Here is a 55801-nt window from a genome sequence, read left to right on the forward strand (position 1 = left end):
ACTCCCTGAAAGTGCAGGAGCGGTTCGAGGAAGACGTGCCGGGGCACATCGAGAACGCCACCTTGAACTGGGAAATCATCCGCGAGAAGAAGCCGGAAGAGCTGAAGGAACCGATCATCCGCGACTGACGGCGTTCGGTCTGAAAAGCTGACGGCCGCCGCGGTTTTCCCGCGGCGCCGCGTGATCGGCTCAGTGCCGCGCAGCACTGGGCCGGAGCCTGCTCCGGCTCCTGTCCCTTCCTCAGGCCGATTTCAGGCCATAGGTCGCGACTGCGCCCAGAACGCTTTCGATTTCGCTGTCCGAAAGGATGTGCGGGGTGCCGATGCTGCGGCTGAGGATATAGGCCCGGGCCAGGACCTCCAGTTCCTCAAGACGCCAGAGCCCCTTTTCAAGGGTCTCGCCACCAACCACGGCGCCGTGGTTGGCCATCAGGCAGCCATGCCGGTTGCGCATGGCAGTGACCACATTGTCCGCGAGCTCCTCACTGCCGAACAGGGCGTATCCGGCGAGCGGAACGGTGTTGCCGCCGAACAGGGCGATCATGTAGTGGCAGGCAGGAATTTCCTCGCGGTTGATGGAAAGCGCCGTGCAATGCACCGGATGGGCATGGACGATGGCGTTCATTTCCGGCTTGGCCCGCAGCAAGGCCAGGTGGAACTGCCATTCGGTGGAGGGCGGCAAGGGTCCCTCCGGCGCGCCCTGTCCGTCAAGCGGCATGGACACCAGCATGTCCGGAGTCATCCGGTCATAGGGGACGCCGGAAGGCGTAATGATCATCCGGTCGTCCGCACGGGCGGAGATGTTGCCGGAGGTGCCCTGGTTGATCCCCCGGCGGTTCATGTCCCGGCAGGCGTCGATGATGGCCTGCCGGAGGTCCGGTGTGTCCCGGTAGGGTGGTTTCAGCATGGTTTCACGCGAGCTCCAGCATCTGTGCGGCGGTTTCGGTACAGGTGGCGACATGGGTGGCGTAGCCGCCACGGATGGCGGCCAGCATGGGTGCCGCCCGCTCGGGTCCGGAGCCGACCAGCAGACCCATGTCCTTGTTTTTCATCTGATCGAGGGTGACGGCGATCATGCGGTTTTCGATCTCCCGCATGACGGCGTTGCCGTCGTGGTCGATCAGCCGGCCGCAGATGACACCAATGGCGCCTTTTTTCGCGCAGGCGTCCACCTCGGACCGGTCGAGCAGCCCGGCGTGGACGACGTGGCTGTCGGCGGTGCAGGTCCCGCAGGCGAAGATGGTCTTGTTGCAGTCGGCCACGGCGTCGAGCTGCTCCCGGATCACCGGTTCCTGCTTGAGACGATCGACGAGCTGCCTGTCGGACAGGAGCAGCGGCACATGCAGGTTGACGCAGTGGGCACCGTAGCGCCGTGCCAGGGTGGCCGAGCAGGTTTCCGCCGCAAAGCCGAGCGCGGCGGGCCGCGACCCGACGAGCTGCACGACGGTGAGCTCATCGATGGTGACACGCGGTGCGGCTTCCGCGACCCGGTAGACGGTTTCGCCCCAGGCCACCCCGAGGCGGTCCCCCGGTTCCAGCAGGCTGGGAAGCCAGTCGGAAACCACCCGGGTCACCCGGTCGAGGGACTGGTCCGCGCCGTCGGGCGAGGAGGGCACGACGATGGCATCGTGAAGGCCGAAACGCTCCATGAGTGCGCGGGCCAGTTGCTGGTCCCGGAAAATGTCGCTGTCGAGCGTGATCCGGACGTAGTCCCGCCGCCGCGCCTCTGACAGGTAGTTGACCACTGTGGCGCGCGAGATGCCGAGCCGCTCGGCAATCTCGTTCTGGTTCATGCCGTCCTGGTAGTAGCACCAGGTGACTTCGATGATCGCCTCGTCCTGGGAGCGGGCGCGGGGGACGGATTTCGCCTCCCCCGGCCTGGATTTGCCCGGACCCGGTGTCATGCGCTCTTTTCAAGATTGGCGAGATCCGGAAAGAGCTTCGCAAGTCCCTCGGCGCTTGCCTCGCAAACACCACGCTCGGTGATCAGGCCGGTGACGAGATGGTTGGGCGTCACATCGAAGGCAGGATTGCCGCCGGGGGTGCCGGGCGGTGTCACCTGAACCTGGCCGATGGTGCCCTCCGGTGTGAGACCCTGGATATGGGTGACTTCGCGTTCGTTGCGTTCCTCGATCGGAATTTCCACCACCCCGTTGTCCACGGTCCAGTCGATGGTCGGGGAGGGGAGAGCCACATAGAAGGGCACGTCGTTCGCGCTGGCCGCCAGCGCCTTCAGATAGGTGCCGATCTTGTTGCACACGTCGCCTCTGCGGGTGGTGCGGTCCGTGCCGACGATGACCATGTCGACAAGGCCGTGCTGCATCAGATGGCCGCCGGCGTTGTCGGTGATGTAGGTGTGCGGGATGCCGTGGCTGCCGAGCTCCCACGAGGTGAGCGCCCCCTGGTTGCGTGGGCGCGTTTCGTCGACCCAGACGTGGATCGGGATACCGGCGTCGTGGGCCTGGTACATCGGGCTCGTCGCCGTGCCCCAGTCGACGGTGGCGATCCAGCCGGCGTTGCAATGGGTGAGCAGCCGGACGGGCTCGCCGTCCTTCTTGCCGGCGGCGATCCTGCGGATGATCTCCAGACCGTTGAGGCCGATCCGGCGGTTGATCTCGACATCCTCGTCGGAAATCTCGTGCGCCAGCTTCAGGGCCGCTGCCTTGCGTTCGCTCTCGGGCAGGGTCTTCAGCATGGTGCGGCAGCGGTTGAGCGCCCAGCGCAGGTTGATTGCCGTCGGGCGGGTCTTGTCGAGAAATCCGAAAGCCTCGTCCAGATGGGCATCGGACGGGTCGATCCGGGCGGCCAGCGCCATGCCGTAGGCGGCGGTTGCTCCGATCAGCGGTGCGCCGCGGACCCGCATTTCCACGATCGCGTCGGCGAAATCCTGCAATGTGTCGACCTGCTGGATGCGGAAATCGTGCGGCAGCCAGCGCTGATCGATGATCTGCAGAGCGGATTGATCCTCATCCCACCAAAGCGAGCGGTAATGTTTGCCGTTGACCTTCATAGGATGTCCTTTGCATTGAATTGGCGGGCAAGATCGAGAAGCGAGGCGGTGGTATTGACCGCCTGGGTGCCCAGAATCAGCTCCGCGCCCATGGCCAGGTTGCGGGCCTCGAGACGGCACTTCAGGGCAATGTCCTCGATCTCCTCGAAATCGGCATTATGGGCGAGTGACAGGGTGCGCCGGTGCATCTCGATGCCGCAGAAGCCGAGCGCATCGCTGCGGATGTCCGCCAGAAGATCGTCGCAGCAGTCCCTGCTGGACTGGTTCTGGTCCTCGAACAACGCGGCGGGAAAGAGCATGCCGGTACGCTCGCTCTCCCAGAGGGTCCGGAACTCGGTCTCGAAGGAGGAAAACACCTCGTCGATGACCGAGAGAATCCAGTCCTGATACGGCGCCAGATCGTCCGTGTCGCGATGGGCCGGCTGGCTGAAATAGGCCATCAGGAAGTTGGCGACGAGCATGCCGATGTCGAAGCCCATCGGCCCGTACTGGACGAATTCCGGATCGATGACCTTGCTTTCGGTTTCCGTCGACATGATCGATCCGCTGTGCAGGTCGCCATGGAGCATCGTTTCCGTATTCGAGGCGAACTTCATCAGCATGCGCTGCACGCGCGCCTTCAGGGCCGGGTTGCCACGCAGCTCCGCCACCACCGGATCGAGGCCCGGCGTGTGGTGGTTCATCTTCGCGTCGTAGTAGGGATCGGTGAAGATCAGGGCCTCGGTGATGGCCGGGATCTCGACATTGCCGGCAAACAGGCCGACATCCTTCTTCTTGTCGGCGCTCTTCAGCGAGAGCTCCGAGCCGCGGAAGGCCGTGCGGGCGCAGAAACGCCCGAGGAATGCTCCCAGTCCGGCGACCTTCTCGCCGTCGATCAGCTTGCGGCGCAGGATCTTGTGGGGTGAAAGGAACTCCATCACGATCAGCGCCTGGGCTTCGTCGAAATGGTAGACCTCAGGGACAGAGCCAGGATCGCGCGCCGCCTGGCGGACCAGCGCATGATTTTCGTAGTAGGCGCGATAGAGCGGCAGCGGCCAGCTGTCGCCAACCAGGCGCACATAGGGCAGGGCCTGCTTGACGATCACCGTGCCTTGCGGCCCTTCGACGATGAAAACCAGGTTCAGGTTGCCGTCGCCGACCTCCTTCACCGTCCAGAGGGACGGATCGGCACCGACGCGCCCGGCAATCACGGGCACCGCGGAAAGGCGCGGTCCCAGCTCTTCAGGGGTTAGGGGGCGATAGAGATCCGGCGTGTTCATCTTGCTGCACTTTCCTCCCGATTTTTTCCGAATAAAAGTCAGAATTGTTCAAAAGTCAACTCAGTTGACAAATGGCTATTCCGCGTGCTGTAACGATTGCAGCGAGAGAGGAGCTCGTCAGAAATTGGGAGGAAAGGTGAAAGATATCACCTGCAAATTACACGCTCTGGAGAAATCCTTCGGTCGCAACCACGTGCTGCGCGGCATCGATCTGGAATTGCGCGCTGGCGAGGTCACGGCCCTGATGGGAGCGAATGGCGCTGGCAAGTCGACGCTGGTCAAGATCCTGTGCGGTTACCATTTCGCGGATTCGGGCCAAATGGAGCTGGGCGGGGCGTCCTATGCGCCGGCCGATGCGGCCGATGCCATTTCCAAGGGTGTCGTCACGGTGCATCAGTCCATCGACGACGGCGTCATTCCCGATCTCGACGTTGCCACCAACCTGACCCTGGACCGGCTGACGGAGCCGGGAGTCGGCCTGTTCGTCAACGACCGCAAGCTCCGCCGCCAGGCCCGCGCCGTGGCCGAAAGCATGGGGCTGACGATGGATGTGCGCACCCGCGTCGCCGATCTCGACGTCGCCGACCGGCAGATGATCGCGATTGCCCGGGCGATGGCGAGATCGCCGAAGCTCCTGATCCTCGACGAACCGACATCGTCCCTGTCCGCGTCCGAGGCGGACCGTCTGTTCAACCTGATCGACAGGCTCCGGGCCGACGGCGTCGCCATCCTGTATATTTCCCACCGCATGTCCGACATCCGCCGGGTGGCGGACCGGATCGTCTCCATGCGTGACGGCGCCATTTCGGGCGTCTTCGACACGGAGCCGCTTGACTATGTCGGCGCGGTCAATGCCATGCTCGGTCATCAGATGACCGAGGTTGACATCGATCCGGTGGCGGGGGGCGCAGCCGTTCTGGATGTGCGGGAGCTGCGGTTGTTCGAGGGCAATCCGCCCATCAATTTCACGGCCAGGGAAGGCGAGGTCATCGCGTTCACCGGCCTTCTGGGCAGCGGTACCACTGAGCTTGCCGAGGTTCTTTTCGGCCTTGCCGAACCGGCGGAGGGGACACTTCTTCTCGACGGCAAGGCCTATCACCCGTCAAATGCTTCGGAAGCGGTTGCCAGCGGCGTGTTCATGTCGCCCAAGGACCGCAGCGACAATGCGGTGATCGCCGATTTCGACATCGCCGACAACATGACCCTGCCGTTCCTGAAGGCCTTCAGCCGGTTCTCCTTCCTGAGCGAACGTGCTCAGCGCCGGGCCAGCGCCAGCATGATCGACAAGATCGGCGTCAAGTGCCAGAGCGAGCGGGACGGCATCGGCACACTCTCGGGCGGCAATCAGCAGAAGGTCATGATCGGCCGCTGGCTGCTCGAAGAATCCCGCGTGCTTCTGCTCGACGAACCCTTCCAGGGCGTGGACATCGGCGCCCGGCGGGACATCGGGCATTATATCCGCCAGACCGCAGCCGGCCGTGCGACGCTGGTTTTCGTCGCGGAAATCGACGAGGCCCTTGAAATCGCGGACCGCATCATCGTTCTCAATGAGGCGATGATCGCCGGTGAATACGTCAACAGGAACGTGGACCTGAACCATCTGGTCGCGGCCGTATCCGGCCCGGCCAGGCCGCAGGCTTCCGACCAACCGCTTCCCCCGTCCCCAAACCAGGCAATGGCATGACTTCAAACGACACATCCAGGACTGCACTCGAGCTCGCCATCCGCTACGGCTTCATCGTGCTGCTGTGCGGACTTGCTGTTTTCTTCAGCATCTACGCCAGCGGCTTTGCCAGCGCCCGGTCGGCGGTGTTCGTTTTCCAGTCGGTGGCCATCACCGGCATTCTGGCTCTTGGCGTGACCTGCACGCTGGTCGTCGGCGGCTTCGATCTGTCGATCGGCTCGGTGGCAACCTCCGCGCTCATGCTGTCCGCCTATACCATGGTGATCCTGGAACAATCGGCGTTCGTGGCCGTCGTCGTGTGCCTTGCCATGGGAGCCCTGGTGGGGCTGATCAACGGGCTGCTGATCGTCAAGATGCGCGTTCCCGACCTTCTGGCGACCCTGGGGATGATGTTCCTTCTGATCGGCCTGCAACGCATTCCGACCCAGGGCAATTCCATCGCCACCGGCATGAACCTGCCGGACGGCTCGGTGGCCGAAGGCACCTTTTCCGCTGCCTTCCTGTGGCTGGGACGGCATCGTTTCGATCTCTTTCTCGACCGGCTGCTGCCGGTTCCGGTGGTCGTCTTCCTGCTGATCGCGCTGATCATCTGGCTGTTTCTCGGCTACACCCGCCATGGTCGGCTGATGTATGCCATCGGGTCCAATGAGCGGGCCGCCGGCCTGGTCGGCACCAATGTGCACCGCTACAAGATCGTCGCCTACATGATTTCCGGCATGCTCGCCTCGGTCGGCGGCATCCTGCTTGCCGCACGGCTCGGCCGCGGCGACATCGCGTCGGGCAACAACCTTCTGCTCGACAGTGTGGCCGCCGCCCTGATCGGTTTCGCGGTTCTGGGCGCTGCCCGTCCGAACGCCTTCGGGACGGCGGCAGGGGCCCTTTTCGTCGGCATTCTTCTCCAGGGGCTCACCATGATGAATGCCCCTTATTACATGCAGGACTTCGTCAAGGGCGCCGTGCTTGTCGCCGCCCTTGTCTTTACGTTCTACCTGTCCTCGCGACGCGGCGGCAGGAGAACAGCGTGACGCCGGCAAGGCGCCCGTTCGAAAATGGGAGGATACACAATGTTGAGACGTGAATTCATGAAGCTCGCGGTTGCCGCCGGGCTGGGACTGTCCGGAATCGGCGGCGCATACGCCGCCGACATGCCGGCCCCGTTCGACAAGCCCGAGGATGTGAAGATCGCGCTGGTGCGCTACCTGTCCACCGGTGACTTCTTCCAGTCGTATCTTTCAGGCGTCGAAAAACAGGCCGAGGCGCTCGGCGTGGATCTGCGCGTGCTGGACAGCCGCCAGGATGCCGCCCTGCAGGCCGATATGGTCGATCAGGCGATTGCACTCGGCGTTGACGGTATCATCATCCAGCACGGGCTGACGGAATCCATGAAACCCGCCGCCCAGCGTGCGGTCGAGGCCGGTATCAAGGTGGTGGCCTTCGACGTCAACGTTGAAAACGATGCCATCCCCCAGGTCGAGCAGTCCGATTATCTTCTCGGCAAGCTGGCTCTGGAACAGGCCATCAAGGACAATGGCGACAGCTTCACCGCGGGCTATGTCTATGTGCCCGGCATTGCGCCGCTCGACCGGCGCGATGTTGCCTGGAAGGAGGTCAAGGCCGCCAATGTGGGCATCAAGGAAGCGGCCATGTTCGGCACGCTCGACAACCCGATCGCCAATTCGGTGGCCAACCAGGCGCGCTCCGTGCTTCAGGCCAATCCGACGATCTCCGTCATCTTTGCTCCGTATGACGAATTCGCCAAGGGCGTGAAGATCGCCGTCGACGAGGCCGGTCTCAACCAGGACATCAAGATCTACTCGGCCGATGTTTCGACCGCGGATATTTCCGCCATGCGTGAGCCCGACAGCGCCTGGGCCGCGACGGTCGCGACCAATCCTGCCGTTGTCGGCGAAGTGAGCGTGCGTACGCTTGCGCTGATGCTTGCCGGTGAAAACCCGGGCAAGCAGGTGATCGTCCCGCCGACCCTGATCACCCAGGACTTCCTGAACGAACAGGACGTGAAGAACATGGCGGATCTGGGGGCGAAGATGCCGCAGTTCCAGCATGCGGATGTCTCCACCGCCGAATGGATCCCGTTGCCCAAGCGGTAAGTCTCCGCCCGCAATGGCGGTGCCGGAAGAGATGCAAGCCTTCGAGAACCCGGCAGTCATGCCGGGTTTTTCGCTTCAAGGGGCATGAAAAGAAGAGAGGTGACGGACTGTCTTCAAATTCTCTGCGATGCGGGTCTTTAAATACGGCATTGCCGATGTTAAATCCTGATAAATACAGTCATCTTTAAGGGGTGCTTCATTGGCCAGCCGTCCGAAACGTCGTCCCCGGTTCCTCACGGTCCGGCGCGCAAGCTATCTCAGCCCGCACATGATCCGCGTCACTTTTGCCGGGCCTGAACTGGAAGGTTTTCCGGAAGGGCATGAAGGAGCGAACTGCAAGCTGGTGCTGCCGCGCGAGGGCGAAAGCCGCGAAGCGTTCGAGGCATGGTTTGCGCCGGACGGTCCCGAGGAAAGGGTTCATGCGGTGCGTACCTACACCATACGCGCCTTCCGGCCCGAGAGCCTGGAACTGGACATCGATTTTGTCGCCCATGGCGAGGAGGGGCCTGCCACGTGCTGGGCGCAGCGCGCTCAGGAAGGCTCGTTTCTCGGTCTGCTGGGGCCGGGCCCCGCGAAGATCACTGATTTCTATGCGGACTGGTATCTGGTGGCGGCCGATCTCTCGGCCCTGCCGATTGCCGAGGCGACGCTTGAGGCGATGCCCGCGGACGCGCATGGTGTTGCCGTCTTCGAGGTGCCTTCCACGGAAGATATCCGCAGCATAACCGCGCCAAAGGGCATCGAGGTCAACTGGCTGGTCCACGAGGATGTCCATACACCGTCGAGCGCCCAGGTGGAGCTGATCCGCGCGCTGGAGTGGCCGTCCGGGACCGTCCAGACCTGTATCGCCGGTGAAAGTTCGGTCATCCGCTCATTGCGCGACTACCTGCACAATGAGCGCAGCGTGCCGAAGAAGGACACCTATATTTCCGGCTACTGGAAGATCGGACTGGTCGAGGACCAGCACCAGCAGATGAAACGCGCGGAAGCGGCGGCGGTTCAGGCCTAGGTTGGGAGCCGGTCGCCCTTGCTGCTATTGCGGTCCCGGGCGCATGGCGGTCCGGAATGCCTCGAGCGCAGCAGTGATTGCCGATCTGTGGCCGGGGTGGGTGCAGATCGTCTCCATGTCCAGCGTGTTGGTGGTCAGCCCCAGATTGAACCCGGCTTCCGGAACGATCCGGGCAGCCATCGTCCCGAGAACCTCCTCAAGCTGCGCCGGTGCGAAAGCATGACGGGCGCTCACATGGGCCAGGGCAACGGGCTTGCCGGGAAAGCGCGGGCAGCCGACCATCCAGTCCAGGGCGTTTTTGAAGCTCCCCGGCAGGCTGTGCATGTATTCGGGAACCGCGAACACAAGACCGTCCGCCGCAGCAACCTGATCGCGCAGCTCCCGCGCCCTTGGCGGGAGCAGGGCGTCATGATCCAGATCCGGGGCGAAATGGGGAAGCGACGCGATGCCTTCATATGCGTGCACGGAGATACCTTCCGGTGCAAGCCGTTCGACGGCGCGCAGAAGTGCCCGGTTGGAGGAGGCGGCCCGCAGGCTGCCGCAAAATGTGAGAATCTGAAAAGTCATGGCACCGGTCATGCTCCTGAAACGAGGTAGCCTACCGGATTCGTCGTTGCCTGTGCGCCTTCAGATCCAGGGTCAGAGTTCGCCCATGGACTTGCGGAACCGGTTGACGCTTTCGGCGAAGCCGTGAATCAGTGCGTCGGCGGTGAAGCCGTGGCCGATGGACATTTCCCGGATGAACGGCGCGCGGGCGAGCAGGGCCGGGATGTTGTCCACCGTCAGGTCATGTCCGGCGTTGACGCCAAGGTCGCAGGCGCGGGCGGCTTCCGCCGTGGCGACAACCTTGTCGAGTTCCTTCGCCGCCCCGGCCGGATCGTCGTAACAGGCGCCATAGGGACCGGTGTAGATCTCGATCCGTTCCGCTCCCAGGCGGGCTGCGTGTTCGGCTGCATTCGGATCCGGGTCGCAGAACAGCGACACGGTGACAGCCCATTCCTTCGCCGCGGCCATGGCAGTCTCGAGCGCACCGGTGTCCCGGGCGAAATTCCAGCCGTGGTCGGATGTGGACTGCTCCGGATCGTCCGGCACGAACAGAACCTGCTCCGGCCGGGCTTCCTCCACGAGTTTGAGGAAATCCGGCGCCGGATAGCCCTCCAGGCACAATTCCTTGTGGGGAAAGCGGTCCTCGATCAGTTCCGCCAGATCGAAGACATCGGATCTGCGGATGTGCCGCTCGTCCGGGCGGGGATGCACGGTAATGCCTTTCGCGCCGGCTTCCATGGCGATCGCCGCAAGTCCGGTGACGCTGGGCCAGGGCAGGTCGCGGCGGTTGCGCAACATGGCGACGGCATTGACGTTGACGGAGAGGCGGGAAACGACAGACATTGTTAAAATTCCGGATGAAGCGTTTACCAGTCTGCTTTAGGCATCTGGACCATTCCCGCAAGAATATTTTCAAAGCCATTGATGTCAAACGGGGAATTGTCCCTAGGGACAATGTTTTCCGGCCGGTTCAATCCCCTGGCTGGTGCCGGCGGGAGGCGCGATGCGCAGGGTCATCCGATCCGCTGTCTGGCCAGCCATTGCGTCGGTGTCATGCCCAGTTCGCCGCGAAAGGCCTTGCGCAGCGAGGGGGCATCGGGAAAGCCGCTGCCGGCTGCGATGCGCTCAAGTCCCTTCTCGCCGCGCAGCAGCATGTCCTGCGCGCGGGCGATGCGGGCGCGGCGCAGCCAGTCGCCCAGACTGCCGCCTGTGCGTGCGCGGATATGCCTGCTCAGGCTGCGACGGCTGACCCCGACCCTGGCGGCTAGTTGGTCAAGAGTGGGGCTTTGAACCGGGTTCGCCCATAGGTCTTCGAGCATTTCGGCAACCCGGCGCTCCGCCGAAGAGGCGGGGGCGGGCCGCTCGATCAACTGCGGTTGCTCGCCGCCCCTTTGCGGTGCGACGACCAGATGGCGGGCAACGCGGTTGGCCTCTGCGAGGCCGGAGAGGCGGGCCAGCAGATGCAGGCAGCAATCCAGCCCGGCGGCGATTCCCGCCGAGGTGACCACCTGGCCGTCGTCGACATAGATCGCCTTCGCATCGATCCGGACGGCCGGATAGCGGGCGCCGAGCTCCGCGACCCGCGCCCAGTGGGTCGTTGCGCGCCGGCCGTCGAGAAGTCCGGCCTCCGCGAGACCGAAGGCGCCGAGGCACAGGCCCGCGACCAGGGCATCGCGCTCATGGGCGGCGCGCAGCTGGTGCACGATGGCGGGGGAAACCGGCTCGCTGGCATCCCGCCACCCGGGCAGTATGACAAGATCCGCGTGACCGGCCGCGTCGAGCAAATGGGTGGTCTCGATGACGAGGCCGCCCGAGGCCGAAATCCGGTTGCTCTCCCCGCACACCACCACATCGTGGCCGCTGGCGAGGAAGGGCTCGCCGAAAACCGCGAGCGGCGTCGAGAGCATGAAGGGGCTTATGCCCTGATAGGCGATGATCGCGATGCGCATTGGCCCGAATTACCCTGAACATGTCCTTCGGGCCACTGAAATATCCCGGATCGAGGCGATAGACGGAAGATACAGCAAAGGAGTAACCCGATGAGCCGTGCCCTTCTCGTGATCGACATCCAGAATGACTATTTTGCCGGTGGCGTCCTGCCGCTGCATCAGGCCGAGGACGTGGAGGCGCGCGTCGTCGCGGCCATCGGCGAAGCGCGGCAGGCCGGCGAGCGCGTCATTCTGGTGAGGCATGTCTCCACGGCGCCGGCGGGTCTGTTCGCCGCGGGCGGCAGCGGCAATGCCATTCGGCCCGCCGTCCTGGCCGCGGCCGGGGAGGTGCCCATTGTGGTCAAGCAGGTGGCCGATGCCTTTCAGGACACGGATCTTTCCGCCCATCTGGAAGGGGTAACGGAGTTGCTGGTCTGCGGAATGATGACCCAGAACTGCGTGGTGTTCACGGCCATGTCGCGGGCGGCGGACCCCTTCGATGTCACGGTCATCGGCGATCTGTGTGCCGCTCCCACGGAGATGGTGCACAAGATTGCCCTGAATGCGCTCGGCTCGAAATTGCGGATCGCCGATTCGGCCGATACCCGGGGCTGAAGCGTCCGGTTGCCATGAGGGCGGGCCGAACATGCGTGCCCGACAGGGAACGCTCGTGTCATGCCATCTGGTCGTGGGGCTCCTGCATGGCTTGGGCGGCGGTTCGGGCGTAATGGGCCGGAGGCTGGCCGACGCGGCGGGAGAAGGCGACGCTGAAGGCGCTTGTCGAACCGTAACCGACTTTCCCGGCAATCTCTGCGATGCTGTGCAGGCCTGTTCGGAGCATGTGTTTGGCAAGCGTGATCCGCCAGTTCTGCAAGTAGTCCATCGGCGGCATGCCCACGACCCGGTTGAACCTTGTGAAAAAGGCGGAGCGCGAAAGGCCTGCATCCCGCGCCAGGGCGGCCACACTCCACGCGTGCCCGGGCGCTGCATGCATGGCACGCAGCGTGCCGGAAAGCCTGTCGTCCGCCAGTGCGCGCAGGAGTCCGGGGGTGGCCTCGGTGTCGGTGCCCGTGCGTAGCGCCTCGATCATCAGAACCTGCAGCAGGTGTTCCAGAACCACATCGCGCGCGGGGCGATCCGCCCGGGCCTCGTCCCGGATCAGTCCCGCAAGGTCTCCGAGCCGTCTTTCGCCCCGCACGACTGTCATATCGGGCAGCAGCGAAACGAGAAGCCCGGCATCGGGCGACCCGAAGCTGCAATGACCTATGAGAAGCTGTTCACCGGCCGGTCCCTCGGGATGTCCCAGTCTTACACTGCCGTCGTTGCGCATTTGCCGCTGGCTTTCCAGTCCCGGCGGCGGAGCGGGATCAACGCTCGACATGGTGTAGGCCTGGGTAGCCGGGATGAGAACGAAATCCCCCTCCTTCAGATCGACTGGCGGCTTGCCGTCGACCTCGAGGCGCGCCCGGCCCGCAAGAAGCAGGCAGTAATAGACCAGTCCGACTTCAGTGCGCCGCGCCCGCCAGGGAGCTGCGGCATCGACCAGTTTGGAGAAGGGCGCCCGCGGTCGCAGCAGGGCGATGATTTCGGACAGAGGATCGGGCATTTCGGACTTTTGCTAAATCAATGCGGATCTTCGGTTATATAAAGTTCGGCTTCCGATGTCGATAGTGCGGTCTTCCACAAACAGGAGAACGCTTCATGAAAACCGTGATGATCACCGGATGTTCCTCGGGCTTCGGTCTTGAAACCGCGCGGCATTTTCTCGACAAGGGCTGGTCCGTCGTTGCCACGATGCGCAGCCCGCGCACGGATCTGCTCGATGCCTCGGATCGTCTGCGCGTGCTGCCGCTCGATGTGACGGACCCGGCCTCGGTCGCCCGCGCGGTCGAGTCGGCCGGACCTATAGATGCACTGGTCAACAATGCCGGGATCGGGTGGATGGGTCCGCTTGAAGGGACATCGGCGGAGGCGATTCGCAATATCTTCGAGACCAACACATTCGGGACAATGGAGATGATCCGAGCTGTCCTGCCGCAGTTCCGCGCGCGGGGCGCCGGGACGATTGTCAATGTGTCCTCCAGTACCACATTGAAACCGCTGCAACTGCTCTCGGTCTACACGGCGAGCAAGTCCGCCTTGAATGCCTTCAGCGAATGTCTGGCGCTGGAACTGGAGCCTTTCGGCATCCGTACGAGACTGGTTCTGCCCGGCCGGGCGCCCGGCACCAGTTTTTCGGCAAATGCCAGGGGGCTGATGGCCGAGGCGGGCGGCATTCCCGAAGCCTACCGCCCGCAGGCGGAGCAGGTCTTCGCCGCAGCTGCGGCGGCCGCGCATGCGGAGATCACCCATGCGCAGGACGTTGTTGCGGCGGTCTGGCGGGCGGTGGTCGACCCCGGCTGTCCGATGAGCCAGACCGCAGGCGCCGACGCGGACGCGCTGGTGGCCTGAGGGAAGAGTCCGGGCCGGCTCTAGTCGGGTCCCCCCGGTCGACAGCGGCAGATGGGTTCAACCCCGATTGTTCAGGTGACAAGGAAGGCTCGCGGCAGACATGCCGCGGGCCTTGCCGGCATTGAAGGGCAGGTGACGAGCGCTCCATGGCCGCGGATTCGGATGGCCGACCGGCTCTTCCGCGGAGTGCTGGCATGTCGTTCCTGCCATCTCGATTGCAAACGATCGGGATCTGACGAAACCCTCTATCGTCTGGCTCATAATTGGTTAGAATTGTTCGTCAAAGGAATCAGGACGTACTCTACGTGAGGACACCTGAAGTGGGGACGCCCTGCAGTCTTCTGAGACCAATTCTAGCCCCATCTTTCGTTGTTTAGAGACCATGAGCTGGTCCACTGACATAAGTTGACCTGCACATGGCAATTTTCAACGCGCTTCTTCTGCTGGCCCAGGCGGCGGTCTATTTCGCTGTCATGATGGCCCTGCTCAGGGCGCGCAGGGTGGTCGGCATCGGTGTCTTCATGTGCGCCCTTGGCGTCATGCACTTCCTGGAAACCTATCTCGCCAGCGTTTTCTACATAGAGCTGCCATTCGGCATCGTTTCGCCGGGGTCCACGGTGCTGTTCTCCGGAAAGCTGCTGATGTTCCTGCTGCTCTATATCCGGGAAGACGCGCTGGTGGCGCGCCAGCCGATCTACGGACTTCTGATCGGCAATTTCCTGATTGTCGCCCTGGTGATGATCCTGCGCAATCATGAGACAATCGTCGTCACAGGTGGCCGCAATCCCGACATCGCCTTTGTGGATGAAATGGGTCTCCTGATGGTGTGGGGGACCTTGCTGCTCTTCATCGATGCGATTGCCATCATCGTGCTGTACGAGCGGATCGGCAAATGGGTCGGAGGAAATCTGGCGCTGCGTTTCCTGATTTGCGGCGCGCTGGTGCTGACCTTCGATCAGGCTGGCTTCTTTCTGGCGCTTCATTACGTTTCCGGCGCGCCGTGGCATGTGTTTATCGGCGGCTGGGTTGCCAAGATGGTGGCAACGGTCGTCTATACCGGGTTGCTGGTGGCCTATCTGAAATATTTCGACAATGAGGACAGCTGGCTCACGAACCGTCCGTTCCGGGACGTCTTTCAGGAACTGACGTTTCGCGAACGCTATCAGAATCTCCTGGAAGCTTCCATCCGCGACCACCTGACCGGCATCCTGGATCGCAGCCAGTACGACGAAAAAGGCCCCGGGATTCTCGCAAGGAACCTCAAGGAAAACCTGCCGCTGTCGCTTCTGGTGATCGATATCGATCACTTCAAGCTCATCAACGACCGCTACGGCCATCAGGCCGGTGACGAGGTTCTGAAGCTGATCGCGCGGCTGCTGACGGAAAACCAGCGGGCTGGCGATCATCTCTACCGGGTCGGCGGTGAGGAATTCGTGCTTATGTGCGAGCGTCTGCCGGTGGAAGGGGCCATCTCCATGGCTGACCGGCTGCGCAAGATGGTCGAACGCTTCAGCAAGGTCTATCTGCCGGAGAAGGTCACCATCAGCATCGGCCTGTCCAGCGCGCCGGAGGACGGGCGAACGCTGGAGGCCCTCTTCAAACGGGCGGACCTCAGGCTTTACGAAGCCAAGAAAGGCGGCCGAAACCAGGTTTGCGGCCCGTCCCGGAGTGCCTGATGCGCCGGCTGATCAGACCCGGTTGAGCAGCCTTGCGCGGATCGTGTTGGGCAGCGCGCGGATCTCTTCCAGAATCTTCACCGGTTCTTCCACCGCGGTGTCGACATCCAGAACCACGTAGCCGATGTCCTGATGGGACTGCAGGTACTGGGCGCAGATGTTGAGATTGTGCCGGGTGAACAGGTCGTTCAGGGTGCGCATGGCGCCCGGAGCGTTGTGGTGTACCTGGATGAAGCGCGTTGCTTCCGTGCCCTTGGAGAGCTGCACCTGGGGGAAGGAGACCGCGCCGACGGTGGAGCCGACGTCGGAATATTCGACCAGCCGCTTGGACACTTCCTCGCCGATCCGGTCCTGAGCCTCTTCCGTCGAACCGCCGACATGGGGGGTCAGGATGACATTGTCGAGACCGCGCAGGGGCGAGACGAATTCGTCCTTGTTGGATTTCGGCTCGACCGGAAACACGTCGATCGCCGCGCCCGCCAGATGGCCGGATTTCAGCGCCCCGGCAAGAGCGTCGATGTCGATCACCTTGCCCCGGGCATTGTTGATCAGGAACGCGCCCTTCTTCATCTTGCCGATCTGTTCGGCGCCGAACATGTTGCGTGTCGCCGGCGTGTCCGGCACATGCAGGGAGACCACATCGGAGGCCTCAAGCAGGGCGTCCAGGCTCTCGGCCGGTGTCACATTGCCGTGCTGGAGCTTGTCGACCAGGTCGGAATAGATGACGCGCATGCCCATGGCTTCGGCCAGGTTCGACAATTGGGTGCCGATATTGCCGTAACCGATGATGCCGAGAGTCTTGCCGCGCACTTCGTGAGAGCCGGCGGCGCTTTTCAGCCAGCGGCCCTGGTGGGCGGCGGAAGATTTGGTGAAGATGCCGCGCATCAGCATGACGATTTCGGCGATCGTCAGTTCCGCCACGGAGCGGGTGTTGGAGAAGGGGGCATTGAAGACCGGAATGCCGCGAGTCAGCGCCCCTTTCAGGTCCACCTGATTGGTGCCGACCGAAAAGCAGCCCACCGCGACAAGGCTCTTGGCCGCTTCCAGGACCTCTTCCGTCAATTGTGTCCGGGAGCGGATCCCGAGGATCTGGACACCCTGGATCTTTTCGATCAGGGCGTCTTTTTCAAGTGCGCCGGGAAGGGTTTCCACATTGGTGTAACCGTTCTTTTCCAGGATCGCGTGCGCTGTCGGGGAAATGCCCTCCAGCAGCAGCCAGCGGATCTGGTTCTTCGGCCGGGACAGACCGTGATTCATGGGCTTGAAGCCTTTTCTTGAACTTGAACTCGTCAGAAAAAGTGCGCCGGCAGGGGCGCGAATTGCCGGTGTCGTATACGCGCTCATCCGTGTCGCGTCTAGGTCACGGAGGCGGTGCGGCGACGCGCCTCATGCGGAAAGGTGCTTTCAGCAAGCCGGCGGCTGGGGGGAAAACTTGTATTGATGCCGGCGGCTCTCCAAGTTAGGGCTTGCCAGCACTCCGCATCCCCCTTCCCGAGGCGTCAGCAATCCATGCTCAAATACCAAAATGCGCAATTCGACTATGAACCCTATCCGGTCTGCTACGTCGAAAACGTTCTTGACGCCGATGTCTACAAGGGGCTCGTCGCAAGCTATCCGCCCAAGGATCTCTTCGAATACAAGCCGAATCTCGGCCACAAGTACTCTCTTTCCGAACTGAACAACCCGGAAAATTACGACAGGTTCCTGTCGCAGACGCCGGTGTGGAAGTCCTTTTACGACCATGTGAAATCGCCGGAATTCGTCGAGAACGTTCTGGCGATGCTCGCCGACAACAATGTCGATCTCGGCCTGAGGCGGCTTCGCGTGCTGTCCGGACGGGCGTCCCACAGGGCCAGCCTGATGAGCCGCTTGCGGCGTCAGACGGAACTGCATGCGCGCTTCGAATTCTCGATGATGCCGGCAGACGGCGGGCAGATCGTGCCGCACACCGATGCGCCGAACAAGCTTATCACGCTGGTCCTGTCGATGATGGAACCCGACGCATGGAACGACGACTGGGGCGGGGGAACGTCCGTTTGCCTGCCGAAGGACCGGACGAAGATCTTCAACCATCTCAACAAGGCCATGCGCTTCGACGAGGTCGACACGCTGAAGACCTTTCCGTTCGAGGCGAACCAGTGCGTCCTGTTCGTGAAGACCTATAATTCCTGGCACCACGTTGCGCCGATCACCGGACCGGAAACGGGCCCGATGCGCAAGACGCTGACGATCAACATCATGAGCCGGGTCTGACGGGCCGGGGCAGGGTCTTCGGCCGTCCGTTGACGGCACATCCGGGTTGAAGGACAACGGCCCGCCGTTTCAGGCGGCGGGCCGGTAGTGTCAAGCTGCGGGGGGCTTAAAGCCCTTCCGGGCCGCGCTGGACGGCGGCGACGCCCGTGCGGGAGACTTCCACGAGGCCGAGCGGCTTCATGATGGCGATGAACTGCTCGATCTTCGAGGTCCGGCCGGTGATCTCGAAGACGAAGTGTTCCGTCGTCGCATCGATCACCGTGGCGCGGAAGGCGTCGCCGAGGCGCAGGGCTTCCAGGCGTTTCTCACCGGTTCCGGCCACCTTGACCAGGGCAAGCTCGCGCTCCAGCGGCTTGTCCTGATTGGCGCGCAGGGCGCGCACGGTCAGGTCGGTCACCCGGTGTACCGGCACCAGCCGGTCGAGCTGGTGGCGGATCTGCTGGATGATCATCGGCGTGCCCGTGGTCACGATGGTGATCCGCGAGAGATGCTTCTCGTGCTCGGTTTCCGAAACGGTGAGGCTGTCGATGTTGTAGCCGCGTCCGGAAAAGAGCCCGATCACGCGGGCCAGGACCCCCGGCTCGTTGTCGACGAGCAGCGAGAGGGTATGGGTTTCGACTTCATTGCTGACTTCAGCCAGGAAATAGGCGGAAGGCGCATCCACATTCTGAGCGTTCATTTTCGATACTATCCTTGTGCCTGGCCTTAAACGAGGGACTTGCCTTCGGCGCTGATCGCGTTGGCAACCGCCTCGTCGTTGGCTTCGTCCGGCAGCAGCATTTCATTGTGGGCCTTGCCCGACGGGATCATCGGGAAACAGTTGGTAAGATTGGCCACCCGGCAATCCATCAGCACAGGCTTGTCGACGGCGATCATCTCCTCGATCGCGCCGTCCAGGTCGCCCGGCTTCTCCACCCGGAAGCCGACACCGCCATAGGCTTCGGCCAGCTTGACGAAATCCGGCAGGCTGTCCGTATAGGAGTGGGAGAGGCGGTTGCCGTGCAGCAGCTGCTGCCACTGGCGCACCATGCCCATGTACTGGTTGTTCAGGATGAACACCTTCACCGGCAGGCCGAACTGGACCGCCGTGGACATCTCCTGGATGTTCATCAGGATGGAGGCATCGCCGGCGATGTCGACGCACAGCGCGTCGCGGTGGGCAACCTGCGCCCCGATGGCCGCCGGCAGGCCGTAGCCCATGGTGCCGAGTCCGCCGGAGGTCAGCCAGTGGTTGGGCTCCTCGAAACCGTAGAACTGGGCCGCCCACATCTGGTGCTGGCCGACTTCCGTGGAAATGAAGGTCTTGCGGTGCCGGGTCAGCTCATAGAGCCGCTGGATCGCATATTGCGGCATGATGACATCGCTGTTGGGCTTGTAGGCCAGCGAATTGCGGGCCCGCCAGCCGTCAATCTGCGTCCACCAGTCCTTCAGGGCCGTCTCGTCGCGCTTCACCGCGGAGGCGCGCCAGATGCGGACCATGTCTTCCAGCACATGCCCGACATCGCCGATGATCGGCAGGTCGACATTGACGGTCTTGTTGATCGACGACGGATCGATGTCGATATGGATCTTGCGGGAATTGGGCGAGAAGGCATCGGTGCGGCCGGTGATGCGGTCGTCGAAGCGGGCACCGATGCAGACCATGACGTCGCAGTCGTGCATGGTCATGTTGGCTTCATAGGTGCCGTGCATGCCCAGCATGCCGAGCCAGTTCTCGCCGGACGCCGGATAGGCACCCAGACCCATCAGGGTGGAGGTGATCGGGAAACCGGTGAGCGACACCAGCTCGCGCAGCAGCTGGCAGGCCTGCGGGCCGGAATTGACGACACCGCCACCGGTATACAGCACGGGCTTCCTGGCGGCGGCCATCAGCTCCACCGCGGCGCGGATGGAGACGGCGTCGCCCTTGACCTGCGGCCGGTAACTCTTGTGGACCGCGGCCGGGTTCGGCGTCGGCCCCTGATAGGTGCCGGTGGCGAACTGGACGTCCTTGGGAATATCGACAACCACGGGGCCGGGACGGCCGGAGGTGGCGACATAGAAGGCCTCGTGCAGGACGCGGGCCAGATCGTCCACATCGCGCACCAGCCAGTTGTGCTTGGTGCAGGGCCGGGTAATGCCGACCGTGTCGCATTCCTGGAAGGCGTCGTTGCCGATGAGATGGGTGGGCACCTGGCCGCTGATGCAGACCAGCGGAATGCTGTCGAGCATCGCGTCGGTCAACGCGGTCACCATGTTGGTGGCGCCCGGACCGGAGGTCACCAGGGCGACACCGGGTTTGCCGGTGGAACGGGCATAGCCTTCCGCGGCATGGCCTGCGCCCTGTTCGTGCCGCACCAGGATGTGCTCCAGACCTTCCTGCTGAATGATCTCGTCATAGATGGGAAGCACAGCACCGCCCGGGTAGCCGAAGATGGTATCAACTCCCTGGTCTTTCAGCGCCTGGATGACCATTTCGGCGCCGGTCATTTCCCGTGTCATTCGTTCCGTCCTTGCATTGACCGCCTGACTTTCCAGGCGTTGGCTCTCGATGTGTTTCTCTTTCGGCCACAGGCATGCGGCATCGAAGAACCGGGTGGGTCCGGGAAGCGATTTTCAGGAGGCGGGTACAAAAAAAGGCCCCTGAGGGAGCCTTGGTCGCGCGCCATCCTGTCCAAACGGGGTTATCCCGCTTCGGAGGCGCGCTTTCCTACCACTACTAGAATGAGTGACATCATCATGTCGTCCCGGTCCTTTGATGCTGCAGGCCCGATGGCCCTGCCGGATAGGAAGCGTGGCGGTTTCCACGCCGGTCGTCCGGCGGGATCACCCCTTCGGAAAGCCGGCACAAGCCGGTCATATCCGCCCGGACTTGATGCGCCGCACCCTAGAGAGGCGGATTTATACGGTCAAGCGCTAATTTCGAAAATTGCGCCAAAGCAGCGCGATGTTTCTGAAAATTTCCTTGCGCGCCGCGCGCACGGCCGCCGGATTGCCCCGGATCTGTTGCCCGGGCCGGTCCGCACTCCCGGTTTGCGGGCAATGATAAAAAAGTGTCGCAAACCCCATTGCGCCGGGAGGGGAGGCGCTATATACACCCCAAATCCGGCGCGCCGCACAATCGTTGCGGCCTTCGTCGATGGGTGTGTAGCTCAGTTGGTAGAGCAGCTGACTCTTAATCAGCGGGTCTGGGGTTCGAGCCCCCACTCACCCACCATTTTCCTTCTTATATGTCGCAATGTCCGACGGGTTGAGCATGGCGCGAAGCACTGCGGAAACTGCTTGCGGGACTGAAATTTCTCTCCCTGATTAAAAGGGCCATCCGGGTGAACGCCAGGTATTTTCCGCGTCCGTGAACCGGAGGTGTCCAGACCCGTACGCCCCCTTTTCCATTGAGAGCTGGAATCAGCTATCCGGACAAGGTGAAGCCTTGTTTGTCTGAGAAGTAACCTATATGTTACTAATTGGCCGTTGGAGCTAGTCGAGTATCTCACCAGTGACGGCAGAAGCCCCTTCGCGGAATGGTATGGCGACCTGAACCCTGCGGCGGCGGCGAAGGTGACAGTTGCTCTGGTGCGAATGGGGCAAGGCAATGTTTCCAATGCCAAGGGAGTGGGAAGCGGTGTTCATGAATTCCGCATCGACTTCGGGCCGGGCTATCGTGTGTATTTCGGCAAGGATGGCGACCGGCTTGTTATCCTGCTTGCCGGTGGCACGAAGAAACGTCAACAACGGGATATCGAGGCCGCCAAGGCCCGTTGGCAGGATTACAAAAGACGAAAGAAACAGGATCAGCTATGGCCGGACTGACACGTGAATTCAAGGAAACGGTGAAAGCGCGCGCCGAGCGCGACCCCGCGTTTCGCGCCGCGCTGCTTTCCGAAGCTGTCGATCTCCTGATTTCAGGTGACGTGGCAACCGGGAAGGCCGTTCTGCGAGACTATATCAAGGCCACCGTCGGCTTTGAAGAGCTCGCCCACGAAGTGGGGACGCCGTCCAAGAGCCTTATCCGGATGCTGGGTGAGAAGGGCAATCCCACTGCTTCGAAACTCTTCGCGGTCATCAGCCTGTTGCAGAAGGTGACCGGGGTGCATTTGACCGTGGGCACCGGCGGATAGCAGCCCTTCGAAATCGGGGACCTGGATATCGAGACGGTCGGCAGCCTCGGGAGGCTTAAATCCGGAGGACCTTTCGGCGATTGCGCCGTTGAGGTCAGAGAAACTGCGGACTTGGCACGCAAGGGGGCGAGGATGTATAGAGGGCGCCAGCAAATGCCCGGGGACGGATCGCGAAAGCATCCTGACCGGTCCGGCGCCCTTCAAGAAAAAGAACACGCCCGATGAACGACTTTCTCGTATCCGCCCTTTACATGTTCACGCCGCTCGAGAACTTCGAGGAGATGCGCGACCCGCTGAAGGCCTATTGCGAGGCGCGGGACGTGCGCGGCAGTCTTCTGCTGGCCCGTGAAGGCATCAACGGCACGATCTGCGGACCGGAGGCCGGGGTGCGCGACGTGCTGGCGCATCTGCGCGCCGATCCGCGCCTGAAGGATCTGTCCCACAAGGAGTCCTGGTGCGACCGGCATGTGTTCAAGCGCATGAAGGTGCGGCTGAAGCAGGAGATCGTGCGCCTTGCGGTCGATGGCATCGACCCGAACGAGATCGTTGGCGAATATGTGCCGCCGGAGGACTGGAACGCCCTGATTTCCGATCCGGACGTGATCGTGGTCGACACCCGCAATGACTATGAATACGCCTTCGGCACCTTCGAGGGCGCGCTTAACCCGCAGACCCAGTCCTTCCGCGAATTCCCCGAATGGGTGGAAGGGCAGGACGACCTCAAGAGGAAGCCGAAGGTCGCCATGTTCTGCACCGGGGGCATCCGCTGCGAAAAGGCCACCGCCTGGATGCTGAAGAACGGCTTCAGCGAGGTCTACCACCTTGAGGGCGGCATCCTGAACTATCTGGAGAAGGTTCCGGAAGAAAACAGCCTGTGGAAGGGCGAGTGTTTCGTCTTCGACGACCGGGTTTCCGTCGACCACAAGCTGCAGCCGCGCTGGGGCGAATGGGTGCCCGAGGCGGCCCGGCATGTCATCAACGAAGACACCGATTACGACAAGGGGCAGGGGTCCGGTAGTGGATCCTGATGGCGCACTGCGTGCGGCTTGTTAACGAAAGTTAACTTTTTCGCTTTTACCCCTTGCGGATCTTCCCTAAAGTCAGATGTGCAGAGCGGATGTCCGTGTCCTTGGTTTCTGCACCGGCCTTGGGGGAACAGTTCATGCGTCACAGGTTCTGGAGCGCGCTTGCCGCGCTGGCGATCAGCCCGTTTCTTGTCTCATCGGTCTCGGCCGGCGGCCGCACCCTGTCCTGCTATGAGCAGGCGACGGTTCCGCCCGTCTACCGGACGGTTCAGGAGCGGGTGCTGGTTCAGCCGGCGAGCAGCTATGTGGTGCAGCAGCCCGCCGTCTACAGCTATCAGACCCGGCGCGTGCAGGTGCAGCCCGAACGGGTCAGCTACCGCAGGTCTCCGGCGGTCTACCAGACCCGTTACCGCAAGGTTCAGGTGCAGCCGGCCAGCATCGGCTGGGAGTACCGGATGATCAAGGGCAGGAACATTCTGTGCAAGGTCCAGCATCCGGCGGTCTACAGGACCGTGGGACAGCAGGTTCTCGTTCAGCCGGCCTCCAGGGTCGCGGTCCGCCAGCCCGCCGTCTACAGTCATGTGAAGGAAAAGGTGCTTGTCCAGCCTGCCACGCGGCAGGTGGTAAAAAGGCCGGCTGTCTACCGGACGGTCAGCCGGAAGGTTCTGGTGCAGCCTGCGCGGACCGTCTGGCAGCCCGTGCGCGTTCGCGGCTGCCGGTACTGATCCACCGGGCCTGATCGATCGGGCCTGAAGCGCAAAGTGGGACTCCGACCATGATCTGTACCCTGATTGCCTCTTCCATCCTGCTGAGCGTCGGGGACGGGTCCATGGCGGTTCTCATTCCCGAGGACCAGTCCGTACGGATCTTCAACGAGACCGGCACCAACGGCGAAACCGCGGTCGTGCATCTCTATGGCGAGACCAAGATCCAGTTGCCGGGCGTGAGCGCGGAGCAGGTGATCGAGGCGCTGCGCAATTGCGCGGAGCGCGGCGAGAGCTCGCACTAACTACGCGTCGGCCTGACACATTGCTGATCCAGTTGTCCACCACTGTCCCGGAGAGGATCCGGGACCGGTCTCATGTTCCGGGCAAGGCGCCTGTTCAGACCTTGAAGCGGTAGGTCTTCAACCCCTTGCGTCCGTGACCTTCCACCAGGAACAGCCCGCCCGAGAGCGTGTCCGGTTCGATGGCGGTCGGGTCGGCGGGCTGCTTGATGCTGGTGACGATCAGCTGGTCCAGATCGGGGCCGCAGAAACAGGGCATTGTCGGCTTGTCGACCGGCATCCTGATAGCCTCGAGCAGATTGCCGTCCGGGGCAAAGCAGTTCAGCAGGCCGGCCGAAACACCGGCGCTCCAGTAATTGCCGTCGGTGTCCACCGTCGCTCCGTCGGGACGGCCGGTCTCGTTGGTCTGCTGGGCAAACAGCATCTTGGAGCCGAGCGTACCGCTCGCCGGATCGAAGCCGTAGTATTCGATCCAGCCCGGAGAGGTGTCCGAATGGTACATGTAGGTGCCGTCCGGCGTCCAGGCCAGGCCGTTGGAACACTGGAGTTCGTCTCGGATTTCGGCGACTTCGCCGTCGGCGGAAACGCGATAGAGACCGGCGATGGGCTCCCGCGGGGAGCTGGTGTCCATGGTGCCGACCCAGAACGCGCCGTCCGGGCCGACCTTGCCGTCGTTGAGGCGGGTGCGGGGCTCATCCGCCTGGACTTCGGCCAGAATTTCACTGGTACCGGTCTGCGGGTCGAACAGCAGAATCTTGTCCCAGACACAGACGATCAGACGATCATCCTCCGTCAGGCCGAAGGACCCGACCTCGTTGTCGAAACGCCAGGTGGTGATGTCCCGGCTGGCCCAGTCCATGGACTGGATGGAACGGCCCTGGATATCCACCCAGAGCAGGCGGTTGTTTCTGTCGTCCCAGGTCGGACATTCGGCAAGCTGATAGGTCGTATCGATAAAACGGGTAATCGTGTGGGACACCGGATCGGGTTCCTTGAAAGGCCAATCTTTTGAATGGATGCGGACTATAGCGGCCAGTGCATCCGGCGTCGAGGCTGCTGGTGCCCCGATGTCCTCAGTCTTCCCTGTCAAGCGGGATCGCCGTGCGGCGCACGACCGGCCGGATGGCAAAGGAGGATTTCATCCTCAGGACGCCGGGGAGCCGGGCCAGGTGATCGCGGTGGATGCGCTCGAAATCCACCGGGTCCTCGGCGGTCAGTCTCAGGACATAATCCGCGTCGCCGGCCATCAGGAAGCACTCCATGATCTCGCCGGAGCGGGCAACGGCGCGCTCGAAACTCTCCAGCGTCTCCCGCGACTGGCTGGTCAGAGAGATTTCGACGAAGACGTCCATGCGCCGTCCGAGCATGCGCTGGTCGAGAAGGGCCACGTATTTTTCGATGATGCCTGCCTCTTCCAGGGCCCGCATGCGGCGCAGGCAGGCGGAGGCGGACAGGCCGACCTGTTCGGCAAGATCCGCATTGGCAATGCGCCCGTCGCTTTGCAGGACATTCAGGATTTTCCGGTCGAGACGATCAAGGTTCATATACTGCACCGCACTTACTGCTGTCTTTCAAGTAGCATTAGGCAGGATATTCGTTCACTGGCGCAAGTTACGCAAGAAAATTGCGCAATATGGCATCCGGCCGCGGAATTACGCAAGAACATGCGGCGTCTGGAGGCGTACACTTTCCCGATAAAAACTCTTCCAGAGGAGACGGGAATATGCGCATCGGTGTGCCGAAGGAAATCAAGAATCATGAATACCGGGTCGGACTGACCCCGGACAGCGTTCACGAGATGGTCGCTCACGGGCATCAAGTGGTTGTGGAAACCAGTGCGGGGGCCGGCATCGGCGCCAGCGATGCCGATTACGAGGCCGCAGGCGCGAAAATCCTGCCCGGCGCCAGGGAGGTCTTCGACGCTGCCGAGATGATCGTGAAGGTGAAGGAGCCTCAGGCGGGCGAACGCGCCATGCTGCGTCCGGACCATATTCTTTTCACCTATCTGCATCTGGCTCCGGATGCGGAACAGACCGCCGATCTGGTGAACTCCGGCGCGACCTGCATTGCCTATGAGACGGTTGTGGACGCGAACGGCGGGCTGCCGCTGCTGGTGCCCATGTCTCAGGTCGCCGGCCGCCTGTCGGTGGTTGCGGGTGCGAAGGCCATGGAAAAGGCGCAGGGCGGATCGGGGACGCTGATCGGTGGTGTACCGGGCGTCGAACCGGCGAAGGTGCTGGTCATTGGCGGCGGGGTAGTCGGATCGCATGCGATCACCATGGCCATCGGCCTGGGCGCCGATGTTACCGTGCTGGACCGCAACACCGCCGTTCTCGGCCATCTGGCCCAGTCCTTCGGTCCGGCCCTGAAGACCGTCTATTCCACTCGCGCCGCGCTGGAAGCCAAGGTGCTTGAGGCCGACCTGGTGATCGGTGCCGTGCTTGTTGCCGGTGCTGCTGCCCCGAAACTGGTCTCGGCGGATCTGGTGCGGCGCATGAAGCCGGGCTCCGTGCTGGTGGATGTGGCCATCGACCAGGGCGGCTGTTTCGAAACCTCCAGGGCAACGACCCATTCCGACCCGACCTATATCGTCGACGAGGTCGTGCATTACTGCGTCGCCAACATGCCGGGCGCCGTGCCGAAGACGTCCACCCATGCGCTGAACAACGCCACGCTGCCGTTTGCTCTGGCCCTGGCAGATAAGGGTGCGAAAAAGGCTCTTCTTGACGATCCGCACTTCCTGCCGGGCCTCAACGTTTATCAGGGCCAGGTGACCTGTGAAGCCGTTGCTTCCGCGCTGGGCTACGACTATCTGGATCCGGCAACCGCGCTTGCCCGCGAAAAGTCCAGCCGGGCGGCGTGATCTCGTTCGGGATAAAAGAAGGCCGGTTCACTGAACCGGCCTGAGACTGCGGACAAGACTTATTTTGTCAGTCCGGAGAAGTGAGACACAAGTCGAACGCAGAAATCAATCAGGGGCAGCGCACCTTGTAGGGCGTGCCGTATTCGTCCTGTGCGATGCAGTTGCGCGGCGTCGTGACCACGCCGACAAGGCCGCCGCCGATGGCGCCCAGGGCGGCGCCCGCCAGTGTGGCGTTCACGGTCGAGCCGGCGACGGCACCGATGGTGGCCCCGGTCGCAGCGCCAAGCCCGGCGCCAATCAGCATCCGGTCCCGCTGGCTTTCGGTATTGGCGCAGCCGGTCAACAAGAGCAGAAGGGCCGTCACGGCAAGGATGGACTTCATCCGGAATCCTTTGGCGAAGATGGATATCCGCCAAAGGTGGGCATTTATGGTTAACAGATCCTTACCGGATCCCGGTTATCCAAGTTTACGGCCTGCCGGTCAGGGGCAGGCAACCCGGTAGGGATTGCCGTACTGGTCATAAGCGACACAGTTTTTCGGTGCCGTGGCACCGCCGACGATTGCGCCGCCTGCGCCGCCGATTGCGGCGCCCACCAGGGCAGGGCCCACGCCGCCGCCGGCTGCAGCGCCGATGATGGCGCCTGTCGCGGCACCCAGACCGCCGCCGACAAGCGCGCGGTCGGTCTGGCTCTGGGATTGGCAACCTGCCAGCAAGGCCGCCGCAGCGGCAATTACAAATATTTTCTTCATCACAAACTTCCTGCCGGTCAAGTCACCGAAATAAAACGAATGGATCGTGTTCAGCTAAAGGGTCTTACGGGCATGCGACCCGATAGGGATTGCCGTAGCGGTCATAAGCGACACAGTTCTTGGGTGTCGTGGCACCGCCGACGATTGCGCCACCGGCACCGCCGATCGCCGCACCGACAAGCGCGCCGCCAACATCGCCCGTGGCGGCTGCACCGATTGCTGCACCGGTGGCAGCGCCGAGGCCGCCGCCGACAAGGGCGCGGTCACGTTGGCTGTCGGACTGACATCCGGCAAGCGCAAGGCCGACGGCTGCGAGCAGAACAAGCTTCTTCATAGAATCATTCTCCCTTCCGGACCGCGTATCACGGTGCGTTCTTCCGAATTTGTCTCACCAAAGGTAAGCTGCTTTGCTTTTTGGGGCAACGGCTCATTGCCGCAACCGGCCAGCGGTGAAAAATTGTTCGATCAGAGTTCTTCAACGTTGTGAACCAGATAGCCTAGCTAGGGCAGAAATATGGCGGACTTTCACGCTCTATAACGCGCGGTTGCTTAAAAGGTTCCTAACACGCGGGGCCGGGACCATATTTTTGCCTGATTCGATTTGTCGGCAGGCCGAAAACGGCTGGGAGAACCGCAAAACCAGAGGCCTGCACCCGAACGGCTTCCCTGACACGGCGCATCGATGGAGCGTTTACAGCGGGAAGGAATGTCAGGACCGTGCGGCTCCCGGCGCTCCGGAGACTTTCCGGCAGATGCGCCGCCAGATGCGCTTTCAAGCGGATTTACAACCGCCCGGGGACGGGACGCCTAACTCCTGAGTGCCGCGAGCAGGCCCCGGGTTGAGGAATCCTTCGATGTCGCCGGAACGTCTCCCTTGACCATCGGCAGCAGGGCCGTGGCGAGTTCCTTGCCCAGCTCCACGCCCCACTGGTCGAAGGAATTGATTTCCCAGATGACGCCTTCGACGAAGACGCGGTGCTCGTAAAGGGCGACAAGCCGGCCAAGCGCATAGGGGGTGAGCATGTCGTAGACAAGCGTGATGGACGGCCGGTTGCCGGGAAACACCTTGTGGGGAGCCAGACGCTCGATGTCGTCCCCGGACATGCCCGAGGCGGCGAGAAGCGCCTTGGCTTCGTCCAGTGTCCGCCCCATCATCAGCGCTTCGGACTGGGCGAGACAATTTGCAAGCAGCAGGTCGTGATGATGCTTCAGGTCGTCTTCATGACCGTTGGCGGCGACGATAAACTCGCAGGGGATGACGGTCGTACCCTGGTGCAGGAGCTGATAGAAGGCATGCTGGCCGTTGGTGCCGGGTTCGCCCCAGACCAGCGGTCCGGTTTCTTCGCTCACCGGGCTGCCGTCCAGCTTCACCCGCTTGCCGTTGGACTCCATGTCGAGCTGTTGCAGATAGGCCGGCAGGCGGGACAGGCGCTGGTCATAGGGCAGGACGGCACGGGCGGACAGGCCGAGAATATCGCGGTTCCAGACGCCGATCAGCGCCATCAGAACCGGCAGGTTCTGTTCCAGCGGTGCCTGCCTGAAATGCGTGTCGAGCGCGTGTGCACCTTCGAGAAAATCGGAGAAGGCATCGGGGCCGATGGCAATCATCACCGGCAGGCCGATGGCGGACCAGACGGAATAGCGCCCGCCGACCCAGTCCCAGAAACCGAAGACGCGGCTTTCGTCGATGCCGAAGGCCGCGACCTTGTCGAGGGCCGTGGAGACGGCCGCGAAGTGATCGCCCACCGCGTCCTCTCCCAGGGCGCCGGCAATCCATTTGCGCGCGGTCTGCGCGTTGGTCATGGTCTCGATGGTGGTGAAGGTCTTGGAGGCGACGATGATCAGCGTCGTTGCCGGGTCCAGCTTTTCCAGCGTATCGGCAATATGGGCGCCGTCGACATTGGAGACATAGTGCAGTTCCGGACCGTCGTGATAGGGGGCCAGCGCCAGCGTGGTCATGGCGGGGCCGAGATCGGACCCGCCGATGCCGATATTGACCACGTCGGTGAAGGCGTCTCCCGTGGAGGAAGTGAGCTCGCCGGAGCGGACCGCCTCGGAAAAATCGGCCATGGCGTCCAGCACGGCGCGAACTTCCGGCATGACATCCTTGCCGTCGACCATCACCGGCTCGTCGGAGCAGTTGCGCAGGGCCGTATGCAGGACGGCGCGGTCTTCGGTGCCGTTTATCCTGTCGCCGGCGAACATCGCGGCGCGCTTGCCCTCCACATCGGCGGCCCTGGCCAGGGCGATCAGCAGCTCCAGCGCCCTGGCATCGATCCTGGACTTGGAATAATCGAGAAGGAGGTCGTCATGGCGCGCGCTGAAGGTGTCGAACCGTGCAGGGTCGGCGGCGAACAGGTCCCGCAGCGTGGTGTCTTTCAGCTTCTCGGCGTGCTGGCCGAGTGAAACAAAAGCTGCTTCGAGCGCCATGGAAAAATCCCCTAAAATCGATTGAATTCGCCTGCAGCGGCGCCTTTGCGGTCACCGCGTTTCAGATAGCACAGCATTTTGGCAAGGGGGAGAGGAAATTCCGGACGGCCGAAAGCGCGGCCGCCGGATCTGACGCAACCGGCCGCCAGAGGCTCCGGCAAACTCCGTACCGTCATCCGCAACAATATGTCCTGACACTCGACTTTAAAGAGGAAGGGGGGATGGGGACCTTTATCGTCGAAATTGCCTATACCATTGGTATGAGTGAAAAATAGCGGAAAAACCTTCCCTCATTAAGTAAGTCTCAAGTTGCTGTGCAGTAAATTCGATGCATGAGCGCGGACACCAAAAAACACGGATTGGCCCACCTTCAGGATCAGCCTGGTCGCGAAGAGGAGGCCCTGGTGGTGGATCTCGACAACCTGGCGATCGTCAATGCGGTGGTTTCCAACGTCAGCGAATGGGGGTGCCGTCTGACCTCGGTCGACATCACTCAGCTCTACAAGAACATCGGTATTCGTGTGGGGGATACGGGCAAGCTGGTAAAGGCCCTGGTGACCTCGATCCGGGGCAATGACGCGGCGGTTGTCTTCGCCAAGAATGACAAGATGGTCACCGACAAGCGGCGCGAAAAGCGCAACAACGTCAGTATTCCGGTCAAGATCGCCGATCTTGAAGGGATAACCGAGATTTCCGGTGTCATCGTCGACGCCGGCAAGAACGGCTGCCGGATTTCCGCCAAGGGACTGAGCGCGCTTCCCGAGGAGGTGGTGCTGAGTATCGGCAAGATGGAACGGCCGGTCGTCGGCGAATTCGCCTGGAGAACGGCGAGTTCCGCCGGTCTGCGCCTGCTGTGGGACCGCACGCTTGAGGAATACAGCGGCGACGAGGCAACGCAGGACGCCTGAGAACGGCCGTCCCGCAGCCGGAGTGCTCCGTTTACCCTTTCAGACCGGCTGCAGCGCGCGCGCGCTCCTCGATTCCCGACCAGTCTTCGGATGAAATAGCCTTGGCATCGGCGATCCAGGATCCGCCGACACACAGCACGTTGGGCAGCTTCAGATAGTCCGGAGCCTTGTCCAGACTGACGCCGCCGGTCGGACAGAATTTCGCCGCCGCAAGGGGAGAGGAAAGCGATTTCAGGTAGGCGGCGCCACCGGCCTGTTCGGCCGGGAAGAACTTCAGCCGCTCATAGCCGCGTTCCAGCAGGAACATGACTTCCGATGCGGTCGCCGCACCGGGCAGGAGGGGAACGCTGTGCTGGTCCGCCGCATCGAGCAGCGCTTCCGTGGCGCCCGGGGAGACGATGAAGCGCGCCCCGGCGGAGACCGCCGCATCGTAGTGACCTGCGTCCAGAACGGTGCCCGCGCCGACGATGGCGCCTTCCACATGTTCGTTGACCGCGTTGATCGCTTCGAGGGCACGGGGGGTGCGCAGGGTGATTTCTATGGCCGGAAGGCCGCCGCGCACCAGGGCGCGTGCCATCGGAACGGCCTTTTTCGGATCTTCAACGATCAGAACCGGAATGACCGGCGCCGCGCACATGACGTCTTCGATTTTCGCTTTGTCCTGGGCCATGGCAGCCTCCTCTTTCGTTCGGTTTGACTCCTTGATGAAAACCAAGTCGCATCAAACCATTTCATCTGTATTTATGAGTTCACACCCTGGCTGCCGAAGACATGTGCGCCGGTATCGGCGGAGCCGACATTGCTGCGGAAGGCGGCAAAGAGATCGCGGCCGACGCCGAAGTGATGGTGGCTCAGGTCCGCCTCTGCAAGCGGGCGGGCGTTGAATTCAGCTTCGTCGACCAGAACCGTCAATTCGCCGTTGACCGCATCCACCCGTATCATGTCGCCGTCACGGATCCTGGCGATCGGGCCGCCGTCGGCAGCTTCCGGCGTCACATGGATGGCGGCCGGGACCTTGCCGGACGCGCCGGACATGCGCCCGTCGGTGATCAGTGCAACCCTGTGGCCCCGGTCCTGCAGGATGCCGAGGCAGGGGGTGAGCTTGTGCAGTTCCGGCATGCCGCAGGCCTTCGGGCCCTGGAAACGCACCACGGCGGCAACATCGCCGGTGAGTTCCTTGTTGTTGAAGGCGGTCAGAAAGTCGTTCTGGTCGTGAAACACGCGGGCCGGGGCTTCGATGACATGCCGGTCACTGGCCACGGCGGAAATCTTGATCACCGCCTTGCCGAAGTTTCCGGTCAGCATTTTCAGGCCGCCGGTCGGCTGGAAGGCCTTCGCGAGAGGAGCCAGAACGGTCTCGTCTCCGGATGTTTCCGGCACGGGTTCGCGCAGGACATTGCCGTTCGCATCGAGTTTGGCTTCCACCGTGTAGCCGGACAGATCCGTGCCATGGACGGTCTTCACGTCCTGATGCAGATATCCTTCGGAGAGAAGCTCGCGGATCAGGAAGGCCAGACCGCCGGCAGCCTGGAAATGGTTCACATCCGCCTTGCCGTTCGGATAGACGCGGGCGAGCAGCGGCACCACGTCGGAAAGGTCCGAGATGTCGTCCCAGGTGAGACGGATGCCGGCTGCGGCGGCAATGGCCACCAGATGCATGGTGTGGTTGGTGGAGCCTCCGGTGGCATGCAGGCCGACGACCCCGTTGACGATGGCCTTTTCACTGATGATCTCGCCGGCCGGCGTGTATTCGTTGCCGAGAGCCGAAATGGCGAGCGCGCGCTTCGCGGCTTCCTTTGTCAGGGCATCGCGCAGGGGGGTGCCCGGATTGACGAAGGAGGCGCCCGGCATGTGCAGGCCCATGATCTCCATCAGCATCTGGTTGGAATTCGCGGTGCCGTAGAAGGTGCAGGTGCCCGGGGAATGGTAGGCTTTCGACTCGCTTTCCAGAAGCGCGTCACGGCCGACCTTGCCTTCCGCGTAAAGCTGGCGGACCTTGGATTTCTCGTCGTTTGATATGCCGGTGGTCATCGGACCGGCGGGAACGAATACCGCCGGAAGATGGCCGAAGGAGAGGGCGGCAATTGCAAGGCCGGGCACGATCTTGTCGCAGATGCCCAGGAAGACGGCGGCGTCGAACATCTGGTGAGACAGGCCCACCGCCGCTGCCATGGCGATGACGTCCCGGGAAAACAGCGAAAGTTCCATGCCCGCCTGGCCCTGGGTGACACCGTCGCACATGGCCGGAACACCGCCGGCGACCTGCGCCACCGCGCCGGCCTCATGGGCCGCCTGCCGGATCAGTTCCGGATAGGTCTCATACGGCTGGTGCGCCGAGAGCATGTCGTTATAGGACGTGATGATGCCCAGGTTGGGAACGATATCGCCGGCCAGCGACTGTTTGTCGGAAACGCCGCAGGCGGCAAAACCATGGGCGAGATTGCCGCAGGAGAGGCGCGAGCGCTGCGGGCCTTGCTCCGCCGCCTTGCCGATCCGCTCCAGATAGGCGGAGCGGCTGTCGTGGCTGCGTTTGACGATCCGTTCGGTCACTTCGCCGATGCGGTCCTGGATGGTCATGGCTTCAAATCCTTTGCTGACCGGAAACCGGTCTGGCTTCGCTTGCTTCGGCAAATAGGGCGCACGCGCCCCTTTTGCAGCTTGCTGGCAGATTCAAGTGACAGGAGGGGCAGGACGGCAAGGGTCCTGCAGCTCTCCTAATTTCCGTCGTCTTCCGTCCAGGTGCGGCCGTCCCGCTCCACCAGCGCGATGGAGGCGGAGGGGCCCCAGGTGCCGGACGTGTACCCCTTGGGAAGGTCCTTCGAGGCGGCCCAGGCGGACTGGATCGGGTCGATCCACGCCCAGGCCGCGTCCACTTCGTCGCGACGCATGAAGAGCGTCTGGTTGCCGCGAATGACATCCATGATCAGGCGTTCGTAGGCATCCGGATTGCGTACCTTGAAGGCGTCGGCAAAGCTCATATCGAGGGGAACCTGGCGCAGGCGCATGCCGCCGGGGCCGGGGTCCTTGATCATGATCTGCATCTGTACGCCTTCGTCCGGCTGCAGACGGATGATCAGGCGGTTCGCGGTGATGGTGCCGGCTTCCGCATCGAAGATGGAATGGGGGATCGGCCGGAACTGGACGACGATCTCCGAAACCCTCTGCGCCAGACGCTTGCCCGTGCGCAGGTAGAAGGGCACTCCGGCCCATCGCCAGTTGGCGATTTCCGCCTTCAGGGCAACGAATGTCTCCGTGCGGCTTTCATCATTTCCGAGTTCTTCCAGATAGCCCGGAACGGCCCCGCCCGCAGAGGCTCCGGCCCGGTACTGGCCGCGAACGGTCAGCTTGTCCACATTGTGTTCGTCGATCGGGGCAAGGGCCTTGAGCACCTTCAGCTTTTCGTCGCGGACACTGTCGGCGTTCATGGACTCCGGTGGCTCCATGGCGACGAGACACAGAAGCTGCAGCAGGTGGTTCTGGATCATGTCCCGCAGCGCGCCCGCGGTGTCATAGTAACCGGCGCGTCCGCCAACGCCGAGGGATTCGGCAACGGTGATCTGGACGTGATCGATATGGGCGGCGTTCCAAAGCGGCTCGAAAAGGGCGTTGGCAAACCGCAGGGCCATGAGGTTCTGAACGGTTTCCTTGCCCAGATAGTGGTCGATGCGGAAGATCTGCTCTTCCTTGAAGACGGCACCCACGGTCTCGTTCAGGGCCTTCGCGGAGGCCCCGTCCTTGCCGATCGGCTTTTCGATCACGACCCGGGAATGTTCGTTGACCGCGCCGGCCTTGCCGAGATTTTCGCAGATCGTGCCGAAAAGGTCCGGGCCCACCGCCAGGTAGAAGGCGCGCACGACGTCGGGACGTTCGTCCAGGATCGTCCTGAGGTCGTCGAAACCTTCGCCGGAGGCGACATCGATCTTCACGTAGCGAAGACGGGCCAGGAACTGGGACAGGTGTTCGTCATCCAGATCCTTGACGTGTTCCTCAAGCGCCTCGCGGGCGTAGTTCCGGTAATCGTCGTCCGAATAGTCGCGGCGGGCGCTGCAGATGATGCGGGCATGGGCCGGTACCTGACCGTCCGCATCCCTGTGATAAAGGGCCGGGAGAAGCTTGCGGTGGGCAAGGTCTCCGGATGCGCCGAAGACGACCAGATCGAATTCTTCAACTTCGATGACGCGTACCGCCATAAATACATCCCTTCTGAGCAGCTGTCTTTTCAACGGACCTAGATGCCGTGACCGGATTAGATCCGGGTTCTAAATCGGTTTAATTTCCTTGTCAGCCCCTCATTTCAAGGTGGCCCATTCTTTTTCCAGTTCGTTCCTGCGGGGAAGGTCGGCTCCGCGCCGCGAGCATGTCACGGCAGCGGCCTTCACCGCAAATCCAACAAGCCGGGCCAGTTTCGCCTCGTCAAGAGCCATGAGCGTGTCCCGGTCTCTTGCGCCGAGTTCCTTCAGGCCGGCCAGAAGCGCGGCCTGAAACGTATCGCCGGCACCGACCGTATCTTCGACCTTTACCGTGACACCCGGACAATCGATCCGGGCATTTCGCGTGAAGGCCGTGGCGCCGTCCTGCCCACGGGTGACGACAACAAGGCCGGCGCCGAGGGACAGCCAGTCGCGGGCGACCTCGCCATAGTCTTCGCCCGGCATGATCAGGGCAAGATCCTCGTCGCTGACCTTGATGATGTCGGCGAGGGGCACCAGGGACCGGGTGTTGCTGCGCCAGCGCGCCATGTCGGGCACGACGGTCGGCCGGATGTTGGGATCGAAGGAGATCAGCGTGTTGCCCTTCTCGCGCCCGATGAGCGTCTTGAAGGCCGTTGCGACCGGATCCACAAGGGCCGTATAGGAGCCGATGTGGAGGAACATCGGCGGTTCGGAAAATACCGGCAGATCGTCGGCCGTGATCATCCGGTCCGCCGCGTCGGCGCCGTAGAACGTATAGGCGGGCTGGCCGTGATCGTCCTTCTGGACCACGCTCAGGGTCGTCAGATAGGCGGTTCTGAGAATGTGCCGGTCCGAGACGCCCTCGTCCCGCAGCTTCTGGACCAGCTTTTCACCGAAGGCATCCTTCGAGATGCCGCCGAAAAAGGCGGCCTCTTCGCCCAGACGCGCCAGTCCCATTGCGACATTGAACGGCGAACCGCCGATACGGGCATCGAAGGTGAGGCTGTCGCCGGAGGCGGCTTCACCGAAGAGATCGAACAGGGCTTCGCCGCAAATCAGAAACATCGATTATCCATGGGGTTCGTCGTTTGTCCGCACGACACGTGCGGAGCGGGGGAGGCGGAGCATGTTCTGCGTTCGGGAGGGCCCGGGTCCGGGGAGGTGCGGACAGCACGGTGCAACGCCTTCGCACCAGCCTGATGTTTATGGCTGGCGGTTTCGAATGGCAATGTTCCGGCCCGGGCGGGGATCTCACCGGCGGTCATGCGGCCCGGCTTTCAGGCGGGTCCATGGCGCCGGTCATGATCGCGACGGCGTAGGACATGGAAAAATCCGCCGGCCTGATGACACAGGCGCGCCGGCCGAGCCGGTGAATGTGAATGCGGTCGGCGACCTCGAACACATGGGGCATGTTGTGGCTGATGAGCACGATCGGCAGGCCGCGGGCCCTCACGTCCTTGATCAGCTCCAGCACGCGCCGGCTTTCCTTGACCCCGAGTGCGGCGGTCGGCTCATCCATGATCACCACCTTGGATCCGAAGGCGGCGGCGCGGGCCACGGCGACCCCCTGGCGCTGGCCGCCGGAAAGGGTTTCCACGGCCTGGTTGATGTTCTGGATGGTCAGGAGCCCGAGCTCGTTGAGCTTGTCACGGGCGATTTCCTCCATTTTCCTGCGGTCGAGCTGCCGCAGCCATTTGCCACGAAACCCGGGTTTGCGGATTTCTCGGCCCATGAACATGTTGTCCGTGATGGACAGCGCCGGGGACATGGCGAGAGTCTGGTAGACGGTTTCGATCCCCGCCGCACGCGCGTCGATGGGGGAGGTGAAATGCACCGGGCTGCCGTCCAGAAGGATCTCGCCACTGTCGGGTTGCACGGCACCGCTCAGGGCCTTGATGAGCGTCGATTTTCCCGCGCCATTGTCGCCGATCACGGCGAGGATTTCTCCCGGGTACAGTTCCAGGTCGGCGTGGTCCATGGCCACGACACGTCCGTAACGCTTGACCAGGTTGCGTGCTTGCAGAACAGGTTTCATCACACCGATACCTTTCTGATCCATTGGTCGACCGCGACCGCCGCGATGATCAGCAGTCCGATAAGCAGATAGGTCCACTGCGCGTCGGCGCCCAGCAGGCGCAGACCCAGGGTGAAAACGCCGACGATGAGGGCGCCGAAGAGAGTGCCGAGGATCGATCCCCTGCCGCCGAAGAGCGAAATGCCGCCGATCACCACGGCAGTGATGGATTCGATATTGGCGAGCTGCCCGCTGGTCGGCGATACGGAGCCGATGCGCCCGATCATCGCCCATCCGGCGAAGGCGCAGATGAGTCCGGAAAGCATGTAGACCGAAATCAGGGTTTTCCTGACCTGGACGCCGGAAAGCTCGGCGGCTTCCGGATCGTCCCCCACCGCGTAGACATGCCGGCCCCATGCGGTCTGGCGCAGGGCATAGGCCAGCACCAGGACCAGAAGCACCATGAATATGACGCCATAGGTGAACACGGCTCCGCCGATATTCACCTTGTTGCCGAAAAGCTGCAGCAGGGGAGCGGATTTGGCGATGTCCTGCGAGCGGATGGTCTCATTGGCCGAATAGAGAAAATTCGCCGCCAGAACGATCTGCCACATGCCGAGGGTGACGATGAAGGGCGGCAGCTTGACGATCGCGACCAGGAAACCGTTGATGTATCCGCACAGGGTGCCGCAGAGAAGGCCGCAGGCGATGGACACTTCCACCGGCAGGCCGTAACGGAAGGTGAACTGTCCCATGACAACCGAGGACAGCACCATGATCGCGCCGACGGACAGGTCGATCCCGGCGGTCAGGATGACCACGCTCTGCGCGGCGGCGACAATGCCGACAATCTGAACCTGCTGCAGGATCAGGGTGAGAGCGAAGGGGGAAAAGAATTTCGATCCGAGCAGCAGACCGAAGACCACGATGGACAGAAGCAGGACAATCAGCGGCACCAGAGACGGGGTCTGGTGCAGGGCGTGCTGTATCCTTTGACCGACCCCGTGGCGGTGATCGTCGAAGGCCGCGACGGCCCCGGGGGCGGAAGCGGCAGCTGCTTCGTAATCCGCCGGCTCGCCCGTTGTTTTCGTGTCTGATTTCATGCCCGTAACCCTCTCAAGAACCGGTCGAAAAGGGGCAAGGTTGCCCACGCCCCTTTCGGTGCTTTTCCCAAGGCGGCGCTGGAGACTGCGCGTTCAGGCGAACGCGGACAAATGGCTCCGGCACCTTTGACCGATCAACTTCCGGACCTCCAGCCGGTTGCGGCTGGAGGTCTGTCGATCTAGCCCCAGCAGAGATCCATCCCCTTGGCGGTGTCGATGGACTCCACGCCGTCGACCGGCTTGTCGGTAACAAGCGCCACTCCGGTGTCGAAGAAGTCCTTTCCAGGGGTCGGTTCCGGCTTCTTGCCGCTGTCCGCCCAGGTCTTGATGGCTTCGATCCCGAGCGAGGCCATCAGCAGCGGATACTGCTGCGAGGTGGCGCCGATAATGCCGTCCTTGACATTCTGTACGCCGGGGCAGCCCCCGTCGACCGAAACGATCAGCACGTCGTTCTCGCGTCCGATCGCCTTGAGGGCCTCATAGGCCCCGGCGGCAGCCGGCTCGTTGATGGTGTAGACGACATTGATCTCCTGATCCTTCGCCAGGAGGTTCTCCATGGCGCGGCGGCCGCCTTCCTCGTTGCCCTGGGTCACGTCGTTGCCGACGATGCGCGGGTCGGTTTCATCGCCCCATTTGTTCGGATCGCCCAGCTCGATGCCGAAGCCCTGCAGGAACCCCTGATCGCGCAGCACGCCGACGGTCGGCTGGCTGATGCCGAGATCGAGCATCGCGATCTTGGCGTCGGCGGCCTTGTCGCCGAGGCTGGCGGCAGCCCATTGGCCGATCAGCTCGCCGGCCTTGAAGTTGTCCGTGGCGAAGGTGGCGTCCGCTGAGTCGGTCGGGCTCAGCGGCGTGTCGAGCGCGATCACCAGGATGCCGTTGTCGCGGGCCTGCTGGACGGCCGGAACGATGGAGGACGTGTCGGAGGCGGTGAGCAGGATGCCCTTGGCGCCATCGGCGATGCAGGTTTCGATGGCGGCGACCTGGGTTTCGTGATCGCCGTCGATCTTGCCTGCGAAGGATTTCAGTTCGATGCCCAGTTCCTCCGCCTTGGCGGTCGCACCTTCCTTCATTTTAACGAAGAACGGATTGGTGTCCGTCTTGGTGATCAGGCAGGCAGTAATGTCTGCCGCGGCCGCCGGAACGGCCGACATGAGGGCAAGAACGGAGCCCGTCGCGAGTAATTTGCGGATCATTGTATTTCTCCTCCCTGGCCATTCATTGTCAGTCGGTACGGTCGGGTGTGGCCAGATGTGATCCCAACCGTGCTGCCCTTGCCGGAAAGCCGCTCCGATCGTCCGTGCGGCCGGCCCCGGCGGGTCCGGTATCCTTCCCGCCGGTCAGGATCGCGGCCCGCGGCGAGAAGTTGAAGAATTGCGGCAGACTGGCCGCGCCGATCGCCCCGGCATCGTGTCCGAAGCTGCCGATCTGGACATCCGGCGAGTTGCGCATCTCGGGGGCGGTCGCCTCGACAGCGATTTTCAGCGCCTGGCGGAACCGGTCGCGAAAGGATTCCTCAAGGTCCCCGTCAATGACCACCAGGGGCATGTCGAGCAGGGAGAAAGCGGAGCGCAGCGCCAGTGCGAGTGCGGCGACGCAGTCTTCCATCCATTCCTCGAACCTGGCATCGCTGCGTTCGAAGGCCTCGTGCAGACCCCTGCGGTTCATGCTCGGAAAGTTGTCCGGGTCCAGATGTCGGGCGAGAGAGACCAGAGAGGCGCGGGAGAGCAGCAGGTCCCAGCCCTGTCTGGAGCGCGGGGCGGTCGTCAGGCTGCTGGGGGGAACGGGAATCATCGCCACATCGGCGGCGTTTCCCGTCTTGCCCCGGACCACATCGCCTTTCAGGATCAGCCCGCCACCGATGGCCGGTCCCAGGAACAGGTAGAGGAAATCGTCCTTCTGCCGCCCGACGCCGTAAAACAGTTCCGCCACGGCCGCGGCGGTGCCATCATTCTCGCTGAAGACGCGCAGGCCGGTCGCCTCCTCCAGATCCCCGGCAAGGTCATAGCCTTCCCACTTCCTGAAGTCGGCTTCCGGGAGGCCGAGTTCGTGCAGCCAGGCGCCGAGATTGAACGGCTGGGCCACCCCGATTCCGGTGATGCGGGCCAGATCCCGTTCGCTCAGGCTGGCGCGCAGGCTGTCGAGATCTTCCAGGAGAATTTTCAGTGCCTGTTCGGGGGCGGGCAGGATCATGTCGTGCAGGCGCCGGTCGATGATGCGACCGGCGAAATCCATCAGCACCGTTTCCATGTTTGTCCGGTCCAGCCGGACGCCGAAGGAATAGGCGCCCGATGCGGCGAGCCTCAAAATGGTTGCCGGCTGGCCTCTGCTGCCGTCATGGCGCTTGCCGGCCTCGACGATGAGTCCTTCTTCGATAAGGTGCTGGATGATGGCGCCGATGGCCGCGTTGGTGAGCTGGGCCGCCCGGGCGAGTTCCGCCTTGGAAGCTTCGCCCGCCCGCCGCAGAATCTGCAGTACGATGCGCTCATTGTAGCGCCGCAACTGCGCGGAATTCGAACCGCGGCCGCTCTTGCGGGTTCCGTCCACCGTTCTCGCTCCTCCAGCGTGCCCGTTCCAGGAAGCGGGTCAACAATAAATTATGTTGATTAAATTATTTGCCTGCGGCGGGATTTTGTCAATTCCAATTCTCTTTTGCGGTGCGGGGAATTCGTGTTGTCTTGCGGTAAGTTTCTGTCTTCAATGGCCGAATTCCCGGTGTCCGGGTGGTCTGTTTGTGTCGGCGGGCAAGATCGTTGGGGGACTGCGGAAAACATGTTTCGCGCTGCCTTGCCGGCACGGGTGCGACAGGTCCGGAGGGCCGCCGCGGGGATCGGCCGTGAAAGCGTTGATAGCCGGCGCCAGTTCCGTATTGTCGGGGCATAACGGGATTCGGAGCAGACAATGATGCCGGTTAAACATGATGAAGCGTTTCTTGCCCGCGCAATTGCCGCCGGTGCGGGCGAAACCAGCGCCGATATGGTGGTCAAGGATGTCCTCCTCTTCAGTGTGATCGACGGCAGTACGGTCGAAACCGATATCGCGATCGTGGGAGACCGGATCGTCGGCACCCATGGGCGCTACAGCGGCGATGTCACCGTGGACGGCAGGGGTTTGACGGCGGTTCCCGGTTTCATCGACACCCATCTTCATGTGGAATCCTCCCTCGTCACCCCTTTCGAATTCGACCGCTGCGTATTGCCCCACGGGGTGACCACGGCAATCTGCGATCCGCATGAAATCGCCAATGTGCTCGGGGCGGAGGGGATCCGCTATTTCCTAGACAGTTCGCTCGAGACGGTGATGGATCTCAAGGTCAACCTGTCGTCCTGCGTTCCGGCGACGGCCTTCGAAACCGCCGGTGCCTGTCTGGAAATCGAGGACCTGCTGCCGTTCCGGGACCATCCCAGTGTCATCGGCCTTGCGGAATTCATGAACTTTCCCGGAGTTCTGGCGCGCGATCCCAAGGTGCTGGCCAAGCTTGCGGCGTTTCAGGACGGCCACATCGACGGCCATGCGCCGCTGCTCTCCGGACTGGGCCTCAACGGTTACCTGGCCGCCGGCATCCGCACCGACCATGAAGCCACCACGGCCGAAGAGGCGCTCGAAAAGCTCGCCAAGGGCATGACCATCCTGATGCGGGAGGGGTCGGTGTCGAAGGATCTGGAAGCGCTGGCGCCGATCCTGACGCCGGATGTGTCGGCCTTCGTGGCCCTGTGCACGGACGACCGCAACCCGCTGGACATCGCCGAGGAAGGTCATCTGGACAGCATGATCCGGCGGCTGATCGCCAGAGGCATCAGGCCGCTCGACGCCTATCGGGCGGCAAGCTGGTCGGCGGCCAATGCCTTCGGCTTGAAGGATCGCGGATCCGTTTCCCCCGGCAAGCGCGCCGACATCGCGCTCCTGGACGATTTCGAGGATTGCCGGGTCTCTCAGGTGATCTGCGGCGGCGTGCTGGTGAATGACGCCGAATTTGCCAAGCGCTCCCCTGTTGCCCCGGTCGGGCTGGACAGCGTCAAGGTCGCACCCGTGACGGCAGCGCATTTCGAAATTCCGGCGCGCAACAGCGAGGCGGATGTCATCGGCGTCGTGCCGGGCAGGATCATCACGGAGCATCTGAAACGCACCCTGCCGGTTGCGGGCGGCAAAACCCGGGTCGATCTGGAGCAGGACGTGCTCAAGGTGGCTGTCGTCGAGCGACACAAGGGCACCGGCAATATCGGCCTGGGGTTCGTCAACGGCTTCGGCATGAAGCGCGGTGCGATTGCCTCGTCCGTCGGTCACGACAGTCACAACATCTGCGTCGTCGGGGCGGATGAGGAGGCCATGGCGCATGCGGTCAACCGGGTGATCGCCATGAAGGGCGGTTTCGCGGTGGCCGACAGCGACGGGGTCCGGGCGGAACTGGCCCTGCAACTGGCCGGTCTGATGAGCCTGGAACCGTTCGAGACGGTCAAGAGCGACCTGGAGAAGCTGCGCGCCGCCGCCAGGGATCTCGGCTGCACTCTGGCGGAGCCTTTCCTTCAGGTGGCCTTTCTGCCGCTTCCGGTCATTCCGCATCTGAAGATCACCGATTTCGGCATGTTCGATGTCAACAGGTTCGAACTCATCGATCAGGGATCCTGACCCGGGAAACCCGAAAAGGGGGCATTTGTCATGATCCTGACCCTCGCGGTCTCCGGGTATCGTTCCCTGCGCGATGTTGTCCTGCCGCTGGATCGGGTGACGCTGGTGACCGGCGCCAACGGCAGCGGCAAGTCGAGCCTGTACCGTTCCATCCGTCTGCTGGCCGATGTCGCCCAGGGCCGTGCGATTGCCTCGCTCGCGGCCGAAGGCGGATTGCAGTCCACGCTTTGGGCAGGACCGGAGGCCTTTTCAGCAGGGATGAAGCGCGGGGACGTCCCGGTTCAGGGGACGGTCCGCAAAGGTGTGGTCAGCCTGAAGCTGGGATTTGCCGACGAGGATTACGGATATGCCATCGATCTGGGGCTGCCGGTGCTTGGCGCGGGGTCCAGTTTTTCCATGGATCCGGAAATCAAGGCCGAAGCCTTGTGGGCAGGGGAAGTGCTTTCAAGGTCCAATGAAATCGCCGGGCGCAACGGACCGGTGGCCCGTGTCATGAACAGCAAGGGACAACGGGTCCCTGTCATTCAGAATCTTGCCGGTTTCGACAGCATGATGACACATGCCGCCGACCCCAGGGACGGGCTTGAGCTTCTGGTCATGCGCGAGCGGATGCGTGCCTGGCGGTTCTACGACCACCTGCGGACAGACCGCGACGCTCCGGCGCGCTACCCGAGGATCGGCACACGGACACCGGTTCTCGGCGCGGACGGGGGAGATCTCGCGGCCGCAGTCCAGACCATTCTGGAGATCGGCGACCGGGCCGCTTTTTCCGAGGCGATCGACGACGCCTTTCCGGGGGGCTCGGTCGGGATTACTGTCAGTGACGGCTATTTCGAACTGCAGATGCAGCAGAAAGGATTGCTGCGGCCGCTGAGGGCCGGCGAATTGTCGGACGGTACACTTCGCTATCTGCTGCTGGCCGCCGCCCTGCTGTCGCCACGGCCCGCGCCGCTCATCGTGCTCAACGAACCTGAAACCAGCCTGCATCCGGCGCTTCTGGAACCGCTTGCCCGGCTGATTTCCAGGGCGGCGGAGTCGACACAGGTCATCGTCGTCTCCCATGCGGACGACCTCGTCTCCTGGCTGGCGCCGCAACCCGGCTGCCTGCGATACGAGCTGCGCAAGGAACTGGGAGAAACCGTTGTGGACGCTCCGGGTCCGCCGCGCTGGGCCTGGCCGAAACGGTAGGTGGGCCCGTCTTCCCTTGCATGCCGGGCGGCGCCCGTGGCGCAAACAATTCCTCTTTCGTGATAAGCTTCTGATTTGGCTTGTCTATTGCCAATCGGGTTAAAGAGCTTATCTAATCGGTATGACCGGCATCCTCAAAAAAATGACAAGGTGTCGTTACGTCGCGAGTTGACGCAAACGGAAGGTTGCGTCATGTCACAAGTACCCCCGAGGGGAACGCCTTGCCGGCGTCCGGGTGCAATGGAGGCGGGAATTTGCGGAAAGACCATCGGCTTTCCGGGTATTTCACGATTGCAGCCGTATCACGCGGTAAGGCGACAAAGGTACGTTGGAGGACGTAATGACGACTGCGGAGGAGTGGATCGCGGCCTTCAGGCCCCGTCCGGTACACGAATACCTGGAAGAAAGCGTTGCGAGTTTCGGTGCGCGGCCGGCTGCCGATTTCATGGGCAAGGGCTGGACCTACGCGGAACTCGGCGCGCTGGTGGACCGCACCGCGGCCGGGCTTCAGGCCATGGGGGTGGGGCCGGGTGTACATGTCGGCCTGTGCCTGCCGAATACGCCGTTCTACACGATCTTCTATTTCGCCATTCTCAAGGTCGGCGGCACGGTTGCCAACTTCAATCCGCTCTATGTCGAACGTGAAATCGCGTTCCAGGCACGCGATGCGGATGTGCGCATCATGGTGACGATGGATCTGAAGGTGATCTACGACAAGGTCGAGGACGTGCGCAGGGAACGGGGCCTCGACAAGATCATCGTCTGTCCGATGAGTTTCTGCCTTCCGGCTATCAAGAAGGTGCTGTTCAGCCTGTTCAAGCGCAAGGATGTCGCCAGGATCCCCAGGGACGAGGCGCATGTGCGCTTTGCCGACCTGCAAACCTCCGGCGCGCGTCCGGCACCGGTGGAGATCGATCCGGCGGAGGTCATCGCGGTGCTGCAGTATACCGGCGGCACCACCGGCGTTCCCAAGGGCGCCATGCTGACCCACGCGAATCTTTCCGCCAATATCGAGCAGATGCGCTGCGTGTTCGAAAAGGCGCAGCCGGGTGACGAGCGGATGCTGTGTGTGCTGCCGTTCTTCCACGTGTTCGCCATGACCGTGGGGCAGAACCTGTCGATCATCCTGGGCGCGGAAATGGTGCTGCAGCCCCGGTTCGATCTGAAGGAATTGCTCGAAGTGATCGGGCGCAAGAAGGTCACCCTGTTTCCGGGGGTTCCGACCATTTACACGGCGATCAACAATTCGCCCCTGACTGCCGACTACGATCTGTCCAGCATCAATCTGTGCCTGTCGGGAGGTGCGCCGCTTCCCGTGGAGGTGAAGGAGAGTTTCGAGAAACTCACCGGCTGCATTCTGGCGGAGGGTTACGGTCTGACGGAGACCTCGCCCGTTGCCGCGGTCAATCCGCTCGACAGCAGCCGCCGCGCCGGGTCCATCGGCCGCCTCGTTCCGGGAACCCGGGCCCGTTTCGTCAGCATCGAGGACCGGACCACCGAAGTGGGCAAGGGCGAGAAGGGCGAACTGCTGCTGCATGGCCCGCAGGTCATGAAGGGATACTGGAAGCGGGAGGACGCGACGGCGGATTCCCTTACCGTAGACGGCTATCTGCATACCGGCGATGTCGGCTATCAGGATGATGACGGTTTCATCTATCTGGTCGACCGGATCAAGGATCTCATCCTGTGCTCGGGCTACAACGTCTATCCCCGGGTGATCGAGGAGGCGATCTATCTGAACGAGGCCGTCGACGAGGCCATCGTCATCGCCGTTCCGGATGCCTATCGCGGTCAGTCGCCCAAGGCCTTCATCAAGCTGAAGGAAGGGTGTGACCTCACGGCCCAGGAGATGAAAGCCTTTCTGAAAGACAAGCTGTCGACCATTGAAATGCCGCGGGAATTCGAATTCCGCGACGAGCTGCCCAAGACCATGGTGGGCAAATTGTCGAAAAAGGATCTGGTCGAGGAAGAGGCGAGAAAACGGGCGGGCGTTGGCGCGGGAGCCGCCTGATCGCGCCGCTTTCTTTCGTCCTTGTTCCGGATGACATCAACCCTCCGTCCTGATGGCGGAAAAGCGGAAATTTCCGGCCGGTTGCGGCTCAGCTGTTGTACCCGCGTCCGTCCGCAGCCCGGGCAAGTTCGCGGCCGCGTTTGGCTTCCCGGCGCACGGTGTAGATTGACGCGGCGATGACGACGGCGGCCCCGGCAAGGGTTTCGAGCCGTGGCCACTGGCTGAAGACCAGGGCGCCGAAAATTGTCGCGTAGAGAAGCCGGGTGTAATCGAGGGAGGCGATGGCGGTGGCCTCACCGGCCTTGAAGGCCTGGATGTTGGCCATCTGGGCGGCCCAGGAGACGATGCCGATCAGGATCAGGATTCCCCACTGAAACGGGGTCGGGGCCTGCCAGCTGAGCACTGCGGGAACCAGCATGATCAGCCCGACTCCGAAAGCCTGATAGGTCAGGATGGTGACCGGTGCGTCGGTCCGGGTCAGGATGCGCACCACGATCATCACCATGCCGGCGCAGGCCGCCCCGGCGATGGCGAACAGCGCGAAGGGGTCGATGATGCCTTCGCCATCGGGCCGCAGCATCAGGATGACGCCGAGGAAACCGACAATGGTTGCCCCCCAGCGGTGGATGCCGACCTTCTCGCCGAGCAGCCAGATGGCGAAAATCGTCAGGAAGAAGGTCTTGGAGAAGCTGATCGCAGTGGCGTCGGCCAGGGGCAGTTCAATGACGGCGGTGAACCCGAGCAGCATGGCGGTGGTGGCAAAAACGATTCGGGTAACTTGAAGACCCGGCCGTTTCGTCGCCAGAGATGTGGGCAGGCCGCCGAGAATCTTCGGAGCCACGATGACAAGCATGACCGCCTGGCGGACGACGAGGATCTGAAAGACGCTGAAATCCTGACCGACAAGCTTGATGAGCGTGACCATGATGGAAAACAGGAAGGCCGCCAGCAGGATCCAGAGCGCACCGATGGTGTTGGGCGGCAGATGCCGGGTCTTTTCGGCAAATTTCCTGCTCAGGCGATTGCCGCTTTGCGGGCCGGAGATGCCGGTTGCCTGGGGCGGCTCCGGATCTTTTGGGTGCATGTCCATGTTGGGTCCTGGCCCGGGAAGCTTGTGGAATGGCCGGTAGACGTGCGCTCGGCGTCGGTGACTGTCAGGCCGGGTATCAGATGGCGGTCGGCTCAAACTTAGCCGTTTTCCGGAAGAAGGGAAGAGGGCGCAGCGCAAGTTCGCCTTTCTGCCGGGCAGGGGTCCAAATGAGGAATGCCCGTTGAAGCGGTGGGCGGGCGAGGCCTGCGACTTTTCAGGAAACGGGCGGACCGCACCAGCGCGGTCGGTTGACGGAATGTATCAGCCGACGCTGCAACCATATTGCGCTTGTTACTGCGTCATGTAATGGTCGCAGGCAGGACAGGCGTTTCGACGTTCGGATCGGAAACGCTGCCAGGATTCCATTGAATGACAAGGTTGAAGAAGACCCGCGCCGTACTCGCATCGGAGGTCATCGGCTGGCGTGAAGTCGTCAGTCTGCCGGAGCTGGGCGTATTCGACATGCGGGCCAAGATCGACACCGGGGCACGCACGTCGGCGCTGCATGCGGAAGATCAGGAAATCTTTGAACGGAACGGGACGCGATGGGTCCGCTTCCGGGTGCCCGCATCCCGGCACCATGAGGATTTCAAGGTCGAGGTGCCGGTGCAGGACGAGCGGGATATCAAGAACACCAGCGGTGTTCCGGAGCGCCGGATCGTGATCAGGACCGTGCTGCATCTGGGGACCCATCACTGGCATGTGGACGTTTCCCTGGCGAACCGTGCCAACATGGGCTTCGACATGATTCTCGGGCGCACGGCCATCCGGCGGCACAAGGTCCTGGTGGATTCAGGCCGGTCGTTCCTGGCGGGAAAACCCGCCGTTGCGACGAAACACTGATTGTCACCGGCCGGGGAAACGGGGCTGACGGGGACCTATCCCGGAGCCCGTTCGGCGGACAGGATTGAACCAGAAGGACCTATTCGATGAAAATCGCAATGATGGCGCGCAATCCCGACCTCTATTCGCATCGGCGTCTCAAGGAAGCGGCTGAGGCGGCAGGTCATGATCTGGAGACCATCAACACGCTGCGATGCTACATGAACATCGCCTCGCGGCGGCCGGAAATCTATTACAACGGCGAAAAGCTGACCGGGTTCGACGCGGTAATCCCGCGGATCGGCGCCTCCATCACTTTCTACGGCCTCGCCGTTCTGCGCCAGTTCGAGATGATGGGGGTCTATCCCCTGAATGAATCGGTGGCGATCGGCCGCTCCCGCGACAAGCTGCGCTCGACACAGCTGCTGGCGCGAGACGGGATCGGACTTCCGGTGACCACTTTCGCCCACGATCCCAAGATGACGGAGGAAGTCCTGCGCACGGCCGGCGGCGCGCCGGTGGTGATCAAGCTTCTGGAAGGCACCCAGGGAATCGGGGTGGTTCTGGCCGATACGGAACGCTCCGCCAAATCGGTGATCGAGGCCTTTCGCGGCGCCAACGTGAACATTCTGGTGCAGGAATTCATCAAGGAGGCCGGCGGCACCGACATTCGTGCTCTCGTGGTCGGCGGCAAGGTGATCGCGGCCATGAAGCGCACGGGCGCGGAAGGGGAATTCCGCTCCAACCTTCATCGCGGCGGCAGCGCCACGTCCATCAAGATTTCGCCGGAAGAGCGCTCGACGGCCATCCGGGCCGCCAAGTCCATGGGGCTCAACGTGTGCGGTGTGGACATGCTGCGCTCAAATCACGGACCGGTGGTGATGGAAGTCAACTCCTCGCCCGGCCTGGAAGGCGTGGAAAAGGCGACCGGCATCGATGTGGCCGGCAAGATCATCGACTTTCTTGCCAAGAATGCTGCGGTCGGCAAGACCAAGACAAAGGGGCGCGGCTGACAATGAACGCCGGGTGGACCGGCCAGGGCCGACGCCCTGCAGGTGCCGCCTTTCTGCGTCCCTGAGCAACCGTGAGCGAACCGAAAGAGCGAAACATGCAGGCCAGTCCCTTCCATATCGGTGATCATGTGGTGGCGCCGGGAACCCGGCGCACGGTGGACCTGCCGGTCAGCGTCCTTTCGGATCACACGCCAGTGACCATGTCCGTGCATGTGCTGCACGGTCGGAAGCCGGGGCCGGTGCTGTTCGTCAGCGCCGCGGTGCATGGCGACGAGGTGATCGGTGTGGAGATCGCCCGGCGGCTGCTGAAGGCGCCGCAGCTGGAGGCCCCGGAGCTGGAGAAGCTCAAGGGCACGGTGATGGTGGTGCCGATCGTCAATGCCTTCGGGTTTCTCAACCATTCCCGTTATCTGCCGGACCGCCGCGATCTGAACCGCTCCTTTCCCGGTAGTGTCAAGGGGTCTCTGGCGGGGCGTCTGGCCAATCTGTTCATGACCGAAATCGTCAGCCGCGCCGACTATGGAATCGACCTGCATTCGGCGGCAGTGCATCGGGCGAACCTGCCGCAAATCCGCGTTTCGCCCTCCCGGCCCGAAACCCTGGTCCTCGCGAAAGCCTTCGGTGCTCCGGTCATCCTGACCTCCAAGGTCCGTGAGGGATCCATGCGCGAGGCCGCGCAGTCGCGGGGCAAGGATGTCCTGGTGTTCGAGGCGGGGGAGGGATTGCGGTTCGACGAGATGTCCATCCGTGCCGGTGTCTCCGGCATCCTGCGGGTGATGCGTACGCTGAAGATGCTCGGTCCGAAAGGTATCACGCGGCCGAAAGTCCACTCCATCCTGACAAAATCCAGCTACTGGGTCCGGTCTCCGGCGGGGGGGCTGCTCAGGCCGTACAAGTCGATCGGCGATGTGGTGGAGCCGCAGATGCTTCTGGGCATCGTGTCCGACCCGTTCGGCGAGAGCGAGCGCAATGTCGTTGCCGAGTTTGGCGGGCTGATCGTCGGACGTTCGAATCTGCCGGTTGTCAACGAGGGGGACGGCCTGTTTCATATTGCCGATGTCAGCGAGAAATACGATGCCGAGCTGACCCTGGACAGTCTGGCCTCCCAGCTGGAAGCAGATCCCTTGTTCGATGAGGATGAAATCATCTAGACTGGGTCAAGTCGCGCCCATAAGAATGCCGGTCAAATGCGTTTTGGCGCATTCGCTGTTTCTTCGCCGCCAGATGCCATGCGGTTTTCAGGCGATTGATGCGATACTGCCCTCTGGTTTCATCCGCCATTGAGCATTATGATCACGCAATCGCTCCTGGTGTTCGGAATTCCCGGGAAGATCTTCCCAAAAACTGCAGGTCCAGTTTCATGAACCAATTGGTCACTCCGAAATTCGGTGTCGGTGCCCCGTTGCGCCGCAAGGAAGACGAGCCGCTCCTGACGGGGCACGGCATTTATACGGGCGATTACAGCCCGGAAGGATGCCTTCACAGCTATGTCCTGCGTTCGTCCATGGCTCATGCGAGAATCAGCCTCGGCAATGTGGACGAGATCCGCGCGATGGATGGTGTCCGGATGGTGCTGACGGGGGCGGAGCTTGCCGGAAAGTCCATGCCGTGCCTGGCACGGCTGAAACAGATCGACGGGACCGATTATCCCGTTCCGGAGCAGCCGGTCCTGTGTTCCGACACCGTGCGCTACGTGGGCGATGCGATCGCCTTCATCGTCGCCGACAGCCTGGATGCCGCCCGCCAGGCGGGGGAACAGCTGGAAGTCGACTACGAACCGCTCGATGTGGTTGTCGGCATTGAAAAGGCTCTTGCGCCCGGTGCGCCGGTCGTCTGGCCGGAGTTCGGCTCCAATGTTGCCTTCACCTTCGGTCAGGGGGACGAGGTCCGGACGGAAGAGGCTTTCGCCGGGGCAGACAGGATCGTCTCCATCGATCTGGTCAACAACAGGATCGTCGCAAACTATATGGAACTGCGCGGCTGTGTTGCCGAGTTCAGCTCTGAAAGCGGCCGCTTCAAGCTGACCCTGGGAACCCAGGGCGGCCACGGCATGCGCAACACCATCTGCCGGATTCTGGGCCTTCCGGAGGAGGATCTGCAGGTGATCACGCCGGAAGTGGGCGGTGGTTTCGGAACCAAGGGATTCTGTTTCCGCGAATACCCGCTGACATTGATCGCTGCCCGCGAGCTCGGCCGGCCGGTGCGCTGGGCCGGGGAGCGCATGGATCACTTCGTCACCGATGCCCATGGCCGGGACAATCTCAGCCATGCGGAGCTGGCGCTGGACGATGAGGGCAGGATTCTCGGGCTGAAGGTGGACGTCAAGGCAGCCATGGGCGCCTATCTGCACCAGTATGGCCCGTTCATTCCCCATGTCGGCACGTCCATGTCTTCCGGTCTCTACGACATCCCCGCCGTTTTCGCCAAGGTGGAAGGGGTCTACATGCATACGGTACCCACCGATGCCTTCCGCGGTGCGGGACGACCGGAAGCGGCCTATCTCATCGAGAGGCTCATCGACAAGGCGGGCGAGGAAACCGGACTCGGTCCGGTGGAAATCCGCAAGCGGAATTTCATCCGGCCGGAGCAGCTGCCCTATACGACCCAGACGGGCCGCATGTATGACACGGGCGAATTCACCGGCCATCTGGACAAGGCCCTGGAGGTTGCCGACTGGGCGGGCTTCAAGACGCGCCAGGCAGCCAGCGCCGCCCGGGGGAAATACCGGGGTATCGGCATCTGCTCCTATGTGGAAGCCTGTGCCTTTCCCGGCAGCGAGGAAGCGACGCTCGAGCTCGACACCGAGGGCAGCCTGACGCTGCTGATCGGCACACAGACCAACGGCCAGGGCCACGCAACCGCCTACAGTCAGGTGGTCGCGGAACAGTTCGGCGTCACCATCGACGACGTGGAAGTCATCCAGGGCGATACGGACCGGGTGCGCAAGGGCGGTGGTACCGGAGGATCGCGGTCGATCCCCATCGGTCTGCCGTCGGTGCGCGACGCCGGTGTCGCCTTGGTCAAGAAGATCAAGGAGCTGGCCGCGGATCAGCTGGAAGCCGGGATCGAGGATCTGGAACTGGAAAGCGGTGTCGTGCGGGTCGTGGGCACGGACCAGCAGGTGACGCTGGCCGAAATCGCCGCCATGGCGGGCGAGACGCTGAAGGCCAGCGAAGAGGTCCGTCAGAGCGAGGCCACCTATCCGAACGGCACGCATATCTGCGAGGTGGAGGTCGATCCGGAGACCGGCGATGTCACGGTGGAGAACTATGTCATCGTCGACGATTTCGGGGTCACGGTGAACCCGATTCTGCTCGCCGGCCAGGTCTACGGCGGCACGGTCTCGGCGATCAGCCAGGCGCTGTGCGAGCATACGGTCTATGACGACGACGGGCAGCTTCTGACAGCGTCGCTGCTGGATTATCAGATGATCCGTGCGGCGGATCTTCCCGATATCCATTTCGAGACCCGCAACATTCCCTCAACGACCAACGCCATGGGCATCAAGGGGGCCGGCGAGGCCGGTTCCATCGGCGGATGCGCTGCCGTGATGAACGCGGTCCAGATGGCGCTCAAGGAGGGGGCCGGGGTCAGCGAAGTGATCGACATGCCCGCCACCCCGCTTCGGGTATGGGACGCGATCCGGGCGGCAGGCTAGCGGCGCGCGCAGACACGGGGACGTATACAGACGGCTGGTCCCCCGGACAGATGAACCGAAGGCCGGTGGCAGGACACCGGCCTTTTTGCTGTGCAAAAGGACTGTGCCATCGGGCGGCCTGATCCGCGCGGATAAATGCTTCTGCTGCCCGTGCCTTCGCCCGATGAGGCAAGGCTGACGCGAATGTGTCTGTGGTTTGTTGCAAATAGACGTTTGAAATGGCTGGTTCTTGCCGCAATCTGAGCGGACATCTTTCGTTTGTCGTTCGTTTCAATTCCTTCCAGAAACAGGAACTCCCCCTGTGTTCAAGTCTTTCTTTCCAAGACCCCGGCTGTTTTTCATCTCCGCCATCCTGTGGTCCCTGGCCGCCGTGCTGGCATGGTACGGCTTTGCGGACGATCTCGGCGGACCGCTCGGATTTGGCACCATGCCGGAAGATGCGGAACGGCCGATCGGCCTGAGTTTCTTCATCACGCCGGATTTTCTCTGGTTCTACGTCTATTACGCGGCCTGCACGGGGATCTTCGGCGGGGTCTGGTGGTTCTTTTCGCGAGACCACCCGTGGCAGGTGTGGTCGATCTGGGGATCCTCGCTGATCATCTTCACGACCTATTTTTCCGTTCAGGTCTCGGTGGCGATCAACAACTGGCGGCGGCCCTTCGGCGACACGCTGCAAAATGCCCTGCAAGGGGACAAGGGTGTCACCGCGGGAGATTTCTACGCACTGATGCTCAGTTTCGCGGAGATCGTTTCCCTGAGCGTGACCCTTTACATCGTGACGCGGTTTTTCGTCAGCCACTACGTCTTCCGCTGGCGCACCGCGATGAACGACTATTACGTCAGCAAGTGGACCAACGTGCGGCACATCGAAGGGGCCTCGCAGCGTATCCAGGAAGACACCATGCGTTTCGCGCTGATCATGGAAGGGCTGGGGGTCTCCATGATCGATGCGGTCATGACCCTGATCGCCTTCCTGCCGGTCCTGTTCTCCCTGTCCGGATACGTGCAGACACTGCCGATCATTGGCGAGATACCCGCGCCCCTGTTCACGATGGCCATTCTGTGGTCGCTGTTCGGCACGGTTCTTCTGGCGGTGGTGGGGATCAAGCTGCCGGGGCTGGAGTTCCACAACCAGCGGGTCGAGGCGGCTTACCGCAAGGAACTCGTCTATGGCGAGGATCACGAGGACCGGGCGCAGCCCGCCACCCTGCAGGAGCTGTTCACCAATGTGCGGCGCAACTATTTCCGCCTCTATTTCCACTACCTCTATTTCAACCTCACCCGCAGTGTCTACCTGCAGGCGGACAACCTGTTCACCTATTTCCTTCTTGTTCCAACCATGGTAGCCGGTACCATCACCTATGGGATCGTCCAGCAGATCCTGACTGCATTCGGACAGGTATCCTCCTCGTTCCAGTATCTGGTCAATTCCTGGACCACCATCATCGAGCTGCTTTCCATCTACAAACGCCTGAAAGGCTTTGAGGTCTCCATTGCCGAGCGGGAAAGCCTGATGGCGGATGGCCCGGGTGCCCGGCCGGTCGAGGGAGCATAAACCGGGGCCGCCGATCCGGTCCGGTCCAATCCGATCCTCGCGGTTCTGCGGCCCGACGCACCGCGTGAGACTTCTGTCTGCGCCGGGCCGCGGAAGATCAGCATGACGCTTGGGAGCGCAAAATCCAGCGTTGCGGGTCCGCCTGCGCAGGCAGGCATGACCCGTCACGCACCTCTGCTCGGGATTTCCCTGAAACTGGCGTCGACCATCGCCTTTTTCATGATGGCGACCGCCCTGAAGATTGCGGCCGATACCGTGCCCATCGGCGAACTGGTCTTCGCGCGCAATTTCTTCGGCCTGTTTCCGGTCCTTCTGATGGTGGCCATGCGCGGGGAACTGGCGCAGGCCTTCCGTACGAAGAACCCGAAAGGGCATCTGACCCGCGCGACGGTCGGACTTTCCGCCATGGTCTGCTCGTTCACGGCCCTTTATCTGCTGCCGCTGCCGGACGCCACGGCCATCGGCTTTGCCACGCCGCTGTTCGTGGTCGTGCTGGCGTTTTTCCTTCTGGGAGAGACTGTGCGGATCTATCGCTGGAGCGCTGTCGTGGTCGGGTTCCTCGGCATCCTGGTGGTGCTGTCACCGCATCTGGGCGAAAAGGAACTCGACAACGCCTCGACGCTCGGTGCGCTGCTGGGCATTGCCGGTGCCGGTTTCGGCGCGCTTGCCATGATCACGGTACGCAAGCTGTGCGAGACGGAACGCACTTCGACCATCGTCACCTGGTTTGCCGGGTCGGCGACGGTCCTGTCGCTGCTGACCCTGCCGCTGGGGCTTGTCATCCCGGAATTTGCCTGGGTGGTTCCGGATGCGGGAACAGCCGGCCTGATGCTGCTGGTCGGGCTCGCCGGGGGCGTCGGCCAGATCCTGCTGACCCAGAGCTACCGCTTCGCGGATGCGTCCACGATCGCCCCGTTCGACTATGTGAACATGCTCTGGGCGATCATCGTCGGCTGGTTGATCTTTTCGGAGATGCCGGTTCCGGAGGTGGTGATCGGCGCGCTTATCGTCATCGCCGCCGGCGTGTTCGTCATCTACCGCGAACACAAGCTCGGCCTCGACCGCACCAAGGCCCGCCGGGCCTCGTCGCCGTCGAAATCATGAGTTTCCCCGCTCGGGTAAAACCTTAACCCGCAAACGCTGTCCCGGCCTTGAGCCGGGACCTTTCCTGCATGGGCCCCGGCGCAACGCCGGGGCGGCATTCGATGTCCTGAATTGTGCAGTTACTGCGGCTTGTAGTCGAAGGTCTCGACGGCGCTTTTCGTTCCGTCCGGAAAGGCCAGCTGCACGCTGACGGACTGGGTCGATCCATCGGGACGCTCGATATAGGGCTTGTCCTTGACGACGGCGTTCGGGTTGTCCGGGTCACAGGGATCCAGTTCCCAGATCTGGTCCAGCGGGCTGCCGTTCACGCCATAGAAAACATAGTCGATGCCGCATTTCCACGCTTCCAGGTGGGTGAAATAGATCAGTTCCTGGCCCTGCCAGTCACGGAACGCCACCCAGTTGGCCTTGGTCATCTCGAGGATCTGCTTGATCTGTTCGG

At 62.6% G+C, this 55801-nt stretch carries 53 protein-coding genes and 1 tRNA gene (2 of these 54 running past the window's edge); 27 read left to right on the forward strand and 27 right to left on the reverse strand.

Annotated features, from left to right (window positions below; translation table 11 throughout):
• Nucleotides 1-128 carry the 3' end of a YHS domain-containing (seleno)protein gene (locus DCO57_RS10925; protein WP_116698999.1) on the forward strand. The gene continues 367 nt to the left of window position 1, outside the view, so 128 of the gene's 495 nt are visible here — the last part of the coding sequence; the start codon falls outside the window, past its left edge; the stop codon is at nucleotides 126-128.
• 112 nt (nucleotides 129-240) lie between these two features.
• On the opposite strand, the gene DCO57_RS10930 is transcribed toward DCO57_RS10925, so the two are convergent.
• From DCO57_RS10930 to mtnK, 4 genes are read right to left on the reverse strand one after another with little or no spacing between them, the layout of a single operon-like run.
• Nucleotides 241-906, reverse strand: a complete 666-nt coding sequence (locus tag DCO57_RS10930) for a class II aldolase/adducin family protein (protein ID WP_116698925.1) — start codon at nucleotides 904-906, stop codon at nucleotides 241-243.
• A gap of 4 nt (nucleotides 907-910) precedes the next feature.
• On the reverse strand, nucleotides 911-1903 hold the full coding sequence (locus DCO57_RS10935) for a sugar-binding transcriptional regulator (RefSeq protein ID WP_116698926.1): 993 nt from the start codon (nucleotides 1901-1903) through the stop codon (nucleotides 911-913).
• Entirely contained in the window at nucleotides 1900-3009 is a 1110-nt protein-coding gene (gene mtnA / locus DCO57_RS10940) for an S-methyl-5-thioribose-1-phosphate isomerase (RefSeq protein ID WP_116698927.1), read from the reverse strand. Before mtnA ends, DCO57_RS10935 begins: the two co-directional genes overlap by 4 nt.
• On the reverse strand, nucleotides 3006-4268 hold the full coding sequence (mtnK, locus tag DCO57_RS10945) for an S-methyl-5-thioribose kinase (protein WP_116698928.1): 1263 nt from the start codon (nucleotides 4266-4268) through the stop codon (nucleotides 3006-3008). Before mtnK ends, mtnA begins: the two co-directional genes overlap by 4 nt.
• A gap of 136 nt (nucleotides 4269-4404) precedes the next feature.
• On the opposite strand from mtnK, the gene DCO57_RS10950 reads away from it, so the two are divergent.
• The 4 genes from DCO57_RS10950 (at nucleotide 4405) to DCO57_RS10965 (ending at nucleotide 9069) form a co-directional block, all read left to right on the forward strand.
• A complete protein-coding gene (locus tag DCO57_RS10950) occupies nucleotides 4405-5952 on the forward strand; it encodes a sugar ABC transporter ATP-binding protein (protein WP_208977894.1) in 1548 nt (515 codons plus the stop codon).
• The gene (locus tag DCO57_RS10955; RefSeq protein ID WP_116698929.1) at nucleotides 5949-6977 is read left to right on the forward strand and encodes an ABC transporter permease; all 1029 of its coding nucleotides are present in this window, start codon (nucleotides 5949-5951) and stop codon (nucleotides 6975-6977) included. Before DCO57_RS10950 ends, DCO57_RS10955 begins: the two co-directional genes overlap by 4 nt.
• 57 nt (nucleotides 6978-7034) lie before the next feature.
• Entirely contained in the window at nucleotides 7035-8060 is a 1026-nt protein-coding gene (locus DCO57_RS10960) for a substrate-binding domain-containing protein (protein WP_244287927.1), read from the forward strand.
• 199 nt (nucleotides 8061-8259) lie between these two features.
• The gene (locus tag DCO57_RS10965) at nucleotides 8260-9069 is read left to right on the forward strand and encodes a siderophore-interacting protein (RefSeq protein ID WP_116698931.1); all 810 of its coding nucleotides are present in this window, start codon (nucleotides 8260-8262) and stop codon (nucleotides 9067-9069) included.
• 24 nt (nucleotides 9070-9093) lie between these two features.
• Here the strand turns inward: DCO57_RS10965 and DCO57_RS10970 are convergent, their stop codons facing one another.
• From DCO57_RS10970 to DCO57_RS10980, 3 genes are all read right to left on the reverse strand, one after another.
• Nucleotides 9094-9636 (reverse strand): NADPH-dependent FMN reductase, encoded by a 543-nt coding sequence (locus DCO57_RS10970; protein WP_116699001.1) that lies wholly within the window; start codon nucleotides 9634-9636, stop codon nucleotides 9094-9096.
• Nucleotides 9637-9708: 72 nt separating this feature from the next.
• Entirely contained in the window at nucleotides 9709-10458 is a 750-nt protein-coding gene (locus DCO57_RS10975) for a pyridoxine 5'-phosphate synthase (protein WP_116698932.1), read from the reverse strand.
• A gap of 170 nt (nucleotides 10459-10628) precedes the next feature.
• The gene (locus DCO57_RS10980; protein ID WP_116698933.1) at nucleotides 10629-11564 is read right to left on the reverse strand and encodes a helix-turn-helix domain-containing protein; all 936 of its coding nucleotides are present in this window, start codon (nucleotides 11562-11564) and stop codon (nucleotides 10629-10631) included.
• A 90-nt stretch (nucleotides 11565-11654) separates the two neighbouring features.
• Here DCO57_RS10980 and DCO57_RS10985 point away from each other — a divergent pair, with 90 nt between their 5' ends.
• Entirely contained in the window at nucleotides 11655-12158 is a 504-nt protein-coding gene (locus DCO57_RS10985) for an isochorismatase family protein (RefSeq protein WP_116698934.1), read from the forward strand.
• Nucleotides 12159-12216: 58 nt separating this feature from the next.
• Here DCO57_RS10985 and DCO57_RS10990 read toward each other — a convergent pair whose 3' ends face one another.
• Complete coding sequence (locus DCO57_RS10990) at nucleotides 12217-13149, reverse strand: AraC family transcriptional regulator (RefSeq protein WP_116698935.1); 933 nt, start codon at nucleotides 13147-13149, stop codon at nucleotides 12217-12219.
• 95 nt (nucleotides 13150-13244) lie between these two features.
• Here DCO57_RS10990 and DCO57_RS10995 point away from each other — a divergent pair, with 95 nt between their 5' ends.
• Together DCO57_RS10995 and DCO57_RS11000 are read left to right on the forward strand one after the other, a co-directional pair.
• The gene (locus tag DCO57_RS10995; protein ID WP_116698936.1) at nucleotides 13245-13994 is read left to right on the forward strand and encodes an SDR family oxidoreductase; all 750 of its coding nucleotides are present in this window, start codon (nucleotides 13245-13247) and stop codon (nucleotides 13992-13994) included.
• Between the two features lie 416 nt (nucleotides 13995-14410).
• Nucleotides 14411-15670 (forward strand): GGDEF domain-containing protein, encoded by a 1260-nt coding sequence (locus DCO57_RS11000; protein WP_116698937.1) that lies wholly within the window; start codon nucleotides 14411-14413, stop codon nucleotides 15668-15670.
• Nucleotides 15671-15682: 12 nt separating this feature from the next.
• On the opposite strand, the gene serA is transcribed toward DCO57_RS11000, so the two are convergent.
• On the reverse strand, nucleotides 15683-16927 hold the full coding sequence (gene serA, locus DCO57_RS11005) for a phosphoglycerate dehydrogenase (protein ID WP_116698938.1): 1245 nt from the start codon (nucleotides 16925-16927) through the stop codon (nucleotides 15683-15685).
• A gap of 252 nt (nucleotides 16928-17179) precedes the next feature.
• Here serA and DCO57_RS11010 point away from each other — a divergent pair, with 252 nt between their 5' ends.
• Entirely contained in the window at nucleotides 17180-17923 is a 744-nt protein-coding gene (locus tag DCO57_RS11010) for a 2OG-Fe(II) oxygenase (protein ID WP_116698939.1), read from the forward strand.
• Between the two features lie 106 nt (nucleotides 17924-18029).
• Here DCO57_RS11010 and ilvN read toward each other — a convergent pair whose 3' ends face one another.
• Both ilvN and DCO57_RS11020 read right to left on the reverse strand, forming a co-directional pair.
• Nucleotides 18030-18602 (reverse strand): acetolactate synthase small subunit, encoded by a 573-nt coding sequence (ilvN, locus tag DCO57_RS11015; RefSeq protein ID WP_116698940.1) that lies wholly within the window; start codon nucleotides 18600-18602, stop codon nucleotides 18030-18032.
• A gap of 26 nt (nucleotides 18603-18628) precedes the next feature.
• On the reverse strand, nucleotides 18629-20404 hold the full coding sequence (locus DCO57_RS11020; RefSeq protein WP_116698941.1) for an acetolactate synthase 3 large subunit: 1776 nt from the start codon (nucleotides 20402-20404) through the stop codon (nucleotides 18629-18631).
• Nucleotides 20405-21043: 639 nt separating this feature from the next.
• On the opposite strand from DCO57_RS11020, the gene DCO57_RS11025 reads away from it, so the two are divergent.
• The 6 genes from DCO57_RS11025 to DCO57_RS11050 all read left to right on the forward strand — a co-directional run bounded on the left by DCO57_RS11025 (nucleotide 21044) and on the right by DCO57_RS11050 (nucleotide 24054).
• Nucleotides 21044-21119, forward strand: a tRNA-Lys gene (locus tag DCO57_RS11025).
• A 254-nt stretch (nucleotides 21120-21373) separates the two neighbouring features.
• Nucleotides 21374-21712, forward strand: a complete 339-nt coding sequence (locus tag DCO57_RS11030; RefSeq protein WP_116698942.1) for a type II toxin-antitoxin system RelE/ParE family toxin — start codon at nucleotides 21374-21376, stop codon at nucleotides 21710-21712.
• Entirely contained in the window at nucleotides 21700-22020 is a 321-nt protein-coding gene (locus tag DCO57_RS11035) for a transcriptional regulator (RefSeq protein ID WP_116698943.1), read from the forward strand. The genes DCO57_RS11030 and DCO57_RS11035 overlap by 13 nt, the downstream gene beginning before the upstream one ends.
• A gap of 221 nt (nucleotides 22021-22241) precedes the next feature.
• Complete coding sequence (locus DCO57_RS11040; protein ID WP_116698944.1) at nucleotides 22242-23048, forward strand: rhodanese-related sulfurtransferase; 807 nt, start codon at nucleotides 22242-22244, stop codon at nucleotides 23046-23048.
• A gap of 134 nt (nucleotides 23049-23182) precedes the next feature.
• A complete protein-coding gene (locus DCO57_RS11045; RefSeq protein WP_116699002.1) occupies nucleotides 23183-23770 on the forward strand; it encodes a hypothetical protein in 588 nt (195 codons plus the stop codon).
• Nucleotides 23771-23820: 50 nt separating this feature from the next.
• Nucleotides 23821-24054, forward strand: a complete 234-nt coding sequence (locus DCO57_RS11050; protein WP_116698945.1) for a hypothetical protein — start codon at nucleotides 23821-23823, stop codon at nucleotides 24052-24054.
• A gap of 94 nt (nucleotides 24055-24148) precedes the next feature.
• Here DCO57_RS11050 and DCO57_RS11055 read toward each other — a convergent pair whose 3' ends face one another.
• On the reverse strand, nucleotides 24149-25030 hold the full coding sequence (locus tag DCO57_RS11055; protein ID WP_116698946.1) for an SMP-30/gluconolactonase/LRE family protein: 882 nt from the start codon (nucleotides 25028-25030) through the stop codon (nucleotides 24149-24151).
• Between the two features lie 94 nt (nucleotides 25031-25124).
• Nucleotides 25125-25595, reverse strand: a complete 471-nt coding sequence (locus tag DCO57_RS11060; RefSeq protein WP_116698947.1) for an Lrp/AsnC family transcriptional regulator — start codon at nucleotides 25593-25595, stop codon at nucleotides 25125-25127.
• Between the two features lie 179 nt (nucleotides 25596-25774).
• Between DCO57_RS11060 and ald the strand changes: the two genes are divergently transcribed.
• A complete protein-coding gene (gene ald, locus DCO57_RS11065) occupies nucleotides 25775-26914 on the forward strand; it encodes an alanine dehydrogenase (RefSeq protein WP_116698948.1) in 1140 nt (379 codons plus the stop codon).
• A gap of 109 nt (nucleotides 26915-27023) precedes the next feature.
• On the opposite strand, the gene DCO57_RS11070 is transcribed toward ald, so the two are convergent.
• The 4 genes from DCO57_RS11070 to pgi form a co-directional block, all read right to left on the reverse strand.
• The gene (locus DCO57_RS11070; RefSeq protein ID WP_116698949.1) at nucleotides 27024-27296 is read right to left on the reverse strand and encodes a hypothetical protein; all 273 of its coding nucleotides are present in this window, start codon (nucleotides 27294-27296) and stop codon (nucleotides 27024-27026) included.
• Nucleotides 27297-27395: 99 nt separating this feature from the next.
• Nucleotides 27396-27665 carry a lipoprotein gene (locus DCO57_RS11075; protein ID WP_116699003.1) on the reverse strand — a complete coding sequence of 90 codons (270 nt, stop codon included), beginning with the start codon at nucleotides 27663-27665 and terminating at the stop codon, nucleotides 27396-27398.
• Between the two features lie 64 nt (nucleotides 27666-27729).
• The gene (locus DCO57_RS11080) at nucleotides 27730-27999 is read right to left on the reverse strand and encodes a glycine zipper domain-containing protein (RefSeq protein WP_116698950.1); all 270 of its coding nucleotides are present in this window, start codon (nucleotides 27997-27999) and stop codon (nucleotides 27730-27732) included.
• 473 nt (nucleotides 28000-28472) lie between these two features.
• Nucleotides 28473-30095, reverse strand: coding sequence for a glucose-6-phosphate isomerase (pgi, locus tag DCO57_RS11085; RefSeq protein ID WP_116698951.1), 1623 nt, complete (start codon nucleotides 30093-30095; stop codon nucleotides 28473-28475).
• Between pgi and DCO57_RS23280 the strand changes: the two genes are divergently transcribed.
• Both DCO57_RS23280 and DCO57_RS11090 read left to right on the forward strand, forming a co-directional pair.
• Entirely contained in the window at nucleotides 30068-30370 is a 303-nt protein-coding gene (locus DCO57_RS23280) for a hypothetical protein (protein WP_133192657.1), read from the forward strand. The genes pgi and DCO57_RS23280 overlap by 28 nt on opposite strands.
• A gap of 57 nt (nucleotides 30371-30427) precedes the next feature.
• On the forward strand, nucleotides 30428-31003 hold the full coding sequence (locus DCO57_RS11090; protein WP_208977895.1) for a hypothetical protein: 576 nt from the start codon (nucleotides 30428-30430) through the stop codon (nucleotides 31001-31003).
• Between the two features lie 31 nt (nucleotides 31004-31034).
• Here the strand turns inward: DCO57_RS11090 and eda are convergent, their stop codons facing one another.
• The 8 genes from eda to DCO57_RS11130 form a co-directional block, all read right to left on the reverse strand.
• Nucleotides 31035-31673: a bifunctional 4-hydroxy-2-oxoglutarate aldolase/2-dehydro-3-deoxy-phosphogluconate aldolase gene (gene eda, locus DCO57_RS11095; RefSeq protein ID WP_116699005.1), complete on the reverse strand. Its 639-nt coding sequence runs from the start codon at nucleotides 31671-31673 to the stop codon at nucleotides 31035-31037.
• Between the two features lie 71 nt (nucleotides 31674-31744).
• On the reverse strand, nucleotides 31745-33580 hold the full coding sequence (gene edd, locus DCO57_RS11100; protein WP_116699006.1) for a phosphogluconate dehydratase: 1836 nt from the start codon (nucleotides 33578-33580) through the stop codon (nucleotides 31745-31747).
• Between the two features lie 137 nt (nucleotides 33581-33717).
• Nucleotides 33718-35193, reverse strand: coding sequence for a glucose-6-phosphate dehydrogenase (zwf, locus tag DCO57_RS11105; protein WP_116698952.1), 1476 nt, complete (start codon nucleotides 35191-35193; stop codon nucleotides 33718-33720).
• Nucleotides 35194-35292: 99 nt separating this feature from the next.
• The gene (locus DCO57_RS11110; protein ID WP_116698953.1) at nucleotides 35293-36240 is read right to left on the reverse strand and encodes a carbohydrate kinase; all 948 of its coding nucleotides are present in this window, start codon (nucleotides 36238-36240) and stop codon (nucleotides 35293-35295) included.
• Between the two features lie 196 nt (nucleotides 36241-36436).
• On the reverse strand, nucleotides 36437-37234 hold the full coding sequence (locus DCO57_RS11115; RefSeq protein WP_208977896.1) for an ATP-binding cassette domain-containing protein: 798 nt from the start codon (nucleotides 37232-37234) through the stop codon (nucleotides 36437-36439).
• Nucleotides 37210-38292, reverse strand: coding sequence for an ABC transporter permease (locus DCO57_RS11120; RefSeq protein WP_116698955.1), 1083 nt, complete (start codon nucleotides 38290-38292; stop codon nucleotides 37210-37212). The genes DCO57_RS11115 and DCO57_RS11120 overlap by 25 nt, the downstream gene beginning before the upstream one ends.
• Nucleotides 38293-38471: 179 nt before the next feature.
• On the reverse strand, nucleotides 38472-39488 hold the full coding sequence (locus tag DCO57_RS11125; protein ID WP_116698956.1) for a sugar ABC transporter substrate-binding protein: 1017 nt from the start codon (nucleotides 39486-39488) through the stop codon (nucleotides 38472-38474).
• A 28-nt stretch (nucleotides 39489-39516) separates the two neighbouring features.
• Complete coding sequence (locus tag DCO57_RS11130; RefSeq protein WP_116698957.1) at nucleotides 39517-40839, reverse strand: ROK family transcriptional regulator; 1323 nt, start codon at nucleotides 40837-40839, stop codon at nucleotides 39517-39519.
• A 357-nt stretch (nucleotides 40840-41196) separates the two neighbouring features.
• Here DCO57_RS11130 and ade point away from each other — a divergent pair, with 357 nt between their 5' ends.
• From ade to DCO57_RS11145, 3 genes are all read left to right on the forward strand, one after another.
• Nucleotides 41197-42918 carry an adenine deaminase gene (ade, locus tag DCO57_RS11135; RefSeq protein WP_116699007.1) on the forward strand — a complete coding sequence of 574 codons (1722 nt, stop codon included), beginning with the start codon at nucleotides 41197-41199 and terminating at the stop codon, nucleotides 42916-42918.
• Between the two features lie 30 nt (nucleotides 42919-42948).
• A complete protein-coding gene (locus DCO57_RS11140; RefSeq protein ID WP_116698958.1) occupies nucleotides 42949-44106 on the forward strand; it encodes an AAA family ATPase in 1158 nt (385 codons plus the stop codon).
• A 340-nt stretch (nucleotides 44107-44446) separates the two neighbouring features.
• Nucleotides 44447-46117, forward strand: coding sequence for a long-chain fatty acid--CoA ligase (locus tag DCO57_RS11145; RefSeq protein ID WP_116698959.1), 1671 nt, complete (start codon nucleotides 44447-44449; stop codon nucleotides 46115-46117).
• Between the two features lie 88 nt (nucleotides 46118-46205).
• On the opposite strand, the gene DCO57_RS11150 is transcribed toward DCO57_RS11145, so the two are convergent.
• Nucleotides 46206-47207 carry a DMT family transporter gene (locus DCO57_RS11150; protein ID WP_116698960.1) on the reverse strand — a complete coding sequence of 334 codons (1002 nt, stop codon included), beginning with the start codon at nucleotides 47205-47207 and terminating at the stop codon, nucleotides 46206-46208.
• A 369-nt stretch (nucleotides 47208-47576) separates the two neighbouring features.
• Here DCO57_RS11150 and DCO57_RS11155 point away from each other — a divergent pair, with 369 nt between their 5' ends.
• From DCO57_RS11155 to DCO57_RS11180, 6 genes are all read left to right on the forward strand, one after another.
• Entirely contained in the window at nucleotides 47577-48050 is a 474-nt protein-coding gene (locus DCO57_RS11155; protein WP_116698961.1) for a RimK/LysX family protein, read from the forward strand.
• 86 nt (nucleotides 48051-48136) lie between these two features.
• Entirely contained in the window at nucleotides 48137-49042 is a 906-nt protein-coding gene (gene rimK, locus DCO57_RS11160; RefSeq protein ID WP_116698962.1) for a 30S ribosomal protein S6--L-glutamate ligase, read from the forward strand.
• 95 nt (nucleotides 49043-49137) lie between these two features.
• Complete coding sequence (locus DCO57_RS11165; RefSeq protein ID WP_116698963.1) at nucleotides 49138-50193, forward strand: succinylglutamate desuccinylase/aspartoacylase family protein; 1056 nt, start codon at nucleotides 49138-49140, stop codon at nucleotides 50191-50193.
• 209 nt (nucleotides 50194-50402) lie between these two features.
• Nucleotides 50403-52700, forward strand: coding sequence for a xanthine dehydrogenase family protein molybdopterin-binding subunit (locus DCO57_RS11170; protein WP_116698964.1), 2298 nt, complete (start codon nucleotides 50403-50405; stop codon nucleotides 52698-52700).
• 301 nt (nucleotides 52701-53001) lie between these two features.
• Nucleotides 53002-54255 carry a peptide antibiotic transporter SbmA gene (sbmA, locus tag DCO57_RS11175; protein ID WP_116698965.1) on the forward strand — a complete coding sequence of 418 codons (1254 nt, stop codon included), beginning with the start codon at nucleotides 53002-53004 and terminating at the stop codon, nucleotides 54253-54255.
• 102 nt (nucleotides 54256-54357) lie between these two features.
• Entirely contained in the window at nucleotides 54358-55359 is a 1002-nt protein-coding gene (locus DCO57_RS11180; RefSeq protein WP_116698966.1) for a DMT family transporter, read from the forward strand.
• A gap of 119 nt (nucleotides 55360-55478) precedes the next feature.
• On the opposite strand, the gene DCO57_RS11185 is transcribed toward DCO57_RS11180, so the two are convergent.
• On the reverse strand, nucleotides 55479-55801 hold the 3' portion of the coding sequence (locus DCO57_RS11185) for a hypothetical protein (protein WP_116698967.1). The gene runs 79 nt beyond the window's last position; 323 of the gene's 402 nt are visible here — the last part of the coding sequence; its start codon lies beyond the right edge, outside the window; it ends in the stop codon at nucleotides 55479-55481.

Source organism: Labrenzia sp. 011, assembly GCF_003075075.1.
Lineage (GTDB): Bacteria > Pseudomonadota > Alphaproteobacteria > Rhizobiales > Stappiaceae > Roseibium.

Excerpts from the sequence above, each read along its gene's own strand:
- DCO57_RS10930 (WP_116698925.1), bottom strand. The coding sequence starts at position 906 with ATGCTGAAACCACCCTACCGGGACACACCGGACCTCCGGCAGGCCATC.
- DCO57_RS10935 (WP_116698926.1), bottom strand. The coding sequence starts at position 1,903 with ATGACACCGGGTCCGGGCAAATCCAGGCCGGGGGAGGCGAAATCCGTC.
- mtnA (WP_116698927.1), bottom strand. The coding sequence starts at position 3,009 with ATGAAGGTCAACGGCAAACATTACCGCTCGCTTTGGTGGGATGAGGAT.
- mtnK (WP_116698928.1), bottom strand. The coding sequence starts at position 4,268 with ATGAACACGCCGGATCTCTATCGCCCCCTAACCCCTGAAGAGCTGGGA.
- DCO57_RS10955 (WP_116698929.1), top strand. The coding sequence starts at position 5,949 with ATGACTTCAAACGACACATCCAGGACTGCACTCGAGCTCGCCATCCGC.
- DCO57_RS10960 (WP_244287927.1), top strand. The coding sequence starts at position 7,035 with ATGAAGCTCGCGGTTGCCGCCGGGCTGGGACTGTCCGGAATCGGCGGC.
- DCO57_RS10970 (WP_116699001.1), bottom strand. The coding sequence starts at position 9,636 with ATGACTTTTCAGATTCTCACATTTTGCGGCAGCCTGCGGGCCGCCTCC.
- DCO57_RS10975 (WP_116698932.1), bottom strand. The coding sequence starts at position 10,458 with ATGTCTGTCGTTTCCCGCCTCTCCGTCAACGTCAATGCCGTCGCCATG.
- DCO57_RS10980 (WP_116698933.1), bottom strand. The coding sequence starts at position 11,564 with ATGCGCATCGCGATCATCGCCTATCAGGGCATAAGCCCCTTCATGCTC.
- DCO57_RS10985 (WP_116698934.1), top strand. The coding sequence starts at position 11,655 with ATGAGCCGTGCCCTTCTCGTGATCGACATCCAGAATGACTATTTTGCC.
- DCO57_RS10990 (WP_116698935.1), bottom strand. The coding sequence starts at position 13,149 with ATGCCCGATCCTCTGTCCGAAATCATCGCCCTGCTGCGACCGCGGGCG.
- DCO57_RS10995 (WP_116698936.1), top strand. The coding sequence starts at position 13,245 with ATGAAAACCGTGATGATCACCGGATGTTCCTCGGGCTTCGGTCTTGAA.
- DCO57_RS11000 (WP_116698937.1), top strand. The coding sequence starts at position 14,411 with ATGGCAATTTTCAACGCGCTTCTTCTGCTGGCCCAGGCGGCGGTCTAT.
- serA (WP_116698938.1), bottom strand. The coding sequence starts at position 16,927 with ATGAATCACGGTCTGTCCCGGCCGAAGAACCAGATCCGCTGGCTGCTG.
- DCO57_RS11010 (WP_116698939.1), top strand. The coding sequence starts at position 17,180 with ATGCTCAAATACCAAAATGCGCAATTCGACTATGAACCCTATCCGGTC.
- ilvN (WP_116698940.1), bottom strand. The coding sequence starts at position 18,602 with ATGAACGCTCAGAATGTGGATGCGCCTTCCGCCTATTTCCTGGCTGAA.
- DCO57_RS11020 (WP_116698941.1), bottom strand. The coding sequence starts at position 20,404 with ATGACACGGGAAATGACCGGCGCCGAAATGGTCATCCAGGCGCTGAAA.
- DCO57_RS11035 (WP_116698943.1), top strand. The coding sequence starts at position 21,700 with ATGGCCGGACTGACACGTGAATTCAAGGAAACGGTGAAAGCGCGCGCC.
- DCO57_RS11040 (WP_116698944.1), top strand. The coding sequence starts at position 22,242 with ATGAACGACTTTCTCGTATCCGCCCTTTACATGTTCACGCCGCTCGAG.
- DCO57_RS11045 (WP_116699002.1), top strand. The coding sequence starts at position 23,183 with ATGCGTCACAGGTTCTGGAGCGCGCTTGCCGCGCTGGCGATCAGCCCG.
- DCO57_RS11050 (WP_116698945.1), top strand. The coding sequence starts at position 23,821 with ATGATCTGTACCCTGATTGCCTCTTCCATCCTGCTGAGCGTCGGGGAC.
- DCO57_RS11060 (WP_116698947.1), bottom strand. The coding sequence starts at position 25,595 with ATGAACCTTGATCGTCTCGACCGGAAAATCCTGAATGTCCTGCAAAGC.
- ald (WP_116698948.1), top strand. The coding sequence starts at position 25,775 with ATGCGCATCGGTGTGCCGAAGGAAATCAAGAATCATGAATACCGGGTC.
- DCO57_RS11070 (WP_116698949.1), bottom strand. The coding sequence starts at position 27,296 with ATGAAGTCCATCCTTGCCGTGACGGCCCTTCTGCTCTTGTTGACCGGC.
- DCO57_RS11075 (WP_116699003.1), bottom strand. The coding sequence starts at position 27,665 with ATGAAGAAAATATTTGTAATTGCCGCTGCGGCGGCCTTGCTGGCAGGT.
- DCO57_RS11080 (WP_116698950.1), bottom strand. The coding sequence starts at position 27,999 with ATGAAGAAGCTTGTTCTGCTCGCAGCCGTCGGCCTTGCGCTTGCCGGA.
- pgi (WP_116698951.1), bottom strand. The coding sequence starts at position 30,095 with ATGGCGCTCGAAGCAGCTTTTGTTTCACTCGGCCAGCACGCCGAGAAG.
- DCO57_RS11090 (WP_208977895.1), top strand. The coding sequence starts at position 30,428 with ATGAGCGCGGACACCAAAAAACACGGATTGGCCCACCTTCAGGATCAG.
- eda (WP_116699005.1), bottom strand. The coding sequence starts at position 31,673 with ATGGCCCAGGACAAAGCGAAAATCGAAGACGTCATGTGCGCGGCGCCG.
- edd (WP_116699006.1), bottom strand. The coding sequence starts at position 33,580 with ATGACCATCCAGGACCGCATCGGCGAAGTGACCGAACGGATCGTCAAA.
- zwf (WP_116698952.1), bottom strand. The coding sequence starts at position 35,193 with ATGGCGGTACGCGTCATCGAAGTTGAAGAATTCGATCTGGTCGTCTTC.
- DCO57_RS11110 (WP_116698953.1), bottom strand. The coding sequence starts at position 36,240 with ATGTTTCTGATTTGCGGCGAAGCCCTGTTCGATCTCTTCGGTGAAGCC.
- DCO57_RS11115 (WP_208977896.1), bottom strand. The coding sequence starts at position 37,234 with ATGGATCAGAAAGGTATCGGTGTGATGAAACCTGTTCTGCAAGCACGC.
- DCO57_RS11120 (WP_116698955.1), bottom strand. The coding sequence starts at position 38,292 with ATGAAATCAGACACGAAAACAACGGGCGAGCCGGCGGATTACGAAGCA.
- DCO57_RS11125 (WP_116698956.1), bottom strand. The coding sequence starts at position 39,488 with ATGATCCGCAAATTACTCGCGACGGGCTCCGTTCTTGCCCTCATGTCG.
- ade (WP_116699007.1), top strand. The coding sequence starts at position 41,197 with ATGCCGGTTAAACATGATGAAGCGTTTCTTGCCCGCGCAATTGCCGCC.
- DCO57_RS11140 (WP_116698958.1), top strand. The coding sequence starts at position 42,949 with ATGATCCTGACCCTCGCGGTCTCCGGGTATCGTTCCCTGCGCGATGTT.
- DCO57_RS11145 (WP_116698959.1), top strand. The coding sequence starts at position 44,447 with ATGACGACTGCGGAGGAGTGGATCGCGGCCTTCAGGCCCCGTCCGGTA.
- DCO57_RS11150 (WP_116698960.1), bottom strand. The coding sequence starts at position 47,207 with ATGGACATGCACCCAAAAGATCCGGAGCCGCCCCAGGCAACCGGCATC.
- DCO57_RS11155 (WP_116698961.1), top strand. The coding sequence starts at position 47,577 with ATGACAAGGTTGAAGAAGACCCGCGCCGTACTCGCATCGGAGGTCATC.
- rimK (WP_116698962.1), top strand. The coding sequence starts at position 48,137 with ATGAAAATCGCAATGATGGCGCGCAATCCCGACCTCTATTCGCATCGG.
- DCO57_RS11165 (WP_116698963.1), top strand. The coding sequence starts at position 49,138 with ATGCAGGCCAGTCCCTTCCATATCGGTGATCATGTGGTGGCGCCGGGA.
- DCO57_RS11170 (WP_116698964.1), top strand. The coding sequence starts at position 50,403 with ATGAACCAATTGGTCACTCCGAAATTCGGTGTCGGTGCCCCGTTGCGC.
- DCO57_RS11180 (WP_116698966.1), top strand. The coding sequence starts at position 54,358 with ATGACGCTTGGGAGCGCAAAATCCAGCGTTGCGGGTCCGCCTGCGCAG.